We start from the raw sequence: 57,671 nt of genomic DNA, 5'->3' as shown, positions 1-57,671 counted from the left end.
TCGCCTGGGTGACCATGAACTCCGGCGGCACGGAGATCCACTGCATGACCCGGGCCCGTACCCGCCGGGACCGGGACGCCCTGCTGCTGGACAAGCTGCCGCGCACCCGCCGGGTCACCGGCATCAGCGCCCACACCATCCTGCGGAAGTTCTTCGGCGGGCCGGACGCCTGGGCGGGCGTCGACGAGCTGCGCCCCGATCAGATCGCGGCCCTGCAACGGCCGGCGCCGGAGCCGGGGCCGGAGCGGTACGTCCTCGACGCGGCGGAGTACGCGCTGCTGGCGGTGCTGGGCCGGGACGGCCGTGCGGGGTATCCGGAGCTGGCGCGGGCCACCGGGCTCTCGGAGTCCACCGCCCGCCGCCGGCTGGAGCGGCTGCGGGACGCCGGGGCGCTCTTCTTCGACGTGGAGTTCGTGCCCGAGCTCTTCGGCTACGAGGCGGAGGCGACGCTGGTGCTGCACGTCCCGCCGGCCCGGCTGGCGGAGGTGGGGAACGCGCTGGCCGGCCACCGCGAGGTGCCCTTCGCCGCGGCCGTGACCGGGGCCGCCTCCCTGATGGCGGTGGTGGTGTGCCGGGACACCGACGCCCTCTACACCTATCTGACGGAGCGGATCGGCGCGGTGGACGGGGTGGGCCAGGTGGAGGTGATCCCGGCGCTGCGCAGCGTGAAGCGGGCCGGGATGCTGGTCGAGGGCGGGCGGCTGGTGGATCCGCCGCCCGCCCCCTGATCCCGCCCGCCCCCGTCCGGCGCCGAGGTCAGCGCAGCAGCACGCCGCCCAGCGCGTCGGTGTCCACCGGGGCCGCGACCAGGCCCAGTTCGGCCGGGGAGGCCAGCAGCGGGTGCGTCGGCAGGATCCGTACGGTGTAGCCGAAGGGCCCGGTCCGGTCCAGTGCGAGCGGGCCCTCGTACACCCAGCGGCCCTCCAGGTCGGGTCCGGCGGCGGGCTTGAGCGGGAAGGCCCGCCCGTCCCGGATCACGTCCTGGGCGTCGACCCGCCCGGCAACCGCCTGCACCTCCACGTCCTCCGGCGCGAGCGCGTCCAGCGCGACCCGGACCCGCAGCGTGAGGGTGGCGCCCAGTTCGGCGGTGCCCCCCACGGGCGCCGCGGCGACGGCCTCCACGTGCTCGACGGCGACCCGCGGCCAGGAGGCCCGGATCCGCCCCTTCCACCAGGCCAGTTCCTGGGCGGCGTCGGGGCTCAGGGCGCGGTGGGAGAGCGCGGCGGGGGCGTAGAGGCGTTCCACGTACTCCCGCACCATCCGCCCCGCGAGCACCTTCGGGCCCAGGGACACCAGGGTGCGCCGGACCATCTCGATCCACCGCACCGGGAGCCCGGCCCGGCCGTCCCGGTCGTAGAAGCGGGGTGCGACCCGCTCCTCGATCAGCTCGTAGAGGGAACCGGCCTCCAGGTCGTCGCGGCGGTCCTCGTCCGTGCCGAGCCCGTCGGCCGTGGGGATGGCCCAGCCGAAGTCGGGCTCGAACCACTCGTCCCACCAGCCGTCCAGCACCGACAGGTTGAGGCAGCCGTTGAGCGCGGCCTTCATCCCGCTGGTGCCGCAGGCCTCCAGCGGGCGCAGCGGGTTGTTCAGCCAGACGTCGCAGCCCGGGTAGAGCTTCTGCGCCATGGCCATGCCGTAGTCGGGCAGGAAGACGATGCGGTGGCGCACGCGCGGGTCGTCGGAGAAGCGGACCAGTTCCTGGACGAGCCGCTTGCCGCCGTCGTCGGCCGGGTGCGCCTTGCCGGCGACGACGATCTGCACCGGGCGGTCCGGGTCCAGCAGCAGCCGGCGCAGCCGTTCCGGATCGCGCAGCATCAGCGTGAGCCGCTTGTAGGAGGGCACGCGGCGGGCGAAGCCGATGGTCAGCACGTCCGGGTCGAGGACGCCGTCCACCCAGCCGAGTTCGGCGTCGGCGGCCCCGCGCTGCTTCCACGAGGCGCGCAGCCGGTCGCGGACCTCCTGGACCAGCTGCTCGCGCAGGGCCCGGCGTACGTCCCACACGTCCTGGTCGGGGATGTGGGCGACGGCGTCCCAGCGGGCGGAGGCGCCCACGGCGAGGGCGTCCTCGGCACGCCCGGCACCGATCTGGCGGGCGCCGAGCCGCATGACCTCGGGGGCGACCCAGGTCGGGGCGTGCACCCCGTTCGTCACGGAGGTGATGGGGACGTCGGCGGCGTCGAAGCCCGGCCAGAGCCCGGCGAACATGCCGCGGCTGACCGCCCCGTGGAGGGTGGAGACCCCGTTGGCGCGCTGGGCGAGGCGCAGGCCCATCACGGCCATGTTGAACACCCCGGGGTCGCCGCCCGGATAGGACTCGGCACCCAGTTCCAGGATCCGCTCGACGGGGACGCCGGGCAGTTCGCCGCCGTCGCCGAAGTGCCGGGCGACGAGGGAGCGCTCGAACCGGTCGATGCCGGCGGGGACGGGGGTGTGCGTGGTGAACACGGTCCCGGCGCGGACGGCTTCGACGGCCGCGTCGAAGCCGAGGCCCTGCTCGCCGTCGAGTTCCCTTATGCGTTCCAGGCCGAGGAAGCCGGCGTGTCCCTCGTTGGTGTGGAAGACCTCGGGGGCGGCGTGGCCGGTGATCCGGCAGTACGTCCGTACGGCGCGGACGCCGCCGATGCCGAGCAGCATCTCCTGGAGGAGGCGGTGGTCGCTGCCGCCGCCGTAGAGCCGGTCGGTCACCTCGCGGGCGCCGGCGTCGTTGTCCTCGACGTCGGAGTCGAGCAGGAGCAGCGGCACCCGGCCGACGCGGGCCTGCCAGATGTGCGCGTGCAACGACCGCCCGCCGGGCAGCGTGAGCGACACCCGGGCCGGGGTGCCGTCGTCGTGCCGCAGCAGGGACAGGGGCAGCTCGTGGGGGTCGAGCACCGGGTAGTGCTCCTGCTGCCAGCCGTCGCGGGAGAGCGACTGGCGGAAGTAGCCGTGCCGGTAGAGCAGACCGACGCCGATGACCGGGACGCCGAGGTCGCTGGCGGCCTTGAGGTGGTCCCCGGCGAGGATGCCGAGGCCGCCGGAGTACTGGGGCAGGGCCGCGGTGATGCCGAACTCGGGGGAGAAGTAGGCGATGGCGGCGGGGAACTCCGCGGCGTTCTCGTTGGTCTGGTACCAGCGGCCGCCGTGGAGGTAGTCGTCGAGGTCGGCGGCGGCCACGGCGAGCCGCCGCAGGAACCGCCGGTCGGCGGCGAGTTCCTCCAGCCGGGAGGCGGGCACGGCACCGAGCAGCCGGACGGGGTCGCCGCCGGCGGCCTGCCAGCCCTCGGGGTCGACGGATTGGAAGAGTTCGCGTGTTTCCGTATGCCACGACCAGCGCAGGTTGCGCGCGAGGTCGGCGAGCGGCATCAGGGGTTCGGGGAGGACGGGGCGCACGGTGAATCGACGGATAGCCTTCACACGTTCCACCTTCGCAGGGGATGACGGATCGGAGCGACCGCACCACGCTGTGCACCCGCACCTCGCCCCCGGAAGGCTAGCGGCGGACGCCCGCCGCGGCCATCCCGCCTCCGGGACCGCCGGCCGGCCGACGGACGCCCGACGGCAGCGCGTCGGCAGCGCGTCGGCAGCGCGTCAGCGGTGCGTCGGCGGTGCGTCAGCCGTCCGTCGCGAGACGGGCGTGCAGGTGCTCGTCGTGCCAGCCGTCGGCGTGCAGCAGGGCGCCGCGCATGGTGCCCTCCAGCGGGAAGCCGGCCTTGAGCGCGACGGCGCAGGAGGCCGGGTTGGCCACCGAGTGGCAGATCCGCAGCCGGTGCAGGCCGGCCTCGCGGAAGGCCCAGTCGGCGACCGCGGCCACCCCCTGCGGCATCACCCCCCGCCCGCGCCCGGCCGGCAGCAGCCAGTACACGAACTCCGCGCTCGCGCCCTGCGGGTCGAGGTCGGCGAGCCCGGTCAGGCCCACGGCCGGGGCGTCCGGCTCCGGCGACACGGCCCAGACCGCCGCCTCCCGCTCCGCCCACCGCCGGTTCCAGCGGGCGATGCGGGCCGCGGCCGAGGCGGGGGTCTCGGGACCGGGCCGGTTCCAGTGCCGGATGCCGGGGTCCTCGTACGCGGTGACGAGCACCGGGGCGTCGGCCTCGCGCCAGGGCCGCAGCACCATCCCGCAGGGGAGGCCGAGGACCGGCTGAGGGGCCCCGCCCCATGCGGCGGAAGGGGCTATCGGGGCTCGTGTGACGGAGGTGTTCTCGCTGTCCATCGGCCCATCCTCACCGACTTGACGGAGCCTCGGCGGATGCCGGGCCGCACCGAGCCGTTCCCTGATCGTCCGCGTCCCCCTACGTACGAGTAGTTAACCGACGGCGCGGATTGGCAGGGGTGAGAGTGGGAAGGGCTGTGCGAGTACACGCGGTACACGCACGGCGCACCCGCCCACAACCTTTCCCCGCCACCCGAGTGAACGCGGACAGGAGCGGCCATGCCCGCAGCCCAGCCGTCTTCCGAGCGGCTAGAAACAGAGCGAACAGAGCGTGCACTACCGGCCGACTTCCCGGCCGGCCCGTCACCGAGCCCTGCGAACTGCCCCCAGGTGATCCCATCATGATCGGTCGCATTCCCGTGCTGGACGTCCGCCCCGCCGTCGACTGCGGCGCCAGACCCGCCAAGGCGGTCGTGGACGAGGTCTTCGAGATCTCCGCCACCGTATTCCGAGAGGGCCACGACGCCGTCGCCGCCCACGTCGTCCTGCGCGACCCGAGCGGGCGGCTGCGCCCGCCGGTGCCGTTGCGGGAGCTCGCCCCCGGCACCGACCGGTGGGGAGCCCGGGTCTCCGCCGAGGTCGAGGGGAGGTGGACCTACACCGTCGAGGCGTGGAGCGACCCGGTCGCCACCTGGCGGGCCCACGCCGCGATCAAGGTCCCGGCCGGCCTCGACACCGGGCTGACCCTCCTCGAAGGCGCCGAGCTCTACGAGCGCGCCGCCGCGAAGATCCCCAAGCGGGACGGCCGCGAGGCCGTACTGGCCGCGGCCGACACGATGCGCGACGAGGACCGGCCGGCCGCGCAGCGGTACGAGGCCGCGCTCGCGCCCGCGGTGGACGCGGCGCTCGCCCGGCGCCCGTACCGGGAGCTGGTCACGGCGGCCAAGCCGCTGCCGCTGATCGTCGAACGCAAGCGGGCCCTCTTCGGCTCCTGGTACGAGATGTTCCCCCGCTCCGAGGGAGCGGTGGTGGAGCCGGGCGAGGCCCCGGTGAGCGGCACCTTCCGCACCGCCGCCGAACGGCTGCCGGCGATCGCCGCGATGGGCTTCGACGTCGTCTACCTGCCGCCGGTCCACCCGATCGGCTCGACCTACCGCAAGGGCCCCAACAACACTCTCTCGGCGGGGAGTTGGGATCCCGGCGTGCCGTGGGCCATCGGCTCCCCGGAGGGCGGCCACGACGCGGTCCACCCCGAGCTCGGCACCCTGGAGGACTTCGACTTCTTCGTGGCGCGCGCCCGCGACCTCCGGATGGAGATCGCCCTCGACTTCGCCCTCCAGTGCTCCCCCGACCACCCCTGGGTGGACAAGCACCCGGAGTGGTTCCGCCACCGCGCCGACGGGACGATCGCGTACGCCGAGAACCCGCCGAAGAAGTACCAGGACATCTTCCCGGTCCACTTCGACGCGGACATGGCCGGCATCGTCGAGGAGACGGTCCGGATCCTGCGGCACTGGATGGAGCACGGCGTCCGGATCTTCCGGGTCGACAACCCGCACACCAAGCCCGTCGTCTTCTGGCAGAAGGTGATCGCGGAGATCAACAAGTCCGACCCCGACGTCATCTTCCTGGCGGAGGCCTTCACCCGGCCCGCGATGATGCGCACGCTGGCCTCGGTCGGCTTCCAGCAGTCGTACACCTACTTCACCTGGCGCAACACCAAGGCCGAGCTGACCGAGTACCTGACGGAGCTGTCCGGCGACCGCTCGGCCTCCGTGATGCGGCCGAACTTCTTCGTCAACACGCCCGACATCCTCCACGAGTACCTCCAGAAGGGCGGCCGGCCCGCCTTCGAGGTCCGGGCGGTCCTCGCCGCCACCCTCTCCCCCACCTGGGGCCTCTACGCGGGCTACGAGCTCTGCGAGAACACCCCGGTCCGGGAGGGCAGCGAGGAGTACCTGAACTCCGAGAAGTACGAGCTGCGCCCGCGCGACTGGGCCGCCGCCGACCGGGACGGCACCTCGATCGCCCCGCTGATCACCTCGCTGAACCGGCTGCGCCGGCGCAACCCCGCCCTCCAGCAGCTGCGCGACATCCACTTCCACCCGACCGACAACGAACAGGTGATCGCCTATTCGAAGCACTCAGGTGGCAATTCCGTACTGGTGGTCGTCAACCTCGATCCGCACCACACCCAGGAGGCGACGGTCTCGTTGGACATGCCGGTACTCGGCCTCGACTGGCACGGGTCCCTCGCGGTGCGCGACGAGCTCACCGGCGAGACCTACCACTGGGGCAGGGCGAACTACGTGCGCCTGGAACCGGGCCGTACTCCCGCGCACGTCCTGGCCGCCCTGCGACCGTCCCCGCCCACCGGAGGGTCACCCACCACATGATGATCAACGATCCCGTCCACGACACCTTCGAAGACACCCCCGCCAAGGACCGCGACCCCGACTGGTTCAAGCGGGCGGTCTTCTACGAGGTCCTGGTCCGCTCCTTCCACGACAGCAACGGCGACGGCGTCGGTGACCTCAAGGGGCTCACCGCCAAGCTGGACTACCTCCAGTGGCTCGGCGTCGACTGCCTCTGGCTCCCGCCGTTCTTCGCCTCGCCGCTGCGCGACGGCGGCTACGACGTCGCCGACTACACCTCCGTGCTGCCCGAGTTCGGCGACCTCGCCGACTTCGTGGAGTTCGTCGACGCCGCGCACACCCGCGGCATGCGGGTGATCATCGACTTCGTCATGAACCACACCAGCGACCAGCACGAGTGGTTCCAGCAATCGCGCAAGGACCCCGACGGGCCGTACGGGGACTACTACATGTGGGCCGACAACGACAAGCAGTACCAGGACGCCCGCATCATCTTCATCGACACCGAGACCTCGAACTGGACGTACGACCCCGTCCGCAAGCAGTACTACTGGCACCGCTTCTTCTCCCACCAGCCGGACCTCAACTACGAGAACCCGGCCGTGGTGGAGGAGATCGTCTCGGCGCTGCGCTTCTGGCTCGACCTCGGCATCGACGGCTTCCGCCTCGACGCCGTGCCCTACCTCTACGCCGAGGAGGGCACCAACTGCGAGAACCTGCCCCGCACCCACCAGCTCCTGAAGCGGGTGCGCGCCGAGATCGACGCGCACTACCCGGACACCGTGCTGCTCGCCGAGGCCAACCAGTGGCCCGAGGACGTCGTCGACTACTTCGGCGACTTCGCCAAGGGCGGGGACGAGTGCCACATGGCGTTCCACTTCCCCGTCATGCCGCGCATCTTCATGGCGGTGCGAAGAGAGTCGCGCTACCCCGTCTCCGAGATCCTGGCCAAGACCCCGGCGATCCCGGACGGCTGCCAGTGGGGCATCTTCCTGCGCAACCACGACGAGCTCACCCTCGAAATGGTCACGGACGAAGAGCGCGACTACATGTACGCCGAGTACGCCAAGGACCCGCGGATGCGGGCCAACATCGGCATCCGGCGCCGGCTCGCCCCGCTCCTGGACAACGACCGCAAGCAGATGGAGCTGTTCACCGCCCTGCTGCTGTCGCTGCCCGGCTCGCCGGTGCTGTACTACGGCGACGAGATCGGCATGGGCGACAACATCTGGCTCGGCGACCGCGACGGCGTGCGGACCCCCATGCAGTGGACCCCGGACCGCAACGCCGGTTTCTCCTCCTGCGATCCGGGCAGGCTGAACCTGCCGGTCATCATGGACCCGGTCCACGGGTACCAGGTCACCAATGTCGAGGCGGCCATGGCGTCGCCCTCCTCACTGCTGCACTGGACCCGCAGGCTGATCGAGATCCGCAAGGCCAACCCGGCCTTCGGCCTCGGCTCGTACACCGAACTGCCCTCGTCCAACCCGGCGGTGCTCGCGTTCCTGCGCGAGTTCGGGGACGACCTGGTGCTGTGCGTGCACAACTTCTCCCGCTTCGCGCAGCCCACCGAACTGGACCTGAGGTCGTTCAACGGGCGGGTCCCGGTGGAGCTCACGGGTGACGTGCGCTTCCCGCCGATCGGCGAGTGGCCGTACCTGCTGACCCTGGCGGGACACGGCTTCTACTGGTTCCGGCTCCGCAGCGACCAGCGCGCCGACTGACGGACCCGCTACGGGGCGGGCACTCCTTTGGGTCAACGGCCCGCCCCTGTACGGATCATCCTGACCCGACACACGCACATACCGGAGAAGCAACTGCCGCGCATCCGGGACACTCTGCGCATTCTGTGACGGCCCGGGGAAAGGACGCGACGCCATGTCGGAGGCTGCATCCGCCCGGAGCCGGCTGACGCCCGCCCGGGCCGGCGGGACCGCCGGAGGACCCGATCCCGCCGGGGTACCGGGACCGGGATCCGCCGGGACCGCGGGGACCGCCGCGCTGGAGCCGATGCTGCGGGAGTGGCTGCCCGCACAGCGCTGGTTCGCCGGCAAGGGGCGCCGGATCGGCCGGATCGAGGCCGTCTCGGCGGCCGAACTGCTGCCGCCGGGGTCCTCCCCCGGCCTGCTGCACCTGCTGCTCGACGTGGACGGGGACTGCTACCAACTCCTGCTGGGCATCCGCCCGTCCCCGCTCCCGCCCGCCCTCGCGCCCGCCCTGATCGGGCACGCCGAGAGCGGCCCGTACGCCGGCCGGGCCGTGTACGAGGCGCTGGGCGACCCCCGGCTCGCCTCGCTGCTGCTGGAACGGCTGCGCTCCCCCGGGACGCTGGGCCCGCTCCGCTTCGACCGGGACCCGGACACACCGGTCCAGGCCGGGCTGCTGCCCCGGCCCCTGTCCGGGGAGCAGACCAACTCCTCCCTGATCTACGGGGACGCGTACATCCTCAAGGTGTTCCGCCGGGTCGGCCCCGGGGTCAACCCCGACCTGGAGCTGCCCAGGGCCCTGGCCGCCGCCGGCTGCGCCCGGGTGCCCGCCCCGGTCGCCTGGTACGAGGCCGAGCTGGCCGGTGGAGAACCGTTGACCCTGGGCGTGCTCCAGCCCTACCTGCGCGGCTCCGACGACGGCTGGCAGCTGGCCCTGCGCAGACTCGGGGCCGGGGCCGACTTCACCGCCGAGGCGCACGCCCTGGGCCGGGCCACCGCCGAGGTGCACAGCGCCCTCGCGACGGCGCTGCCCACCCTCGCCCTCGGCCCCGAGCAGACCGCCCGGCTCGCCGCCGGGATGACCGCCCGGCTCGCCGCCACCTGCCGCGAGGTGCCCGCGCTCCGGCCGTACGAGGCCGGGCTGCGGGGCGCCTTCGACGCGCTGGCCGCCTCCCGGGGCGCCGGGGTCCCCGCCCAGCGCATCCACGGGGACCTGCACCTGGGCCAGACCCTGCGCACCGCCGACGGCAGCTGGGCCCTGATCGACTTCGAGGGGGAGCCGGCCCGGCCGCTCGCCGACCGGCGCCGCCCCGAGCCGGCGGTCCGCGACATCGCCGGGATACTGCGCTCCTTCGACTACGCCGCCCGCTCGCACCGGCCCTTCGCCCCCGCCTGGGCGGACGCCTGCCGGACCGCGTTCTGCGAGGGCTACGCCCGCACCACCGGGCGCGACCCGCGCGAGGACCCGGTGCTGCTGCGCGCGTACGAGACCGACAAGGCGGTGTACGAGGCCCGGTACGAGTCCCGGCACCGCCCCGACTGGCTGCACGTCCCGATGGCGGCGATCCGCCGGCTGTCGGAACCCCAGCGGCCCGCACACCGCATGCCCCCGCCGGCTCCCGGCACCGCCCCCACCCCCCACCCGAAGCCCCCGAGGAGGCCGCTCGCGTGAGCGCCGCACGACAGCCGTCACCGACCGTCCGCGAGGAAGCCGCAGCCGTACCCGAGCCCGCGAAGCGGCCCCGCGCACCCCGGGCCCGCCGCGCCGCCCCGCCCCACGGGGTCCGGCCGGCGCCCGCGCTGGACGCGGAGGAACGGGCCCGGCTGCTGGAGGGCCGCCACCACGACCCCCACGCGGTGCTGGGCGCCCGTGCGCAGCGGGGCGGGGTGGCCTTCCGGGTGCTGCGCCCGCACGCCAAGGCCGTCACCATCGTGGCCAAGGGGCTGCGGGCCGAGCTCTTCGACGACGGGGACGGGCTGTTCTCCGGGCTGCTGCCGCTGACCGGGGTGCCGGACTACCGGCTGCTGGTGACGTACGAGAGCGACGAGGTCGAGGTCCACGACCCGTACCGGTTCCTGCCCGCCCTCGGGGAGCTGGACCTGCACCTGATCGGCGAGGGCCGGCACGAGGAGCTGTGGACGGCGCTGGGCGCCCGGCCGATGGAGCACCGGGGCGTGGCCGGCACCCGCTTCACGGTGTGGGCACCGAACGCGCAGGGGGTGCGGGTCACCGGGGACTTCTCGTACTGGGACTCGGTGGCGTACCCGATGCGCTCGCTCGGATCGAGCGGGGTGTGGGAGCTGTTCCTGCCCGGGGTCGGCGAGGGCGCCCTGTACAAGTACGACATCACCCGGCCGGACGGCAGCCACACCCTGCGCGCCGACCCGATGGCGCAGTACGCGGAGGTCCCGCCGGCGAACGCCTCGGTGGTCACGGCCTCGCGGTACGTGTGGCAGGACGCGGAGTGGATGGCCACGCGCGGTGCCAGAGCGCCGCACCAGGCGCCGCTGTCGGTGTACGAGCTGCACCTGGCGTCCTGGCGGCCGGGGCTCACGTACCGGCAGCTGGCGGAGCAGCTGCCGGCGTACGTGAAGGAGCTGGGCTTCACCCACGTGGAGTTCATGCCGGTCGCCGAGCACCCCTTCGGCGGCTCCTGGGGCTACCAGGTCACCGGCTTCTACGCACCGACCTCGCGGATGGGCACCCCGGACGACTTCCGGCTGCTCGTCGACGCGCTGCACCGGGCCGGGATCGGGGTGATCGTCGACTGGGTGCCCGCGCACTTCCCGCGCGACGACTGGGCCCTGGCCGAGTTCGACGGGCGGCCGCTGTACGAGCACCAGGACCCGCGCCGGGCCGCGCACCCGGACTGGGGGACGCTGGAGTTCGACTACGGGCGCAAGGAGGTCCGCAACTTCCTGGTCGCCAACGCGGTGTACTGGTGCCAGGAGTTCCACGTGGACGGGCTGCGGGTGGACGCGGTGGCCTCGATGCTCTACCTGGACTACTCGCGCGGCGAGGGCCAGTGGGCGCCGAACGAGCACGGCGGCCGGGAGGACCTGGACGCGGTGGCCCTGCTCCAGGAGATGAACGCGGTGGTCTACCGGCGCTGCCCGGGGGTGGTGACGATCGCGGAGGAGTCGACGGCCTGGGACGGGGTCACGCGGCCGACGGACTCGGGCGGGCTGGGCTTCGGCCTGAAGTGGAACATGGGCTGGATGCACGACACGCTGCGGTACGTGTCGAAGGAGCCCGTGCACCGCAAGTACCACCACCACGACATGACCTTCGGGATGGTGTACGCGTTCAGCGAGAACTACGTGCTGCCGATCTCGCACGACGAGGTGGTGCACGGCAAGCGCTCGCTGGTGTCGAAGATGCCGGGCGACTGGTGGCAGCAGCGGGCCACGCACCGCGCGTACCTGGGCTTCATGTGGGCCCACCCGGGCAAGCAGCTGCTGTTCATGGGGCAGGAGTTCGCGCAGGGCTCGGAGTGGTCGGAGACGTACGGACCGGACTGGTGGCTGCTGGACTCCTCCTATCCGGCGGCCGGCGACCACCGGGGGGTGCGCGACCTGGTGCGCGACCTGAACCGCGCGTACACGGCGGCCCCCGCGCTGTGGGAGCGGGACGCGGTGCCGGAGGGCTTCGCCTGGGTGGAGGCGGACGCCGCCGAGGACAACGTGTTCGCGTTCCTGCGGTACGCGCAGGACGGCTCGCAGCTGCTGTGCGTGTCGAACTTCTCCCCCGTGGTCCGGCACGGCTACCGGATCGGGGTGCCGGAGGAGGTGCCGCTGTGGCGGGAGGTCCTCAACACCGACCGGGAGGAGTACGGCGGCAGCGGCGTCCACCACGGCCGGCCGCTGCGCCCCGAGCCGGTGCCGGCCCAGGGGCGTGCGGCGAGCCTGCGGATGACGCTGCCGCCGATGGCGACGGTCTGGCTCAGGCCGTGACGAGGACCTCGTCGAGCTCCTGGAGCAGCCGGCGCTTGGGCCGGGCCCCGACGATCTGCCGGACGGGCTCGCCGTCGTGGAAGAGGATCAGGGTCGGCATGGACAGCACCCCGTAGCGGGTGACGGTGGCGGGGTTGGCGTCCGCGTCGATCTGGACGACCTTGAGCAGGCCGTCCCGTTCGGCGGCGACGGCGGAGAGCACCGGGGCGAGCTGGCGGCAGGGGCCGCACCAGTCCGCGGTGAACTCCACCAGGACGGGCCGGCCCCGCTCGGCCAGCACCTGCGCCTCGAAGTCGGCGTCGGTCACTTCCGCCACGCCCTGGGCACGGATCATTTCGGTTCCCCTCTCGTCAGCCGGTCATCTCGCAGCGCGGCACGGCTTCCCCGGCGGCCTCCTCGGCCGCCGCCAGCTGGTGCGCGACCTGGTCGCGGACCTCGGCCAGCCGGCCGATGAGGCCGTCCAGCTCGGCGAGCTTGCGGCGGTACACCGCGAGCGAGGCCGGGCAGGAGTCCCCGGCGGGGTGGCCGGCGCGCAGGCATTCGACGAACGGCCGGGTCTCCTCCAGTTCGAAGCCGAAGTCCTGGAGGGTCCGGATCTGGAGCAGCAGGCGCAGGTCGTCCTCGTCGTAGTCGCGGTAGCCGTTGCCCGTCCGCCGGGCCGCGAGCAGTCCGCGTGACTCGTAGTACCTGAGCGTCCGGGTGCTGGTCCCGGCCCGCTTCGCCAGTTCGCCGATGCGCATGGTCCGACCGTATTCCTTGACGTCGGCGTCAAGGGAAGGGCGGGTTTCCGCGGAGGGGTCGGGGGGCCCTCACCACCCCCGTATGCGAGGGCCCCCGCCATGGATCACGGACGGCGGGCGCGGCCGGTTCACGGACTGTGAGCGGGATCACTCCGCGGGCTTCGCGGGTCACCTGAAATGGAGTGGCCGAATCCGTACGCTGGCCCCACTTCCCCGAATGGATCTTTCCATGACCCGATTACCGGACAGTCGCCGGGAAAACCGCACAAAGCCATGAACTCCATAGGACTTTCCTACGAGTTATGGGCTTGTTTGAATAGTCTGTAGTCGGCGAAGGTTAGCCACTTCTACGGTGTGCCCTGTGCACTCCAGCCCACCTTTCAATGCCCCCGCCGCGCGCCGCATCCGCGCGGCCCTGGGCATGGCTCCCGGTCATGTCGCCTACGGCCTGCGGGCCCAGTACGGACTGCTCGTCGCACCCGAGACCGTGATGGCGTGGGAGCGGGGCGAGCAGTCCCCCACCTCCGCCGAGCTCACGGCCCTGGCCGGCGTGCTCTGGTGTTCCCCCGGGGAGCTGCTGGCCGAGCCCGTCACCCTGCGGGAACACCGCATCGCCCGGGGCCTGGACCCCGAGGACCTGGCCCGCCGGGTCGGGGTCGAGGCGAACGCGTACCGGAAGATGGAGGAGAGCGGGCGCTGGAAGGGCAACGAGCGCCAGTCCGCCGCCCTCGCCTCGGTGCTCGGCCTGACCCTGGCCCAGTTCGTGACGGCGACCGGCAAGCACGAGGAGCTCGCCGGCCTGCTGCGCAGCGCGGCCACCACCCGCTGGCAGGCCTACGTGAAACCGCTGGGCAAGCTGCTCCCGGTGCCGAAGGCCCACCTGGAGCGGGTGCTGGAGCTCCTCTACAACGACTACCAGTCGCGGATGGTGGCCACCCTCGGCTGGGGCGGCGCCGAGGGCGCGGCCGGCACCGGCGACGCGGGGCGGGAGTTCCTCGCGGAGATCACGGACCGGTTCTGGGCCCTGGCCGGGGGCGCCTGATCCGGGGCGGTGCACCGGGTGCGCGGCGGCCCCGGGCGCTTCCCGGGGGAGGCGCGCCGGGGCCGCTCGGCGGGGAGATCGGGACGCAGGTCCCGGCGGGAGGGGCCGTTCGCCCGGACGTTCACCAGGCCGTTCGCCCGGTCAGAAGACCGACTCGGCCTCGTACATCCGGTGCTCCGGAACGGTCTTGAGCTCGGTGACGGCCTCGGCCAGCGGGGCCATCACGATGTCGGTGCCGCGCAGCGCGGTCATCCTGCCGAACTCGCCGCGGTGCACGGCCTCGACGGCGTGCCAGCCGAAGCGGGTCGCGAGGACGCGGTCGTAGGCGGTGGGTACGCCGCCGCGCTGCACGTGACCGAGGATGACCGGGCGGGCCTCCTTGCCGAGGCGGTGCTCCAGCTCGATGGCCAGCCGGTTGCCGATGCCGGCGAAGCGCTCGTGGCCGTACTGGTCGATGGCGCCCTTCTCGTACGGCATGGAGCCGGCCGCCGGGTGCGCGCCCTCGGCGACGCAGACGACGGCGAACTTCTTCCCGCGGGCGAACCGCTCCTCCACCATCTTCACCAGGGCGTCCACCTCGAAGGGGCGCTCGGGCAGGCAGATTCCGTGGGCGCCGCCGGCCATGCCGGACTCCAGGGCGATCCAGCCCGCGTGACGGCCCATGACCTCGACGACCATCACGCGCTGGTGGGACTCGGCGGTGGTCTTGAGGCGGTCGATGGCCTCGGTGGCGACGGTGACGGCGGTGTCGAAGCCGAAGGTCCGGTCGGTGGAGGAGATGTCGTTGTCGATGGTCTTCGGTACGCCGACCACCGGCATCCCCGCGTCGGCCAGCATCCGGGCGGCCGTCAGGGTGCCCTCGCCGCCGATCGGGATCAGCGCGTCGATGCCGTAGCGCAGCGCCAGTTCGCGGGCGTTCTCGGCGGCCTCGTGCAGCCGCGCGCGCTCCATGCGCGCCGAGCCGAGGATCGTGCCGCCGCGGGCCAGGATGCCGCTGACGGCGTTGATGTCGAGGGGGCGGTAGTGGCCGTCGAGGAGGCCCTTGAACCCGTCCTCGAAGCCGATGACCTCGTCCCCGTGTCCGACCAGGGCACGGTGTACGACCGACCGGATGACAGCGTTCAGGCCCGGGCAGTCGCCGCCTGCGGTGAGAACTCCGATACGCATCGTGCTGTGTCTCCTGCCGTACATATGAAGGACGTAAGGGCGTATTTGATGACGCCTGTCCGATTGTTCCACGTTCCGAGAGGGGTGCGCGCTCGGCACTGCTCCACCCACCAGGCCTTTCGTCCCTCCGGCCCGGACCTTTTCCCGGGGGTGCCCTATCCACCGACGGAGGTATTGTCAAGGGGTCGAGGCACATCAATAAGAGATCCACTGCAGGGGACGGAGAGCCCGCGTGACGCGCAGCGTGTACGTGACCGGTATCGAGCGGGGAGACGGCCGGCAGGTCGTCGAACTGGGGATCATGGAGCTCCTGACCCGGCAGACCGGCCGGGTCGGCGTGTACCGCCCCCTGCTGCACGACGGGCCGGACCGGCTCTTCGACCTGCTGCGGGCCCGCTACCGGCTCGACCAGGACGCCGCGACGGCCTACGGCATGGAGTACCACGAGGCCTCCGCCATCCTCGCCGAGAAGGGCACCGACGAGCTGGTCTCCCGGCTGGTCGACCGCTACCACCGGGCGGCCCGGGACTACGAGGTCATGCTGGTCCTCGGCACCGACTACGCCGACACCAACCTGCCCGACGAGCTCGCGCTCAACGCCCGCCTCGCCAACGAGCTGGGCGCGGTCGTCGTCCCCGTCGTCGGCGGCACCAAGCACCCCGCCGAGGCCGTGCGCGCCGAGGCCCGCAACGCGCACCGGGCCTACGAGAGCCTGGGCTGCCACGTCGTGGCGATGGTCGTCAACCGGGTGGCCCCCGAGGACCGCGACCTCATAGCCGAGCGGCTCGCCGCCCGCCTCCCCGTGCCCTGCTACGTCCTGCCCGACGACAAGAACCTGTCCGCCCCGACCGTCGCCCAGATCACCCGGGCGCTCGGCGGCGAGGTGCTGCTCGGCGACGACGCCGGGCTCGCCCGCGACGCCGTGGACTTCGTCTTCGGCGGCGCCATGCTGCCCAACTTCCTGAACGCGCTGACCCCCGGCTGCCTCGTCGTCACCCCCGGGGACCGGGCCGACCTGGTGGTGGGCGCGCTCGCAGCCCACGCCTCCGGCACCCCGCCGATCGCGGGCGTGCTGCTGACCCTGAACGAGCGCCCGTCCGCGGACGTCCTGACGCTGGCCTCGAAGCTCGCCCCCGGCACCCCGGTGGTCTCGGTCGCCGGCAACAGCTTCCCGACCGCCGCCGAACTCTTCTCGCTGCAGAGCCGGTTGAACTCCGCGACCCCGCGCAAGCTGGAGACCGCGCTCGGCCTCTTCGAGCGGCACGTGGACACCGCCGAGCTGCGCGGGCTGCTGTCGGTGGCCCGCTCCGAGCGCGTCACCCCGATGATGTTCGAGCACGAGCTGCTGGAGCGGGCCCGCTCCGAGCGGCGCCGCGTGGTGCTGCCCGAGGGCACCGAGGAGCGGGTGCTGCGCGCCGCGGACGTGGTGCTGCGCCGGGGGGTGTGCGACCTGACCCTGCTGGGCGAGGAGCAGGCCATCCTGAAGAAGGCCGGCGACCTGGGCGTGGACATCTCGGGCGCACAGCTGATCGACCCGGCGACCTCCCCCCTGCGGGAACGATTCGCCGAGTACTACGCCAAGGCCCGCGCGCACAAGGGCATGACCGTCGAGCTGGCCCACGACGTGGTCACCGACGTCAACTACTTCGGCACCCTGATGGTCCAGGAGGGCCTGGCCGACGGCATGGTCTCCGGCTCGGTGCACTCCACGGCCGCCACCATCCGCCCCGCCTTCGAGATCATCAAGACCAAGCCCGAGGCCTCCATCGTCTCCTCGGTCTTCTTCATGTGCCTGGCCGACCAGGTCCTCGTCTACGGCGACTGCGCCGTCAACCCGGACCCCGACGCCGCCCAGCTCGCCGACATCGCCGTGCAGTCGGCGGCCACCGCCGCCGCCTTCGGCGTCGACCCGCGGATCGCGATGCTCTCGTACTCGACGGGCACCTCGGGCTCCGGCGCGGATGTGGAGAAGGTCCGCAAGGCCACCGAGGCCGTCCGCGAGCAGCGCCCCGACCTGCTCATCGAGGGCCCGATCCAGTACGACGCCGCCGTGGAGCCCTCGGTCGCCGCGACCAAGCTGCCCGGCTCCGAGGTGGCCGGCCGGGCCAGCGTGCTGATCTTCCCGGACCTGAACACGGGCAACAACACGTACAAGGCGGTGCAGCGTTCGGCCGGCGCCGTCGCGGTCGGCCCGGTGCTCCAGGGCCTGCGCAAGCCGGTCAACGACCTCTCGCGCGGCGCCCTCGTCCAGGACATCGTCACCACCGTGGCGATCACCGCGATCCAGGCGCAGTCGCAGCCCCGGCCCCAGGCCCAGTGATCCCCCCACCGCACCCGAAGGAAAGACCCCCCACCGTGACCGCAACGCGCGTACTCGTCCTCAACTCCGGCTCCTCGTCCGTGAAGTACCAGCTGCTCGACATGGCCGACCGCGCCCGACTCGCCGCCGGCCTGGTGGAGCGCATCGGCGAGGAGACCTCCCGCCTGGTGCACGAGCCGCTCACCGGGGCCGGCGCCGCGGGCGGCAGGCGCGAGCGGGTCGGCCCGATCGCCGACCACGGGGCCGCCCTGCGGGCGGTCGCGGCGGAGCTGGCGGCCGACGGCCTCGGCCTGGACTCCCCCGAGCTGGCGGCCGTGGGCCACCGGGTGGTGCACGGCGGGACGCGGTTCACGCAGCCGACGGTCATCGACGACGAGGTGCTCGCGGAGATCCGCAGCCTGATCCCGCTCGCCCCGCTGCACAACCCCGCGAACGTGACCGGCATCGAGGTGGCGCGCGAGCTGCGCGGGGACCTGCCGCAGGTGGCCGTGTTCGACACCGCCTTCCACTCGACGATGCCGGAGCACGTGGCGCGGTACGCGATCGACGCGGCGACCGCCGACAAGTACGCCATCCGGCGGTACGGCTTCCACGGCACCTCCCACGCCTACGTCTCCCGGGCGACGGCCGCGCTGCTGGGCAAGCCGGTCGAGGACGTGAACGTGATCGTGCTCCACCTGGGCAACGGCGCCTCCGCCTCGGCGGTGCGCGGCGGGGTCTGCGTGGAGACCTCCATGGGGCTGACCCCGCTGGAGGGCCTGGTCATGGGGACCCGCTCCGGCGACCTGGACCCGGCGGTGATCTTCCACCTGGCCCGGGTGGGCGGGCTCTCCGTCGACGAGATCGACTCGCTGCTCAACAAGAAGAGCGGTCTGCTGGGTCTGTGCGGCGACAACGACATGCGCGAGGTGACGCGGCGCGCGGGCGAGGGCGACGAAGCGGCCCGGCTCGCGCTGGCGGCGTACGTCCACCGGCTGAAGAAGTACATCGGCGCTTACACGGCCGTCCTGGGACGGGTGGACGCGGTCGTCTTCACCGCGGGCGTCGGCGAGAACGCCTCCGCCGTGCGGGAGGCCGCGATCGCCGGCCTGGAGGAGCTCGGCCTCGCCCTCGACCTGGAGGCGAACGCCGCGCGCTCCCCGGAGCCCCGGCTGATCTCCCCGGACTACGCGCGGGTGGCGGTGGCCGTGGTCCCCACCGATGAGGAGCTGGAGATCGCCTCCCAGGCGTACGCGCTGGTTACCCAGTAGTCACTTGGACTTTCCGCCAGACGGAATATTCCGCTACGAAACAAACGGATAGGATCCGGTCATGCGCCGTTCCAAAATCGTCTGCACGCTGGGCCCCGCCGTCGACTCGTATGAGCAGCTGAAAGCGCTCATCGAGGCAGGTATGAACGTGGCCCGATTCAACTTCAGCCACGGGTCCCAGGCAGAACACCAGGAGCGGTACGACCGCGTCCGGAAGGTCTCCGAGGACACCGGGCGCGCCGTCGGCGTCCTCGCCGACCTCCAGGGCCCCAAGATCCGTCTCGAAACCTTCGCCGAGGGTCCCGTCGAGCTGGTGCGCGGTGACGAGTTCACCATCACCACCGAGGACGTCCCGGGCGACAAGTCCATCTGCGGCACCACCTACAAGGGCCTCCCGGGCGACGTCGCCAAGGGTGACCAGGTCCTGATCAACGACGGCAACGTCGAGCTCCGGGTGACCGAGGTCGACGGCCCGCGGGTCAAGACCATCGTCATCGAGGGCGGTGTCATCTCCGACCACAAGGGCATCAACCTGCCCGGTGCGGCCGTGAACGTCCCCGCCCTGTCGGAGAAGGACATCGACGACCTGCGCTTCGCCCTCCGCATGGGCTGCGACATGGTCGCCCTGTCCTTCGTCCGCGACGCCAACGACGTCAAGGACGTCCACCGCGTGATGGACGAGGAGGGCCGCCGGGTCCCCGTCATCGCCAAGGTGGAGAAGCCGCAGGCCGTCGAGAACATGGAGGCCGTCGTCGCGGCCTTCGACGCGGTCATGGTGGCCCGCGGCGACCTGGCCGTCGAGTACCCGCTCGAAAAGGTCCCGATGGTCCAGAAGCGGCTCATCGAGATGTGCCGCCGCAACGCCAAGCCGGTGATCGTCGCGACCCAGATGATGGAGTCGATGATCACCAACTCCCGCCCGACCCGCGCGGAGGCGTCCGACGTCGCCAACGCCATCCTCGACGGCGCCGACGCGGTCATGCTGTCCGCCGAGTCCTCGGTGGGCGCCTACCCGATCGAGACCGTCAAGACGATGTCGAAGATCGTCACGGCGGCCGAGGAGGAGCTCCTCTCCAAGGGCCTCCAGCCGCTGGTCCAGGGCAAGAAGCCGCGCACCCAGGGCGGCTCCGTCGCCCGCGCGGCCTGCGAGATCGCGGACTTCCTGGACGGCAAGGCCCTGGTCGCCTTCACCCAGTCCGGCGACACCGCCCGCCGCCTGTCGCGCTACCGCGCCACGCAGCCGATCCTCGCCTTCACCACGGACGTGAACACCCGCAACCAGCTCACCCTGAGCTGGGGCGTCGAGTCGGCCATCGTCCCGCACGCCGACAGCACGGACGCGATGGTGGACCTGGTCGACGCCGAGGTGCTGAAGCTCCAGCGCTTCAACGCCGGCGACACCATGATCATCACGGCCGGCTCGCCCCCCGGCGTCCCGGGCACGACCAACATGGTCCGCGTCCACCACCTGGGCGGCGGCACCCCCGCCTGAAGCCCGAAGGCCTGACGGCCTGAGCGCCTGACTCTGCCGCACAGAGACCGAGGGCGGCACCCCGGAATCCGATCCGGGGTGCCGCCCTCGGTGTTTTCCGCGTCCGGTTTCCGTTGCCTGTGGCTACTGGCCAGTAGTTTCGGCCGAAACCCAGCGGGTGTGGCCGAAATCGCACTACCGGCGGTAACTCGATCGTGAAACGCTCGAAGCGCCTTGGGGGAAGGCGAACGGGGTTGTGCACCTGACCCGTGCACACAGGGGGAATCGACCAGCTCTGCTCCACCGGACCACTGCCGCATGCCGCGGCGGCGGCCCGGCCGTACGTACGCGCGCCTTCCTTCGGGCTGACCAGAACCCCTGAAGACAGGCAACAAGCACGTGCAAAGAACCACCCTCCTGCGGGGCAGGAGCCGCGCATCCCGCGACGCCGTGCGGCGCGGCCTGGCAGGCACCGCCCTGCTCACCGCCTCCGCGGTCCTCGTCGGCCTCATCCAGGCCGCCCCCGCGGGCGCCGTCGAGGTCCCCCCGGACACCGACCCGCCCTACCGCCCGATCAGCCTCGGCGAGCAGGCCCGCCTCGACCGCTGCGCGGCCGGCTTCGCGCTGCACATCGGCGGGCCGGAGATGAAGAAGACGGCGGCCAAGGCCCTCACCGGTCCCGCCGCCGACCTGTCCACCGCCACCGACCTGGCCACGGGCATGTACCCGCTGGACCAGGCCCGGATCAAGGACCGCGACTCGTACGAGGGCTCCCCGGTGGCCTCGGCCGAGCGGCGGGAGCGCTGGGAGAAGGCGAACTACCCGTACTGGAAGTCCGGCACGGGCGCGGGCATCGACCAGTACGCGCCCAAGTTCGACAAGGACGTCGTCGCCTTCACCCTGGGCCCCCAGCGGGACCTGTACAACCAGCTGGGCTCCGACGCCCACGCCGTGCCCTCGAAGACCGCCCTCGACAAGGCCAAGGCGCTCGCCGCCGAGCTCAAGGGCAAGGACGAGAACCACGACTTCGTCACCAACGGCATGCTCAAGGACGCGGCGAGCGCCAACTACCGCATGCCGACCGCGAGCGACATCGCGCGCTACCTGCGGCTCGGCGGCTACCTGGCCAAGACCCCCGCCGAGGACTCGGCCGAGTTCCGCCTGGAGGTCGAGGCGCTGAAGGTCGCCTGGGGCGCGTGTGACAGCCGCAACCCGCTCGACTTCTACCGCGTCATGTCCCCGATCGTCGTCACCGCGCACATGGAGTGGGAGAAGGAGTACGCCTCCCAGGCCAAGCCGCGTGCCGAGATCGTCAACGCCGAGGTCGCGGCCGCGGCCGAGGTGCGCGAGTCCACCGAGGCCATGATCGAGGCGCTGGGCCAGGCGTGGCTCGCCGACCAGATCCTGACCTGGCAGAAGTACTGGGCCGGCCAGCCGGCGTCGAGCCGTCCGGCCGCGTCCGTGTTCACCCAGGCCACCAAGGACCTGGCGACGGCGCGCACCAAGGCCGCCGAGCAGGCGAAGAAGGCGGCGGCCTCCGCCGCGTCCGCCAAGACGGCGTCCGAGAAGGCCGACACCGCGCAGGACGCGGCGTGGGCGCTCGCCGACGCGGCCAAGGCGCCGCGCGGCCGGGGCCTGCTCTTCGCGCAGCAGTCCGTCCAGGTCGCGAAGGCCTCGGCCGCCGCCGCCCAGGCCGCGGCGAAGGCCACCGAGACGGCCTCGAACGCCGCCAAGGCGACCGTCGCGGACAGCAAGACCCTCTACGCCCTGGCGCAGACCCAGTCGCACGCCCTGAACACCGAGTTCCGCCGGGTCGCCGCGCAGGAAGCCGCCGCCCAGGCGAAGGCCGCCGCCGCGTCGGCCGCCGCCCAGGCCAAGGAAGCCGCCGACAACGCCACCAAGGCGAAGGCCGCCCAGACCACGGCCGAGGCCGCCCAGGAGACCGCCCGCAAGGCGGCCGACACGGCGAAGGCCGAGCGGATCAAGGCCGAGCAGGAACGTGACGTCGCCAAGGCCGAGCACGCCAGGGCCACGGCGGAGCGGAACAAGGCGCTGGCGGCGGAGAAGCGCGCCGCCACCGAGCGCGAGGCGGCGGGCAAGGCCCGTACCGCCGCCGAGTCCGCCGGCTCGACCGCCGCGGACAAGCTGGACGCCGCCGAAGGCGCCGAGCAGCGGGCGGCCATCGCCCGTGACGCGGCCGCTCAGGCGGAGCGCGACATGCGGGCCAAGGACGCCCGCGCCTCCGCCCTGGAGTCGGCCGCGGCCGCCGCCGAGGGCACCGCCGCCGCCGCGGACAGCCGCAAGGCCGCGACGGAGGCCCGCACCGCGGCCAACACCGCGAAGGGCGCGGCGGACCGTGCCCGCACGGCCGCCGACGAGGCGGGCTCCGTCGCGGTCGAGGCCCGTGCCGCCGCCACCCGGGCCGAGGGCGCCGCCGCCCGCTCGCAGGCCGCGTACGAGAACGCGAACTCGCAGTGGTGGACGAGCTACGCGGCCGCCCAGACAGCCCACGCGGCTGCCGCCGAGGCCATCGACGCCTCGGACGCCGCCAACGCGAACGCCGTGAAGGCGGAGGCGGAGGCCAAGAAGGCCCAGGCCGCCTCGGTCCGGGCCAAGAAGGAGGCGGCCGCGGCCCAGGACGAGGCCGAGAAGACCTCGGCCTGGTCCGCGGTCACCGCCGGACACGCCTACGCGACCGCCCAGGCGGCCACGGCCGCCCGTGACTCGGCCGCGGAGGCCGTCAAGCCGGCCAACACCGCCATCGCGGCCGGTACCCCGTACCGGGAGTCCGACTCCGCCGCCGCCTTCGCGGTCCTGGTGGGGCAGTCCGCCAAGTCGCTCGCCGAGCAGCAGGCGGCGGCGGCCACCGCGAAGTCCGAGGAGGCGACCAAGGCCGCGGCCGCCGCCAAGGCACTGGCCGACAAGGCCTCCGGTGACGCCAAGCTCGCCGCCCAGGCCTCGGCCGCCGCCGCAGCGGACACCGCCGCGGCGCTGAAGTCGGTCGCCGCCGCTCGTGCCTCCGCCGCCACGGCGGCCAAGGCCGCGGCTGCCGCCAAGGCCGCGGAGACCAAGGCGACGGAGTACAACTCCCAGGCCGGCGCCGAGGTCCTCCTCGCCGGGAACGCCTCACGGGACGCGGCCAGCGAGGCCGCCGCCGCCAACAGCGAGGCCACCGAGGCAGAGAAGAGCGCCGCCAACGCCCGTACCTCCGCCAACGCTGCCAAGAAGGACTCGGACGCCGCGAACGGCGCGGCCACCAAGGCCGAGTCGGACGCGAAGGCCGCAGAGGGTGCCGCGGCCAACGCCCAGCAGTCCGCGAAGGACGCCGACGCCTCGGCGGACCGGGCCGAAGAGGCCTACCGCAAGTGGGAGGAGGAACAGCGCGCCGCGCAGATAGCCGCCTCCAAGAACGACGGCGGTCCCGGTTACGGCGGCGCGGACCTGAACCTCACCCAGGAGGAGGCGCTGCGCAAGGCCTGCGGCCAGGCCTGCGTGGACGAGTACAAGGCCGCTCTGGAAGCGGCCAACAAGGACGTCATCGACTGGGTGGTCGAGAACGGCGGCCAGATCCTCCTCGACGTCCTGGGTGTGACCGCAGCCAAGAAGTGCTTCTCCTCGTGGGACGTGGAGAGCTGCCTGTGGACGGCGCTGAACGTGGTCCTCGTCGGCGCCGCAGTGCTGAAGATCCCCCAGGTCGCGGTAGCCGTGACCAAGATCGCGGTTGGCCTCGGCGGCTACTTCCGCGCAACGGCCGCGGCTGTCCAGACCCTCGCCCGGCTGAAGCCGATCGCCACAGTCAGCGCGCACGTGGATTTCGGCGCCTTCCGCACCATCACCGCCGTGGGTATCGACCCCACCCTGATCAAGCGTGCCATCACCGCTGGCGGCTGGAAGTGGACGGTCAGCACCGGACACGCCATGAACCGCGCCCACAAGGCCCCCAAGGGCGCGCCTTCCTTCCCCGCCCTCAACACCACTCACCTAAACCCAGACACCATCGAGAAGGCCCTTATCCTCGAAACCCTGACCCACATGGGCAAGGGCGGCAGCATGCAGGGTTTGCAGAAGATCATCGTCACCATCGATGGCATGGAGATCACCGGACACATCTTCAAGTTCGGCGACGATGCCATCTCCATCTCGACCTACTACCGGACCGGCTGATGAGCGAACAACGAACGACCCTGACGGAGCTGCTGAAACTGGGGCACGGCGTCACACCCGAGGACAACCCGGGAGTGACCCCCGAGCAGTTCGGACTCGCCGAGTTCGAGTACGTGGAGACGATCATCTACGCGGGCCCGGACGAGATCCTCTCGATGCTGCGCACGCTGAAGGCCGAGAACTTCATCGGCCTCCCTCCGTGGGCACGCAACCTGGCCTACCGGATCGCGTGCCTGCAGCGCCCGGACGACGCGGCACTGCTACGGGAAGCGGCTGACGACCTCCTCGCCTTCGGCCCCGACTGGGACGACATCGCGGAGGAGCTCCAGGCGAAGGCGGACCTCCTCGACCCGCCGAAGGGACCGGGGGCGGCTTCCTAGCCGCGCCGGCCGTGCAAGAAGGCCTGCACCCCGAGGGGTGCAGGCCTTCTTCGCGTGCCGGGACTACTTCTCCGCCGGGCCGATGTAGTTCTTCAGGCCCGGGACGGTGAGGTTGCCGCCGAACTGGCCGGCCTGGACGACCTTGACCTTCGTGAAGAAGGCGAAGGGGACGTTCACGGGCGGCGGGGTCTTCGGGGTGAACTCGACCGGGATGATCCCGAGCAGGTTGCCCTTGAGGCTCTCCGTGTACATCGTGACCTTGCCGTCGCGGATCTTGGACGTGGAGCCCGGGCGCGACTTGAGGTGGGCGATGTTGGGACCCTTCCCGACCGTCTGGTAGAGGTCCTTGATGTCCAGCGAGTCCGCCGTGAACTTCAGGACCTTCTTGACCTTGCCGCTCGCCGTCTTCACCTCCACGATGCCCTCGTAGTTGAGGCCGTAGAGGGTCAGCAGGGAGCTGTCGAGGTACCAGGGCTCGTCCGGCAGGAGCGGGATCCCCTGCTCCAGCTTGGCGTTGGCGAAGGCCTCGGCGTCGAAGGTCGGGCAGGGGAAGGGCTGCTTCCCGTCCGGGTCCGTCGTCGCCGACGTGCTCGGGGAGGGGCTGGGCGAGGCGCTGTCCGCGTCCTTGGCCGTCTTGCCCGTCTCGTCCTTCGGCTTGGTGACCGTGTCCTTGACGCTCTGCGGGAGCTCCTCGACCTTCACCCCGGCCTTCTTCGCGGCGTCGCGGATCGCGTCGGCCGTCGGGTCGGCGGTCTTCGTCGTGCTCGGGGTGGTGGGCGCGGGCGCCGGGGTGGCCGGCTTCTTCGCGTCCTGGAGGGGCTTGCCGATTCCGCCCACGAGGTCCTTGAGGGCGTCGCCGAGGCCCAGCGGGTCCAGCGGGTTCGCCGGCTTGGCGGCCGGAGCCGAGGTCCCTGCCGACGTCGACGGGGACGGCGAAGCCGGCGTCTTCGGGGTCTCGGGCTTCTTGGCGGACGGCGCGGCCGAGGGGCTCGTCGACGGCTTCGGCGCCTTGCTCGCACCCGGGGACGGGCTCGCACCCGGCGAGGCGGAGACCGAGGGCGACGGCGACGTGGACGTCGAAGGCGTCGGCGAGGGCGACTGCGTGGGCTCGTCGGACCGGGTCACGCACGGGCCGGGCGCGTACGGGATGTCCTTGTCGTCGGCCAGCGCCAGCTTCGGCGCCATGCCCATCCCGACGAGGACCGCGGTCGGCATCGCCGCGAGCGCCATCGTCTTGCCGACGGGGATCTGGATCTTGTTCAGCAGCGACTTCCTGGGCGCCGCGTGACGCGGGCCCTTTCTCACGCGGGGTTCCGCACCGGGGTCCATGCCCCGCTGCGTCTCGTCACCCGGCACTGTTCCTCCCGCCATCGGCGTGGGCAGTCGTCTCGGTCGAGTACGCCGTTTCCGTGGGACGGGGACCCGGGATGCCGTGGAACGGGTCCACGGGCGGAACGTCGGCCACGTCGGCGGGTTCCTCCTCCACCGCGGCGCCCGGCGCCCAGGCGAGGGCGAGGCAGCCGCCGATCAGGGAGGCGAGGAAGCCGATGAAGAAGCCTCCGAGGTTGGACACCGGGATCGACACCAGGGCGAGCAGGATCGCGGCGACGCCGGCGAAGACCCGGATGCCCTGCTGGAACCAGAGGGCGATGCCCAGCGTGATCAGGAGAACGCCGATGATGAGCGAGCCGGCCCCGGCCGTCGTCGCCATCGCGATGGTGACGTTGCCCAGCCGGACGTCCGCGTACGGGAAGTAGGCGATCGGCACACCACCGAGGGTCGTGAACAGGCCGGCCCAGAAGGGGCGGCCGCCCCGCCAGTCACGGAACTGGTGGCGTGCGACGGTAAGCCAGTGGTCGTCTGCGGCGCGAACCTGGGACGCGGGGTTCATGGACAACAGCTCCCTGGAAACGGTGGTACGGAGAAATCTGTGGAGCCCGGGCGGGCGCACGGCGGCCGCTGCCGCCGTCCGCCCGCCCGGTCACGTCACAGGACGGGAGAGGCTTACTTCTCGTCCTGGTAGCACGGCTCGTTGCCGCTGATCAGGCGCAGCTTGAGGTCGGGCAGCGTGAAGGTGCCCGCCGTCGTCGCCCACGCCTTCTGGCGCACCTTCGTCAGGACGGCCTTCTCGGCTCGCTGCGAGAAGAGAGCGCCGTCCGCCACGGTGCCGGGGACCGGCTTGGTCTTGTGGCCCTCGTCGCCCACCGCGACACCGATGTCGAGCTTGTCGAACTTGGCGTCCGCGTCGAGCTCGGCCACGTCGAGGTAGAGGTTGGTCGCCTCGGCCGCACGTCCCTTGTTGCCCGTGCGCAGCTGCATGGTGATGGCACCGAGGCCGGGCACCGGGGTGACCAGCGACTGGCACATGTTGGTGATCTTGGCGGAGCTGAAACCGGAGATCGTGACAGGGTGCTTGCTGACCTTGTCCTTGTCGCCGATCGTCTTGCCCTCGGCGACACTGCCGTACTGGATCAGGTCATAGCCGACGAGCTCGTCCGCCGACACCTTGAAGTCCTGGCCCGAGACGCTGAAGGACGCCGCGAGGGCACCCTGCGCCAGACCCACACCGACCGCGGCCGTGGCCGCGATGCTCGGGACCATGACGAGCGCGAAGCGCTTCCATCTGGTCCCGCCACGAACCTGAGAACTCATCTTGTTCCTCCTTCTCGGACGTACATCTCCGGTCCGGGCCGGGAGGCCCGTCCTGGGATGGGAGAAGTGCTACGTCCTCGGGAAGGAGCGCAGGCGGCCGAGCCGCGGCGCAGCCGCGTCCGATACACCGGCGTTCACCCCCGAGCGACAACCACTGGGCCACGCGTTCGCGCAACCTGGAGGACAGGCCCTGCCGGTGTGGCAGAGACCCCCCTGTCCACGGCCGGTGCCACTGTCACCGGCCGGCCCGGTGGGGACCCTCCGCCGCCGTTCCGGGTGAGCGGTTCTGCGGGAAGGACCGAGCGTCGCCGATCGTGGTCCATTCCCGGCCGGGGCACAAGGGGGTTCGTTACTGGCGGGTAACGGCTGGATAACCGGAGCCTTGCCCGGCGCCGTCGCGCGGCCACACAGGGTGTCACCCTGGGCCACGACAGAAGGGGTGAAGAACGAACCAACCGGACAGTTCACGGGGTTCGATTTACTGCGAGTAACAGCGGCCGCGATTACCAAGTTTTGGCAAAGCGCGGCCGCTGTTTATCTCCGTGTCAACAAATCGCCGGCAGCGGCACACGCCACCGGAGTACGGCTAGAACAGCACCCGGGCCAGCGCCGTACGGGCCTGCGAGACCCGCGGGTCGTCCGCGCCGATCACCTCGAACAGCTCCAGCAGCCGGACCCGCACCGCGTCCCGGTCGTCACCGAACGTGACCCGTACGGTGTCCACCAGACGCCCGAAGGCGTCCGCCACGTGCCCGCCCGCGAGGTCCAGGTCGGCCGCGGCCATCTGCGCGGCCGGGTCCTTCGGGTTCGCGGCCGCCTCGGCGCGCACCGTCTGCGGGTTCATGTGCTGGACCCGGGACAGCAACTCGGCCTGGGCCAGGCCCAGCTTCGCTTCGGTGTTCGCCGGGTCGTCGGCCAGTACGTTCTTGTACGCCTGCACCGCACCGGCCAGGTCGCCCGCGTCCAGCGCGACGACGGCCGCCTCCAGCAGCGCGTCGTACGGACCGGCCGGAATCTCTGCGGGGGCCGCCGGGGCGCCCTCGGCACCGGGGTCGACCTGGAGGCCGATGAGCCCGAAGCGCTCCTCGGCGACCTGGACCAGCTGGGCCAGGGTCTCGCGGATCTGCTGCTCGGGCGCCACGCCCTGGAACAGCGGCAGCACCTGGCCGGCGACCACGGCGAACACGGCCGGGATGCCCTGGATGCCGAACTGCTGCATCAGCATCTGGTTGGCGTCGACGTCGATCTTCGCCAGGACGAAGCGGCCGTCGGCCTCGACGGCGAGGCGCTCCAGCAGCGGGCCGAGCTGCTTGCAGGGCTCGCACCACTCGGCCCAGAAGTCGATGACGACCGGAACCTCGTTGGAGAGCTGGAGCACGTCGCGCTCGAAGCCCGCCTCGGATACGTCGAAAACGAGGGCGGACGGCGGTACGGCGCCGCCGGGCGCGCTGCCCGCGCCGCCGCCGCCCTGCCGGGCCGCGTCCTTGCGCGCCTGCTCGGCCTTGGCCTTGGCTTCGCCGGCCGCCTTCACAGCGGCGAGGTCGACCACGCCGCTCATGGACATGTTTCTGGGCTGCATGCGTACATCCTCCCCCGTGTGCGCGCGCCGACGAAAAGGATCCCGAAAGATCGTCCTGCGTTGTGCGGTGTTCCGCTGGTCGGCGCCGGGTCCCCACCTGGCGCCTGTCTGCAGCTTCGCGTGGTTGTCGCTCTTACGCTACGAGCCGTAGCGTAACTCCCCCGGAGCCCGCGCGCCCCGTGATCTGAACCACAGCGAAAGGGCCCCCGCCGGTTCCCCTACCGACCGGTATGGTCTCGGCCATGCGCAACCCCAGCCCCGGCGTCAGCACCCCGCACGGCCGCACCGGCCGCCCCCGCAGCGCGGCCGCCGACACCGCGATCCTCGCGGCGACCCGGGACGCGCTGGTGGAACTGGGCTGGTCGAAGCTGACGATGGGGGACGTCTCGACCCGCGCCGGGGTCGCGAAGACCACCCTCTACCGGCGCTGGGCCGGCAAGAACGAACTGGTCGTGGACGCCGTCGCCGAACTGTTCGACGAGTTGGAGCTGCCGGACCGGGGCTCGCTCGAAGCCGACATCGAGGACGTGGTGCTCCAGTTCGCGCGGCTGCTGCGGCGTCCGGAGGCCCGTACGGCCCTGATGGCCGTGGTCGCGGAGTCCACCCGGGACGAGGCGCTGCGGGACCGGATCCGGTCGGCGATCGTGGACCGGCAGAAACGTCTCGTCGTACTGGGCCGCGAACGGGCCCAGGCCCGGGGCGAACTCCCGTCCGAGGAGGACTCGGCGCTGGCCCGCCAGACCACGGATCTGATCTTCGACGTGATCGCGGGCACGGTGGTGCACCGGGCGCTGGTGAGCTGCGAGCCGGTGGACGAGCTGTGGGCGGGGGCCTTCACCGCCCTCCTGATGCACGGCCTCCAGGGCGCGGCAGGGGTCTGACCGGGAAGCCGGAAAGCCGGAAAGCCGGGACGGCCGGTCGCGCGGCCCCCGCAGGGGCGGTGCGACCGGCCGGTCCGTGCCTTCGCGGGCGGGCTAGAAGCCCGGCGGCTCCGTGTAGACGCCCCACTCGTCGCGCAGGACGTTGCAGATCTCGCCGAGCGTGGCCTCGGCGCGCACCGCGTCCAGCATGGCGGGGATCATGTTCGACCCGTCGCGGGCGGCGTCCAGCATCGCCTTCAGCGAGGCCGCCACCTTGGCGTCGTCGCGGCGCTCCTTGCGGGCGGACAGGACGCGGACCTGCTCGGTCTCCACCTCGTGGCTGACCCGGAGGATCTCCAGGTCGCCGGTGACGGAGCCGTGGTGGACGTTGACGCCGACGACCCGCTTGTCGCCCTTCTCCAGGGAACGCTGGTACTGGAAGGCCGACTCGGCGATCTCGCCGGTGAACCAGCCGTCCTCGATGCCGCGCAGGATGCCGGAGGTGATCGGACCGATGGGGTGCCGGCCGTCCGGGTGGGCGCGCAGGCCGCGCTCCTTGATCTGGTCGAAGATCTTCTCGGCGTCGGCCTCGATGCGGTCGGTGAGCTGCTCGACGTACCAGGAACCGCCCAGCGGGTCGGCGACGTTGGCGACGCCGGTCTCCTCCATCAGCACCTGCTGCGTGCGCAGCGCGATCTCGGCGGCCTGCTCGCTGGGGAGGGCGAGGGTCTCGTCGAGGGCGTTGGTGTGCAGGGAGTTGGTGCCGCCGAGGACGGCCGCGAGGGCCTCGACCGCGGTGCGCACCACGTTGTTGTACGGCTGCTGCGCGGTGAGGGAGACGCCTGCGGTCTGGGTGTGGAAGCGCAGCCACATGGCCTTGTCCGACTTCGCGCCGTAGACCTCCTTCATCCAGCGGGCCCAGATGCGGCGGGCGGCGCGGAACTTGGCGATCTCCTCGAAGAAGTCGAGGTGCGCGTCGAAGAAGAAGGAGAGGCCGGAGGCGAAGTGGTCCACGTCCAGGCCGCGGGAGAGGCCGAGCTCCACGTAGCCGAAGCCGTCGGCCAGGGTGTAGGCGAGCTCCTGCGCGGCCGTCGCCCCGGCCTCGCGGATGTGGTAGCCGGAGACGGAGAGCGGCTTGTAGGCGGGGATGCCGTTCGCGCAGTACTCCATGAGGTCGCCGATGAGGCGCAGGTGCGGCTCGGGTTCGAAGAGCCACTCCTTCTGGGCGATGTACTCCTTGAAGATGTCGGTCTGGAGCGTGCCGTTGAGCACGGCCGGGTCGACGCCCTGGCGCTCGGCGGCGACCAGGTACATGCAGAAGGCGGGCACGGCGGGGCCGCTGATGGTCATGGAGGTGGTGACGTCGCCGAGCGGGATGTCCTTGAAGAGGACCTCCATGTCGGCGGCGGAGTCGATGGCGACGCCGCAGTGGCCGACCTCGCCGAGCGAGCGCGGGTCGTCGGAGTCGCGCCCCATCAGGGTCGGCATGTCGAAGGCGACGGAGAGCCCGCCGCCGCCGGCGGCCAGGATCATCTTGTAGCGCTCGTTGGTCTGCTCGGCGTTGCCGAAGCCGGCGAACTGGCGGATGGTCCAGGTCCGGCCGCGGTAGCCGGTGGCGTGCAGTCCGCGGGTGAAGGGGTACTCCCCCGGCCAGCCGATGCGCTCGAACCCCTCGTAGGAGTCGCCGGGGCGGGGCCCGTAGACGGGGTCGACGTCATCTCCGGAGAGCGTCGTGAAATCGGCCTCGCGCTTGCGGGCCTTGTCATACCGGGCCTGCCAGCGGCGGCGGCCCTCCTCGATGGCGTCAGCGTCCATACCCACGAATTTACTAGGACGTCCTAGTAAATGTCGATGGGAAACCCCCGGGGAGTCTCCCCGGGGGTGTCGCGGTCCAGTCGGAGTCCGGCCCCGCTCAGGCCTTGGCGGTCACCGGACCGTCGGCGACCAGCGGCTCGACCTCGGCGCGGATGCCCCGCTCGACGAAGAAGGCGGCCAGCGGGATGGTCCCCGAGACCAGCACCCACAGCAGCTTGCCGAACGGCCACTTGGCCTTGGAGCCCAGGTCGAAGGCGAAGACCAGGTAGATCATGAAGAGCACGCCGTGCGCCTGCGAGACCGCGAAGGTCAGGCCGGCGCCGGTGTCGAAGCCGTACTTCGCCACCATGCAGGCGCAGAGGATCAGGAGCATGACCGCGGTCACGTAGGCCATGACGCGGTAGCGGGTCAGCACGCTTCGTTTCATGCCGTCGAGCCTAACCGTCCGTTTTGCTCGATCTTGACGCGGCCCCGGGTCCGGAGCCGGTCCGTGGCCCGGATCCGTGGCGCCGGGCCGTGGCGCCGGTCCGTCGCCCGGATCCGTGGCGCCGGTCCGTGGCGCCGGTCCGTGGCTCAGCTCTCGTCGAAGTCCTCGGCGGCGACCCGCAGCGGGCGCAGCAGCGCGAAGATCTCCCCGCACTCCTCCGAGTCGTACACGCCGAGGCCGAAGTCGACCGCCATCAGGTCCTTCGTCGCCGCCTCGACCACCTCGCGGCCCTTGGCCGTGATCGACGCGAGCGTGCCGCGGCCGTCCTGCGGGTTGGGGCGCTTGTCGACCAGACCGGACTTCACGAGCCGGTCCACGGTGTTCGTCACCGAGGTCGGGTGGACCATCAGGCGCTCGCCGATCTTCGACATCGGCAGCTCGCCCGCCTGGGAGAAGGTGAGCAGCACGAGCGCCTCGTAGCGGGCGAAGGTCAGCCCGTACGGCTTCACCACCGCGTCGACCCCGGCCAGCAGGATCTGGTGCGCGCGCATGATGGAGGTGATCGCCGCCATGGACGGCACGGGACCCCAGCGCTGGCGCCAGAGCTCGTCGGCGCGGGCGATCGGGTCGAAGGGGAGGCTGAGCGGCTTGGGCACCCACCAGACCCTACCGGGCGGTCATATGACCGCGAGTCCCGTCTCATTCCTCGACCGCCGCAGTTCGGTCAGCAGCAGTACGACGACTGCGGTGCCGAGCGCACCGGACCCGGCGACGACGACGTGCGCCGGCAGGAACTCGGCGGCGGCTCCGGCGAGGGCCATGCCGACCCCCTGGAGGGTCATCAGGCCGGTGCTCAGCAGGGTCATCGCCCGCCCGCGCAGTTCCTCGGGGACGGCGTCCAGGTACATCCGGTCCAGCCCGAGGGTGTAGGCGTGCGCCAGCCCGGCCGCCAGGAGCGCCGCCAGGACCAACGCCGGGCCGGGGCGGACGGCGAACAGCAGGAGCGGGAGCAGGGAGGCCGCGGCCAGCGGCGCCGTGATCCGCGAACGCGTTCGGGCGGTGAGCGCCGACCCCGCCCAGAGTTCACCCGCAACGGTGCCGACGGGCAGCGCGCACATCAGCACCCCCAGGGTGACGGTCCCGGCCCCGACGCCCTCCGTGTACGGGGCCAGCAGCGCCTCCGGTACGACGGCGAAGGCGGGCGGCAGCCAGCACAGCAGGGTGAGCGCCCGCAGCCGGCGCCCGCCGAGGACGGCCCGCAGCCCGCCGAGGGGCGACGCGCGCACGGCCGGCCCGCCGGCGGCGGCGCGGGCGGGCCGGGCCCTGGTGCCCAGCCGCAGCAGCAGCGCGGACGCCAGGAAGCCGGCGGTGGTGAGCGCGAGCGCCGCGCGCGGGGAGACGGCGGCCAGCAGCAGGCCGCCGAGGCCGAAGCCGGCGAGCTGGGCGCTCTGCGCGACCATCCGCAGCAGCGAGCGGCCGAGCACGAAGGCCTCGCCGGTCCCGAGGACGTCGGTGAGGGAGGCGCTGCGGGCGCCCTGGAAGAGCGGGGCCACGAGGGCCATGGCGCAGCGCAGTACCAGGATCCCCGCGACCGGCGTGCCCGGCCAGACCATGCCGGCCGCGCAGGCGGCGCACAGCAGGTCGCAGCCGACGAGCACCCGCCGGGCCGGGTAGCGGTCGGCGAGCGGGGCGAGGAGGGTGCCGCCGACGGCGTACGGCAGGAAGCCCAGGGCGAAGGTGAGCGCGCTCATCAGCGGGGAGCCGGTGGCGCGGTAGACGAGCACGGTGAGGGAGATCTCGGCGACGACGACGCCGAGCAGGGACAGCAGGTGCGCGGCGAAGACGGCACGGAACTCGCGGACGCGGAACAGGGGGCGGTACCCCGTCGCGGGGCCCCCGGCGTCGGGGGCGGGGGCGGGGGCGGTGCTCTCGGTGGGCATGGGCCGAACCCTGGCGGGGCTAGGCTGGCGGCCGTAGTGATTCGGCCCGGGCCGAATCTTCCGGCGGCGGTGCCCGGGGGCGGGTGGGGGCGCATGGGGTTCCACTACCGGTTCGGGCCGGCCGACCTGCTGCGGTGCCGGTTCGCGGTCTCACCGCTCTGGGAGACCCAGGAGGCCGTACGGGTGCTGCTGCGCCCGCACCGGCAGGCGTACCACCTGCCCTGGCTGAGCCGGGTCCGGTCCGCCGCGGCCGGCCTGGACCTGCGTCCGCTGTGGCTGCTGATGCCGAGGAAGGGGCACAACCCGGACCTGCTGAGCCCCGCGCCGGCCGGGCCGTCCGTCACCTTCGGGGAGGAGCTGGCCCGGGTGCGGGCGGCGGCCGGTGACCCGGAGGCCGCGCGCGAGGACCTGCGGCGGTCGCTGGTCTGCACCCCGGGGGCGGTGGACGGCGACATCGGGCGGCGGATGCTGGCGGATCCCGCGCGGGCGGTGGGGGAGCTGGCCGATCTGTACGAGCGGGCCTGGGAGCTGCTGATCGCCCCGCACTGGCCCCGGCTGCGGGCCCTGCTGGAGGCGGACGTGCTGTTCCACTCCCGCCGCCTGGCGGAGGGCGGGCTCCAGGCGCTCCTCGACGGGCTCCACCCGGACCTGCGCTGGCGCGGGGAGGAGCAGACCCTGACCATCGAGCGGCCGTCCCACCACGACCGCGAACTCGGCGGGCAGGGGCTGCTGCTGATGCCGAGCGCCTTCGTCTGGCCGGAGGTGGTGGGCGGCTTCGACCCGCCGTGGCAGCCGGCGCTGGTGTACCCGGCCCGGGGCATCGGCGCGCTGTGGACGGCCTCGGCCGGTCCGGCCCCGCGGGCCCTGGCGGGGCTGCTGGGGCGGGGCCGGGCGGAGGTGCTGTGCGCGCTGGGCGAGCCCGCCTCGACCACGGCGCTCGCGCAGCGGCTGGGCCTGGCCCCCTCGACGGTGTCGGCGCACCTGAAGGCCCTGCGGGCGGCGGGGCTCCTGCTCCCGTTCCGCCGCGGCCACCAGGTGCTGTACGAGCGCACCCCGCTGGGCATCGCCTTGGCGGCGGGGGGTGGGGGGTGAGGGGGGGGTGGGCGCGCTATCTCCCCCTCGACCCCCGTCGGTCGATCGGTGCCTGCCCACCCGCCTCCCTGTCTGCGGGCCGGGGGCCGGGTGGGCGGTGTCCTCTCGGGCGGTCTCAGGGAGGGTTGGGGGCTTCCCGTCAGTCCCATCGTCCTTCCGGTTCGCACCGGTCCCTCAAGGGCGCTCCTTCGTCGCGTCGCTACGTGATGGCCTTCGGCCACCCTTGACCGACCGGCACGAACCGGAAAGCCGAAAGACTGCCGGGAAACCCCCAAAGAAACGGTCACCGGGCAAAGGACACAGGGACGGGTCCGTCAGGGATGGGCGAGGGGCCGGGCCTTGGCCGGCCCGGCATCCGGGCCACGCATCTCTGATTCCGCCCAAGGGCGCGGCTACCTGCACGAGAAGTCGATCAGAGCGGCCTGCGGACCACCCAAGCGCGACAGATCGCTACGTGCTCCTCCCGGCTTGGCGTCCAGCGACCGCCTTGGGCTGATACCTGCACCAAAAGTCGATCAGAGCAGCGCGGAAGCGCAGGGGCGCGACAGATCGCTACGCGCTTCTCACGTCTCAGCGGCCAACGGCCGTCCTGGGCCGATACTCGCGCCAAAGGACGAACAGAGCCTCGGGCAGCCCGGGTCCGGGCCGTCGCGCGGGCTGGAGGATTCAGCCCCGCCGGCGATTGAAGCGCGGGGGTGCGGGGGCGGAGCCCCTGCGAGGGGTCCGGGCGCAGCCCGGGGAACGGGCGAAGGGTGGGGAGGGGCAGCCCCGCGCAGCGGCAGACCGCCCCGCCGGGGGCCTAGCCCCGGGTCCCCCGCCGGAGGCCGTGGCGGACGGCGCGCTGGGTGAGGGGGCCGAGGCCCTCCAGGACGGCGGCCAGTGCGGCCAGCTGTTCCAGGGCGTCCAGGGCCCGCCCGGCCCCCTCCGGGTCGACCCCCTCGTACAGCTCGATGCCGACGAACGACGCGGCCGTGGCCCGGGCCAGGCCCGCCGGGTCGGCGAAGCCGGCCAGCGGGGTCGCTGCCAGCAGCCGGCTCAGGACCGTCTCCAGCTCCTCGATCCACAGGCCCAGTCCGGCCGCGGTCGCCGCCGCCAGGGAGGGGGAGTTCTGGCCGGCCGCGAGCAGCTGGCCGAGCATGGCGACGTATCCGGCGGCCCGTTCCTCGGCGTGCATCTCCCGGGCGAACTCCAGCAGCTCGGGCAGGCTGCCCAGGGCCGCGAGCCGGTCGCGGTAGCGGGCGACCCGCTGCTCGGCGCCGTAGCGGCAGGCGGCGGCGAGCAGTTCGTCCACGGAACCGAAGTGGTAGAAGATCAGCCCCTGCCCGACGCCGGCGGTGGCCGCGATGGTCCGGGCCGAGGCCTTGGTGATGCCCTGTTCGACGAGGGTGCGCAGGGCGCCTTCGAGGAGCTTCTCCTTCGTCCCCGCGCTCATGCCCGGACCTCCTCGCGGACGGGCCGCAGGTCGCCGCGGACCCCGTGCGCGCGGGCGTCGACGTACTCGGCGGTGAAGGAGCCCTCGTAGCCGAAGAGCGGCCCGAAGCGGCGGTTGACCACCCGTACCCGGATCCGGAAGCGGCCGGTGGCGTCGTCGTAGGACTCGCGCACCTCGGCGTCGCCGCCGATCAGCTCGGGCACGCGGACGTCGACCGGGCCCTCGCGGAAGCGGTGCTCGCCGGAGCGGATGAGCAGGGAGCCGTCGGGCTCGGCGCTCATGTGCAGGTCGCTGGCGAGGTGCTGGTGGGTGCCCAGGTAGTCGAGGACGCAGTCGCGTTCGGGGCTGTGGACCATCGTGGCGTCGAAGCGGCGCGGTCCGTCCGGGAGCAGGAAGGTGCGGACGAAGGTGACGGTCTCCCGGCCGAAGGAGTCGGTGTAGGGGAGGTTCTCTATGACGAAGGGGATGTTGCGGCCTTCGCGCGGGACCAGGATGTTGCGGGTGCCGCCGAGCCGGAGGAAGGGCTTCACGAAGCTGGCTCCGTGCCAGATCCGCTCCATGGTGCCGCGGCCGATGCAGCCCTCCCCGCTGTGCAGGCCGACGGAGAAGCGGCGCTGGATCTGCGGGTGCAGGCGGTCGAAGTCGGCGCCCATGTGGGCCTGGAAGATGGAGGTCACGACGGCTCCAGGGTGGTCAGCAGACGGGGGGCGGCGGCGGTGCGGCCGGGCGGTGTGCGCAGGCAGCGGCGGGCGGCCGGGGTGCCGGGCAGCGGCGGGAGCAGCAGCGCGGCGGCGAGTACGGGCAGGGCGGCGGCGGGCGGGGCGTACGCGAGGGCGGCGGCGCAGAGCAGCAGGCGCAGGGCGGTCTCGGCGAGGGCGCGGGCGAGCGCGCGGCCGGGCGGGGTGCCGCGTTCGCACCACAGCCGCAGCCGGTCGAAGGACCAGGCGGTGCCCCAGCCCATGAGGGGTCGGAAGACCAGCCGGTCGGCGAGGGCTCCGAAGCGGCCCCAGCGCGGCCGGTAGTCGTAGCCGGTGAGGAAGCGGATCCCGTCGGGGCCGGGGACGTAGCGCCAGTAGCCGCTGCCCTCGGCGAGCAGGGACAGCGGGTGGCCGGAGGCGAAGCGCAGGGCCGAGACGCGGGTCCCGTCGGGGCGGTGGCGTTCGCCGGCGGAGATCCCGGTGCCGGCGACGGAGAGGAAGGGCAGGAGGCGGGTGGCGTAGCGGAAGCGCTGGGGCTCGTCCCCGGTGCGCGGGAGGTAGTCGATGGAGGTGAACCTCAGGTCCCAGCGCTGGTGCAGGGCCGGGTCCTGGCTCCGCTCCCAGAGTTCGTCCATGCCGGTGCGGATCACCGTCTCGATGTACAGGCCGGCCATGGGCGCTTTCCTCCCGTGCGTTTTGAGCGGTCGCTCAAGAAGGAAGGTAGGCGATTTTGAGCGGTCGCTCAATGAGTTGAGCGACCGCTCAATCGTGAGCCCGGTCACATCGGGGCATGTAAAAAGCGCCCCCCGCCGGTGGGCGGGGGGCGCTCTTCTGAAGCGGTGCGGGCGGGTCAGCCTTCGGCGAGGTGCCGTTCGACCGTCTCGACCTTCGAGGTGATGCCGTCGGTGACGCCGGGGCGGATGTCGGCCTTGAGGATGAAGGAGACCCGGGGGGCCCGCTCCTCGACGGCGGCCACGGCACGCCGGACCACGTCCATGACCTCGTCCCACTCGCCCTCGACGGTGGTGAACATGGCGTCGGTGCGGTTCGGCAGCCCGGACTCGCGCACGACGCGGACCGCGTCGGCCACGTACTCGCCGACCTCTTCGCCGACCCCCAGCGGGGTCACCGAGAACGCGACGATCACGCTTCCGCCGCCTGGCGCGCGCGGGCGGCGATGACGCTGTCGGCCTCGTCGCGCTTGAGCAGCTTGTCGCCGTAGAGGCCGCCGAAGGGCAGCAGCGCGAGGACGAAGAACAGGGCGACCTTCTTGACCGGCCACTTCGCCTTGTTCCAGACGTCGAGCAGGAAGATCGCGTAGATGACGAACAGGATCCCGTGCAGGATGCCCAGCGGCATCATGAGGTAGTCGATGTCCGACACCCGGCTCAGGAGCGAGCCGAAGATCAGCAGGGCCGGGAACGACAGCGCCTCCGGAACGGAGATGAGGCGCAGCCGGTGCAGGGCGGAAGCGGTCTTGATGTCCACGTGGAACCTTCGGGCTCGATACCTGGGGGCCGTACCAGTCTCTCAGCCGCCCTCCGCGATCTTCCCGCGGGGCCCCGGATCCCCCGAAGCCGCTGATTGTGGCGGATATCGGCCCACCAGACCCTGTTCGCCCCGGCCCGCTGCCGATACCTTCGTCCCCGTGGCTCAGTTCAGACTCCAAGGCAGCAAGGTGCTCGCCGTCGACCTGACCGGTGACGCCGTGAAAGCGAAGAACGGCGCCATGGTCGCGTACGACGGCCAGATGGCCTTCAAGAAGATGACCGGCGGCGGTGAGGGCCTCCGCGGGATGGTGACCCGCCGGCTGACCGGCGAACAGATGACGGTGATGGAGGTACAGGGGCACGGCACCTGCTACTTCGCCGACCGGGCGAGCGAGATCAACCTCGTGAACCTGCGCGGCGAGAAGCTCTACGTGGAGTCCAGCAACCTGCTGTGCACCGACGCCGGCCTGCGCACCGGCACGACCTTCACCGGTCTGCGCGGCGCGACCTCCGGCAACGGGCTCTTCACGACGACCGTCGAGGGCTCCGGCCAGGCGGCGATCATGTCCGACGGGCCGGCGGTGGTGCTGCGGGTCAGCGCCCAGTACCCGCTGTCGGTCGACCCGGGCGCGTACGTCGCGCACACCGGCAACCTCCAGCAGTCCTTCCAGTCGGGGATCAACTTCCGCACCCTGATCGGCGAGGGCTCCGGCGAGGCGTTCCAGATCCGCTTCGAGGGCGAGGGCCTGGTGTACGTCCAGCCGAGCGAGCGCAACACGGTGGGGGGTGACATCTGATGCCGTTCCGCGAGATCAACTCGAAGATGGTCGAGGCCCAGGTGGTCCCCGGCCAGAAGATGTACAGCCAGCGCGGGGCGATGCTCGCCTACCGGGGCGAGGTCTCCTTCACCCCGAGCATCACCGGCGGCCAGGGCGGCGTCATGGGCATGATCGGGCGCCGGGTGGCGAACGAGCAGACCCCGCTGATGACGGTCGAGGGCAGCGGCACCGTGATGTTCGGCCACGGCGGCCACCACATCCAGGTGATCAACCTCCAGGGCGAGACCCTGTACGTCGAGGCCGACCGGCTGCTCGCCTTCGACGGCACCCTCCAGCAGGGCACGATGTTCATGGGCTCGCAGGGCGGGGTCATGGGCATGGTGCGCGGCCAGGTGACCGGCCAGGGCCTGTTCACCACCACCCTCAAGGGCCACGGCGCGGTCGCCGTGATGGCCCACGGCGGGGTCATCGAGCTCCCCATCACCCCGAACCGGCCGGTCCACGTCGACCCGCAGGCGTACGTGGCCCACCACGGGGACGTCCGGAACAAGCTCTCCACCGCGCTCGGCTGGCGGGACATGGTGGGGCGCGGCTCGGGCGAGGCGTTCCAGCTGGAGCTGTCCGGCCAGGGCGCGGTCTACGTACAGGCCTCCGAGGAGAAGCTGTGAACTTTGGCCCCGTGATCCCGGGCCCCGGGGGCCCGACGGTGTTCGACCCGCACACCCTGCCCTCCGACGACAACGTGAACGCGTACACCTTCTGCGTGGAGCTCAAGGGGAGCCAGTGGTTCCTGCAGAAGGGCAAGATGATCGCCTACTACGGGCGCATCGAGTTCAACGGCGTCGGCAACGGCCGCTTCGACCGCCTGCTGCGCACCAGCTTCCACTCGCCGCTGCACGCCAGTGACTGGGTGGTGGCCGAGGGGCAGGGCAAGATGCTGCTGGCCGACCGGGCCTTCGACGTGAACTCGTACGACCTGGACAACGGCAACCTGACCATCCGGTCGGGGAACCTGCTGGCGTACGAGCCCACGCTGGCGCTGAAGCAGTCGATCGTCCCGGGCTTCCTGACCCTGATCGGAACCGGGAAGTTCGTCGCGGCGTCCAACGGACCGGTGGTCTTCATGGAGCCGCCGCTGCGTGTCGATCCGCAGGCGCTGGTGGGCTGGGCGGACTGCCCCTCCCCCTGCCACCACTACGACCACGGCTACATGTCGGGCGTGATGGGCGGCCTGCGCTCGCTGACCGGGATCGGCGGCACCTCCGGCGAGGAGCACCAGTTCGAGTTCGTCGGCGCGGGCACGGTGCTGCTGCAGTCGACCGAGCTGCTGATGGCGGAGCAGTCGGTGGGCGCGGTGGGCGCCGGGGCGGCCACGGGCAACGCCCAGGGCGTCCCGGGGGCCGGCGGTCCGCTGGGGCAGCTCGGCGTGCCCCGGATGCCGGGGCAGCTGGGCGATCTCCAGCGGCGCCTGGGGCTGTGAGGCCCCGGCCCGTACCGGCAGAATCCGATCTTCCTATTTTTGTACGTAATTCAACTTCTTAGGTAGAGTTCTTTCATGGAGACGATGGAGACCGAGACGGCCACCCGCTGGCTCACCGAAGCCGAACAGTGCGCCTGGCGCACCCACCTGGACGTCAGCAGACTGCTGATGCACCAGCTGGAAAAGGATCTCCAGCCCTTCGGACTCACCAACAACGACTACGAGATCCTGGTGAACCTCTCGGAGTCGGAAGGCCTGCGGATGCGGATGAGCGACCTGGCCACGGCCACGCTCCAGTCCAAGAGCCGGCTCTCCCACCAGATCACCCGCATGGAGACCGCGGGCCTGGTCCGCCGGGTGAACTGCGAGTCCGACCGCCGCGGCCTGTACGCGGTCCTGACGGACGAGGGCATGGAGACCATGCGCAAGGTCGCCCCGCACCACGTGGCGTCCGTCCGCGAGCACTTCATCGACCTGCTGCCGCCGGAGGCCCTCCAGGCGCTGCGCGAGTCGCTGCGCCCGGTCGCGGAGCACCTGCGCGGCAACCGCGGCAAGATCTGAGCCCGCGTCGCGGACGTGGAAAGGGCGGGGAGCTCCGGCTCCCCGCCCTTTCCTTGTGCCGCGCGGCTCAGCCCTCGGTCAGGCTGTCCAGCACGGCGTCCGCGGCCGCGTACGGGTCCAGCTCGCCGGCCGCCACCCGGGCCGCCAGCGCGTCCAGGTGCGCGTCCCCGCGCAGGTCGGCCAGCCGCCCGCGCAGTGCGGTGATCGCGATGGTCTCCACCTCCCGCGCCGCCCGCGCCGCCCGGCGCCCGGCCAGCACCCCGTGCTCGTCCATCCACGCCCGGTGCTTCTCCAGGGCCTCGACCAGCTCGTCGATGCCCTTGCCGCGCGCCGCGACGGTCTTGACGATCGGCGGCCGCCAGTCGTCGGGACCCCGGCTCTCGCCCAGGCCCAGCATGTGGTTCAGCTCCCGGGCGGTGGCGTCCGCGCCGTCCCGGTCGGCCTTGTTCACCACGTACACGTCGCCGATCTCCAGGATCCCCGCCTTCGCGGCCTGGATCCCGTCGCCCATGCCCGGGGCCAGCAGCACCACCGAGGTGTCCGCCTGCGAGGCGATCTCCACCTCGGACTGCCCGACCCCGACCGTCTCGACCAGGACCACGTCGCAGCCGGCCGCGTCCAGCACCCGGATCGCCTGCGGGGCCGCCCAGGCGAGCCCGCCCAGGTGCCCGCGGGTGGCCATGGAGCGGATGTAGACGCCGGGGTCGGACGCGTGGTCCGACATCCGGACCCGGTCGCCGAGCAGCGCCCCGCCCGAGAAGGGCGAGGACGGGTCGACGGCGAGCACGCCGACCCGCTTGCCGGCCGCGCGGTACGCCGAGACCAGCGCCGACGTCGAGGTCGACTTCCCGACCCCCGGGGAGCCGGTCAGCCCGACCACGTACGCGCCGCCGGTCAGCGGGGCCAGGGCGGCCATCACCTCGCGCAGTTGCGGGGACGCCCCCTCGACCAGTGAGATCAGCCGGGCCACGGCCCGCGGCCGGCCCTCACGGGCCTGCGCCACCAGCGTGGGGACGTCCACCGTCGCCATGCGCTCGCCCCTACGCCTTCGGGACGCGGATCACGAGGGCGTCGCCCTGGCCGCCGCCGCCGCAGAGGGCCGCCGCACCGGTACCGCCGCCGCGGCGCTTGAGCTCCAGCGCCAGGTGCAGCACCACACGGGCGCCGGACATGCCGATCGGGTGGCCCAGGGCAATGGCGCCGCCGTTGACGTTCACCTTTTCCGGGGTCACGCCGAGGTCCTTCATTGACTGCACGGCGACCGCCGCGAAGGCCTCGTTGATCTCGATGAGGTCCAGGTCGGAGACCTCCAGGCCGTCCTTCTTCAGGGCGTGCAGGATCGCGTTCGAGGGCTGCGACTGGAGGGAGTTGTCCGGACCGGCCACGTTGCCGTGGGCACCGATCTCGGCCAGCCACTCCAGGCCCAGCTCCTCGGCCTTCGCCTTGCTCATCACGACCACGGCGGCGGCGCCGTCGGAGATCTGCGAGGAGGTGCCGGCGGTGATGGTGCCGTCCTTGGCGAACGCCGGGCGCAGCTTGCCCAGGGACTCCACCGTGGTCTCGGGGCGGATGCCCTCGTCGGCGGCGAAGATGACCGGGTCGCCCTTGCGCTGCGGGATCTCGACCGGGGTGATCTCGGCCTCGAAGACGCCGTTCTTCTGCGCGGCCGCGGCCCGCTGGTGGGAGGCGGCGGCGAACTCGTCCTGCGGGGCGCGCTCGATGCCCAGGCGGGTGTTGTGCTTCTCGGTGGACTCGCCCATCGCGATGCCCTCGAAGGCGTCGGTCAGGCCGTCGTAGGCCATCGCGTCCAGCATCTCGATCGCACCGTACTTGTAGCCCTCGCGGGACTTCGGCAGCAGGTGCGGGGCGTTGGTCATCGACTCCTGGCCGCCCGCGACCACGATGTCGAACTCCCCGGCGCGGATGAGCTGGTCGGCCAGCGCGATGGCGTCCAGACCCGACAGGCACACCTTGTTGATGGTGAGCGCGGGCACGTTCATGGGGATGCCCGCCTTGACGGCGGCCTGGCGGGCGGGGATCTGGCCCGCGCCGGCCTGGAGCACCTGGCCCATGATCACGTACTGGACCTGGTCGCCGGAGATGCCGGCCCGCTCCAGCGCGGACTTGATGGCGAAGCCGCCGAGGTCGGCGCCCGAGAAGGACTTCAGCGAGCCGAGCAGGCGCCCCATGGGCGTGCGGGCCCCGGCGACGATCACTGAGGTGGAGTTGTTCGTTCCGGACATGAGGCACAGCCCCTTGAGGATGAGGAGTGAACGAGGGTTTACCCGAATGTACTGAGCGGTACCCGCGCAGTCACCGGGCAGTCGGTGTGATCGCTGGCACGTTGCGTGACCACCCTCCTCGGCGGTGCACTGGTCCCATGCTGACAAGAATCGACCACATCGGGATCGCCTGCTTCGACCTGGACAAGACCGTCGAGTTCTACCGTGCCACGTACGGGTTCGAGGTGTTCCACACCGAGGTCAACGAGGAGCAGGGCGTCCGCGAGGCCATGCTCAAGATCAACGAGACCTCCGACGGCGGGGCCTCCTACCTCCAGCTCCTGGAGCCCACCCGCGAGGACTCCGCCGTGGGCAAGTGGCTGGCCAAGAACGGCGAGGGCGTGCACCACATCGCCTTCGGCACCGCGGACGTCGACGGCGACGCGGAGGCGATCCGCGGCAAGGGCGTCCGCGTCCTCTACGACGAGCCCCGCATCGGCTCCATGGGCTCCCGGATCACCTTCCTGCACCCCAAGGACTGCCACGGGGTCCTCACCGAACTGGTCACGAGCAACCCCGACCCCGCCGGCCACTGACGACACTACGGACAGCGTGCGCCCCACGCATTCGAACACCGAAAATCGGGCGCCGGGGCCGTGAAAGGGCATTCCCCGACGGCCCCGCCCGGAGCGCCCGGGCAACAGCGCACTGATGTCCCCATTCCCCGGCCGGTAGAGTGGCCATGGCTCGGCCGGGGTTCGGTGCGGACGGGGTCGGGGCCTGCAAGCCCTGCCCCGACATCTGACACCATTCCCCGGGGGCGTCGTTCAGCGGGCGAGCGATGCTCATTTGGGAGTGAGCTTGCGACCAGGGGACGGATGGGACCGCGCTGTGCGGGGCTACGAAAGCCAGGAGAGCCATCAGGCCGAAGCCGACCATCTCTCGCGCTTCGAAGCCGAGATGGAGCGGCTGAAGAAGGAGCGCGGGAAGGCCGTCCAGCACGCCGAGGACCTCGGCTACCAGGTCGAGGTGCTGCGCGCCAAGCTGCATGAGGTGCGTCGCGCGCTCGCGTCCCGCCCTGCCTACGACGGCGCGGACATGGGCTACCAGGCCGAGCAGCTGCTGCGCAACGCGCAGGTGCAGGCCGACCAGATGCGGTCCGACGCCGAGCGCGAACTGCGCGACGCCCGGGCGCAGACCCAGCGGATCCTCCAGGAGCACGCCGAGCACCAGGCGCGCCTCCAGGCCGAGCTGCACGCCGAGGCCGTCAACCGGCGCCAGCGCCTGGACCAGGAGCTCAACGAGCGCCGCCAGACCGTCGAGGCGCACGTCAACGAGAACGTCGCCTGGGCCGAGCAGCTGCGCGCCCGTACGGAGTCCCAGGCCCGCCGGCTCATGGAGGAGTCCCGCGCCGAGGCCGAGCAGGCGCTGAACGCCGCCCGCGCCGAGGCCGCCCGGACCGCCGAGGAGGCCCGCCGCCGGCTCGCCGCCGACGCGGAGGCCTCCCGCGCCGAGGCCGAGCAGGCCCTGCTGCGCGCCCGCAAGGAAGCCGAACGGCTGCTGGCCGCCGCCTCCGCCCAGGCCCAGGAGGCCACCGAGCACGCGGAGCGGCTGCGCACCACCACCACCGCCGAGGCCGAACAGACCCGGCAGCAGACCATGGACCTCGGCCGCGTCGCCGAGGCCCGCGTCCAGGAGGCCGACGGGGCGCTGCGCAGTGCCCGGGCCGAGGCCGAGAAGCTCCTCGCGGAGGCCAAGGAGAGCGCCGCCCGGCAGCTCGCCTCGGCGGAGTCCGTCAACGACCAGCGCACCCGCACCGCGAAGGAGCAGGTCGCCCGGCTCGTCGGCGAGGCCACGAAGGAGGCCGAGGTCCTCAAGGCCGAGGCCGAGCACGCGCTGGCCGACGCCCGCGCGGAGGCGGAGCGGCTGCGCACCGAGGCCGGCGAGCAGGCCCGTACGGCCGCCGCCGAGGACACGGCGGCGCAGCTGGCGAAGGCCGCCCGCACCGCCGAGGACGTGCTGAACAAGGCCTCGGAGGACGCCCGCGCCACGACCCGGGCGGCGTCCGAGGAGGCCGAGCGGATCCGCCGCGAGGCGGAGAGCGAGGCCGACCGGCTGCGCGCCCAGGCGGCGGCCACCGCCGACGAGCTCAAGGGCGCCGCGAAGGACGACACCGAGGAGTACCGGGCCCGCACCGTCGAACTCCAGGAGGAGGCCCGTCGGCTGCGCGGCGAGGCCGAGCAGCTGCGCGCGGAGGCCGTCGCCGAGGGCGAGCGGATCCGCGGCGAGGCCCGCCGCGAGGCGGTGCAGCAGATCGAGGAGGCGGCCAAGACCGCCGAGGAGCTGCTGGGCAAGGCCAAGTCGGACGCGGACGAGCTGCGCTCCGGCGCGACCGCCGAGAGCGAGCGGGTCCGCGCCGAGGCCGTGGAGCGGGCCACCACCCTGCGCCGGCAGGCCGAGGAGACCCTGGAGCGGACCCGCGCGGAGGCCGAACGGCTGCGCGCGGAGGCCGAGGAGCAGGCCGAGGCGCTGACCGCCGAGACGGACGCCGCGGTGCGGGCGCGCCGCGAGGAGACCGAGCAGGCCCTGGCGGCCAAGCGCGCCGAGGCCGACGCGGAGCTGGCGCGGCTGCAGTCGGACGCCGAGGCCCGGCTGACGTCGGCGGAGCAGACGCTGCGCGAGTCCCGCCTGGCGGCGGAGAACATCCGCAGGGAGACCACCGAGGAGAACGACCGGCTGCGCGCCGAGTCGGCGGAGCGCGTCCGCACCCTCCAGGCCCAGGCCGAGGCGGAGTCCGAGCAGCTGCGCGGCGAGGCCGCGCAGGACGCGGGCCGGGTCCGCGCGGAGGCCGAGCTGGTCTCCGTACGGCTGCGCGCCGAGGCGGAGGCCGAGTCCGAGCGGGTGCGCACCGAGGCGCAGGAGACCGCGGACCGGCTGCGCGCCGAGGCGAAGGCGGCGGCCGAGCGGGTCGCCGAGGAGGCCGCGGAGGCCCTGGCGGCCGCCCAGGAGGAGGCCGCGCGCAGGCGCCGGGAGGCCGAGGAGACCCTGTCGGCGGCCCGTACGGACGCGGGCAACGAGCGGGCGCAGGCCCGCGAGCAGAACGAGGAGCTGCTGGCGCAGGCCCGCAAGCGCTCGGAGGAGGCCCAGGCCGAGGCGGCCCGCCTGACCGAGGAGGCGGAGCGCCGCGCGGCGGAGCTGGTCGCGGCGGCCGAGGCCACCGCCCAGCAGGTGCGCGACTCCGTGGCCGGGCTGCACGAGCAGGCCGAGGAGGAGATCTCCGGGCTGCGCAGCGCGGCCGAGCACGCGGCGGACCGCACCCGCACCGAGGCGGAGGAAGAGGCGGACCGGGTCCGCGCCGACGCCCACGCGGAGCGCGAGCGCGCGGCCGAGGACGCCGCGCGGGTGCGCAGCGAAGCCCGGGTGGAGACGGACGCGGCGAAGGAGCTGGCGGCCCGGACCGTCGGCGACGCGATCACCGAGGCCGAGCAGCTGCGGGCCGACACGGCCGAGTACGCGCAGCGGGTGCGGACCGAGGCGACGGACGCCCTGGCGGCGTCCGAGCGGGACGCGGCCCGGACCCGGGCGGACGCCCGTGACGACGCGAACCGGATCCGCGGCGAGGCGGCGGAGTCCCTGGAGGCCTCGCGCGCCGAGGGCGCCCGGATCGTGGAGGAGGCCGAGGCCGAGGCCGAGCGCCTCACCGGGGAGACCCTGGAGGCGAACGCGGCGACCGTCGCGGACGCCCGGGCGGAGGCCGAGCGGCTCACCACCGAGGCCGCCGAGGCGGCGGACGCCACCCGTACCGAGGCGGCGGGCACCCTGGACGAGGCGCGCGCCGAGGCCAACCGGCTGCGCACCGAGGCCGCCGAGCAGGCGGACCGGCTCATCACCGAGGCGGCGTCCGAGGCGGACAAGCTCACCGAGCAGACCCGCAAGGACAACGAGCGCACGGTCGGCGAGGCGGCCGCGGAGGCCGAGCGGCTGCGCGCCGAGGCGGCACGGGTCCTGGAGGAGGGCGAGGCTCGGGCCGCGGCCCTCCGGACGCAGGCGGCCGACACCCTGGCCGCCGCCGAGCGGGACTCGGCACGGATCCTGGTGGACGCGCGCGCCGAGGGCGACCGGCTGGTCGAGGAGACCCGCGCGGCCAACGAGCGCACGGTCGGCGAGGCCGCGGCGGAGGCCGACCGGCTCGTCGCGGAGGCGGCGCGGACGCTGGAGGAGGCCCGCGGCGAAGGCGGCCGGATCGTCGGCGAGGCCACCGCGGAGGCGGAGCGCGTCACGGCCGCGGCGATGGAGACGCTGGAGAGCGCCGAGCGGGACGCCGAGCAGACCCTGGACGAGGCGCGCGCCGAGGGCAACCGGCTGCGCACCGAGGCCGCCGAGCAGGCGGACCGGCTCATCACCGAGGCGGCGTCCGAGGCGGACAAGCTCACCGAGCAGACCCGCAAGGACAACGAGCGCACGGTCGGCGAGGCGGCCGGCGAGGCGGAGCGGCTGCGCGCGGAGGCGGCGGAGGCGCTGGCCTCGGCGCAGGAGCACGCGACCCGTACCCGGTCCGAGGCGGAGCGGGTGAAGGCGGAGGCCGCGACCGACGCCGAGCGCACCCGTACGCAGACGCGCACGGAGTCGGAGCGGCTGCTGGACGAGGCCCGCGAGGAGGCCAACAAGCGGCGTACGGAGGCCGCGGAGCAGGTGGACCGGCTCATCACGGAGGCGGTCTCCGAGGCGGACAAGCTGACCTCGGACGCGGGCGTGCAGGCCCTGGCCGCCACCACGGCGGCCGAGGAGCAGGCCGACGCGATGGTCGACGCCGCCCGCAAGGAGGCGGCGCGCATCACGTCGGAGGCGACCGTCGAGGGCAACTCCACGGTGGAGAAGGCCCGTACGGACGCGGACGAGCTGCTGGTCGGCGCGCGTACGGACGCGTCCGCGATAAGGGAGCGGGCGGAGGAGCTGCGTTCCCGCGTCGAGTCCGAGGTGGAGGAGCTGCACGAGCGTGCCCGCCGGGAGTCGGCCGAGCAGATGAAGTCGGCCGGCGAGCGCGTGGACAAGCTGGTGCGCGCCGCCACCGAGCAGAGCGCCGAGGCGGAGGCGAAGGCCAAGGAGCTGGTGTCGGACGCGAGCAGCGAGGCGAGCAAGGTCCGCATCGCGGCCGTGCGCAAGGCCGAGGCGCTGCTCAAGGAGGCCGAGACGAAGAAGGCGGAGCTGTCGCGGCAGGCCGAGAAGGTGCTCGCGGAGGCGAAGGCGGAGGCGGAGCGGCTGGTCGACGAGGGTCGTCGCGAGCTGGAAGTGCTGGTGCGCAGGCGCGAGGACATTCAGGCGGAGATCTCCCGTGTCCAGGACGTTCTTGAGGCGTTGGAATCTTTCGAGGCACCTTCGGGTGGCGGAAAGCCCGCATTGGGCGGCCAGGGCGCGGGGGGCGTGAGGGCCGGCGCATCGGCGGGTTCCACTCGTTCGGGTGGCAAGGTGTCAGAGGGGTAGTCAGAACACAGGATGTGTGCTTCTGAGGGAGGTTCAGTCGAAGGAGTGACAATCATTCCGTCGCCTTGCCACTCAAAAGGGGTGTCATTGTCCAGGGCAAACCCGGATTGACTCGATGACACGCCGCCCTGGCGCCTAGGATTCCCCTTAACACCTCACGTAGCACCTCATCGGTCTCATTCGACAGGAACCCCATGAGCGACACTTCCTCCCCCTTCGGCTTCGAGCTCGTGCGGCGTGGTTACGACCGCGGTCAGGTGGACGACCGCATTACCAAGCTGGTCTCCGACCGCGACAGCGCCCTAGGACGTATCAACTCTCTGGAAAAGCGGATCGAGGAGTTGCACCTCGAAACGCAGAACGCCCAGGCCCAGGTGAGCGACGCGGAGCCGTCGTACGCGGGTCTCGGCGCCCGGGTCGAGAAGATCCTGCGGCTGGCCGAGGAGGAGGCGAAGGACCTGCGCGAGGAGGCCCGTCGCGCGGCCGAGCAGCACCGTGAGCTGGCCGAGTCGGCGGCCCAGCAGGTGCGCAACGACGCCGAGTCGTTCGCGGCGGACCGGAAGTCGAACGCGGAGGACGAGGGCGTCCGCATCGTCGAGAAGGCCAAGGGCGACGCAGCCGCCCTGCGCGCCGAGGCCCAGAAGGACGCGGCCTCCAAGCGCGAGGAGGCCGACGCCCTGTTCGAGGAGACCCGCGCCAAGGCCGCCCAGGCCGCCGCGGACTTCGAGACCAACCTGGCCAAGCGCCGCGAGCAGTCGGAGCGCGACCTGGCCTCGCGTCAGCAGAAGGCCGAGAAGCGCCTGGCGGAGATCGAGCACCGCGCCGAACAGCTGCGCCTGGAGGCCGAGAAGCTCCGTACGGACGCCGAGCGCCGGGCCCGCCAGACGGTGGAGACCGCGCAGCGCCAGGCCGAGGACATCGTGGCCGACGCCAACGCCAAGGCCGACCGCATCCGCAGCGAGTCCGAGCGCGAGCTGGCGGCGCTGACCAACCGCCGCGACTCCATCAACGCCCAGCTGACCAACGTCCGCGAGATGCTGGCGACGCTGACCGGTGCGGCCGTGGCGGCCGCCGGCTCCCCGATCGACGACGAGCCGGTCACCCGGGGCGTCCCGGCGCAGCAGAGCCGCTAGTACGCCCGCGCGTACGCCGGCGTCTACCTGCTGGTAGCGAAACCGGCACATCAGGGGCCGTATGTCACCTTTTCGAGGTGGCGTACGGCCCCTGGCCGTTCTAGCGTGGCCGCATGATCGAGCTTGAGGGCCTTACGAAACGATTCGGCGCGAAGACCGCCGTGGACCACCTCAGCTTCCAGGTCAGACCGGGGGTGGTGACCGGCTTCCTCGGCCCCAACGGGGCGGGGAAGTCCACGACCATGCGCATGATGCTCGACCTCGACCGCCCGACGGGCGGAACGGTCCGGATCGACGGGAAGCACTACCGGGACCTGCCGGAACCGCTGAAGCACATCGGGGCGCTGCTGGACGCCAAGGCCATGCACGGCGGCCGCAGCGCGTACAACAACCTGCTCTGCCTCGCCCAGTCGAACCGGATCCCGGAACAGCGGGTGTCCGAGGTGCTGGACCTGGTCGGCCTGACGGCGGTCGCCAAGAAGAAGTCGAAAGGATTTTCGCTCGGAATGGGCCAACGGCTGGGAATCGCCGCTGCCCTGCTGGGTGATCCGGAGATCTTGATGTTCGACGAACCCGTCAATGGTCTCGACCCCGAGGGAATTCTCTGGATCCGCAATCTCATGAAGGGGCTGGCCTCCGAAGGGAGGACGATCTTCGTCTCCTCCCACTTGATGAGCGAAATGGCGCTGACCGCAGACCATTTGATCGTCATCGGACAGGGAAAGCTCCTTGCCGACATGTCCATGTCCGATTTCATCCGGGAGAACTCCCGCAGTTACGTACGGTTGCGCTCGCCGCAGCAGGAACGGCTCAAGGACGTCCTGCACGAAGCCGGCATCACCGCGGTCAGCGTGCCCGCCACCGGCACCCTGGAGATCGACGGCGTCGAGTCCGAGCGGCTCGGCGAACTGGCGGCCCAGCACCAGATCGTGCTGCACGAACTCAGCCCGCAACGGGCTTCACTGGAGGAAGCGTTCATGCGCATGACGGCGGACTCCGTCGAGTACCACGCCCACGCGCCCGGCGCCCCCGTCCCGCCGCCCGCCGGCCCCGCGTGGGGCACCGGCTTCGAGGCGACCCGCAAGGGCGGTGAGTGACCGTGGCCTACTCCGCAGTCCTCCGCTCCGAGTGGACCAAGATCCGCACCGTCGCCTCCACCAGCTGGACCCTGGCCACCACGCTGCTGGTCACCGTCGCCATGGGCGCCGGCCTGTGCGCCGTGGTCAACGCGACCTTCGACGACATGCCGAAGGCCTCGCAGCTCACCTTCGACGCCACCCAGATGAGCTTCTCCGGAATGATGCTGGGGCAGCTGGCCGTGCTGGTCTTCGGCGCGATGGTGGTCGGCAGCGAGTACGGGACCGGCATGGTCCGCACCTCGCTCGCGGCCGTGCCCCGGCGCGGCACCCTGCTGCTGGGCAAGGTCACCGTGGCCACCGGCCTCGCCCTGGTCGTCGGCCTGGCCACCGGCTTCCTGTCCTTCTTCCTCGGCCAGGCCCTCCTCGGCGACCACAGCACCGGCCTCGGCGAGGAGAACGTCCTGCGCGCGGTGATCGGCGTCGGCCTGTACCTGGCCCTGCTCGCCGCGTTCGCCATCGGGATCTCGATGGTGCTGCGGAACTCGGCGGCGGCGATCTCGCTCCTGATCACCTTCGTCCTGATCCTGCCGATCGTCCTCAGCCTGGTCGACGCCACCCGCAAGATCGCCGAGTACCTGCCCAACATGGCGGGATCCGCGATCATGCAGACCGTCGCCTCCGCGGACGCCGACGCGCCCTACGGCCCCTGGGGCGGCCTCGGGATCATGGCGCTGTGGTCGCTGGCCGCCCTGGCCGCCGGCTACCTCACCCTGGCGAAGCGGGACGCCTGACGCACACCCCGTGACGCGGGGTGTCCGTCCCGCGACGGACACCCCGCGTACTACGGGACATCCCCGGGTCGGATCTCAGGGGCAGCTCAGGGATCCGGCCCGGCGGGGAACCGCAGGAGCCCCGATATCCTCTTAAGGCGTACGCGGGCGAAAGCCGTCCCGGCTGGCAAGGGGCACAAGGATGATCGAGGCAGTCGGCCTGACCAAGCGCTTCGGCGCCAAGACCGCCGTCGACCAGCTGTCCTTCCAGGTCAAGCCGGGCCACGTGACCGGTTTCCTGGGGCCCAACGGCTCCGGCAAGTCCACCACCATGCGCATGGTCCTCGGCCTGGACCGGCCCACCTCGGGCCGCGTCACGATCAACGGCCTCCCCTTCCGGGAGCTGCCGAACGCACAGCGTCACGTCGGCGCCCTGCTCGACGCCAAGGCCATGCACGGCGGCCGCCGGGCCCGCACGCACCTGCTGGCCATCGCCCAGCTCTCCGGGATCCCCGAGAAGCGCGTGGACGAGGTCCTCGGCGTGGTCGGCCTCCAGGACGCCGCCCGCCAGCGCACCAAGGGCTTCTCCCTCGGCATGGGCCAGCGCCTCGGCATCGCGGCCGCCCTGCTCGGCGACCCGCAGGTGCTGCTCTTCGACGAGCCGGTCAACGGCCTCGACCCCGAGGGCATCCTCTGGGTCCGCAACCTCATGCGGAAGCTGGCCGCCGAGGGCCGGACCGTCTTCGTCTCCTCGCACCTGATGAGCGAGATGGCCCTCACCGCCGACCACCTGATCGTGATCGGCCGGGGCCGGCTGCTCGCCGACATGAGCACCCAGGACTTCATCACGCACAACTCGGCCGGATTCGCGCGGGTCCGCGCCGCCGACGGCCCCGCGGCCGACGGCCCCGACGGCCGCACCGCCCTCGCCGCCGCGCTGACGCGGGCGGGCGGCCGGGTCCTCCAGGAGCCCGACGGGGCGCTGCGGGTGACCGGGCTGGAACTGCCGCGCATCAGCGACCTGGCGCACGGGGCCGGCGTCCGGCTGTGGGAGCTCTCCCCGCACCGGGCCTCGCTGGAGGAGGCCTACATGCGGATGACCCAGTCCTCCGTCGAGTACACCTCCACCGAGGACCCCCGCGCCGAGCTGTGGGAGCCCGAGCCGCTGACCGTCCCGGAGTGGGAGGAGGAGGCCGCGGCCGTCCCCGCCGAGACCGCGGCGAGCTTCTTCGCTCCCCCGCCGCCCGGATCCGGGCGCCCCTTCCTGATGCCGGGCAGCGCGGCCGACCTGGCCCGCGGCTCCGAGAACACCCCCGAGGACCCCCGATGACCCCCACCCCCGCCGGCCCGCCCGCGGCGGGCGCGGAGCAGCCGCAGGCGTACACCTCGCCGCTGCCCACGCCGCGGCCGCACCTGGGGCACGCCCTGGCCTCGGAGTGGACGAAGCTGACCTCGGTGCGCTCCACCCTGTGGACGCTCGGCTCCCTCGTGGCGCTGGTCGTCGGCGTGGGCATGATCGCCGTGCTGCAGACCGCGGCCGCTGACTACCAGTACCTCCCGTACACCGGTCCCGCCCTCTTCGGGCTGATGGCCGGCCAGGTGTCGGTGATCGTGCTGGGCGTGCTGACGATCTCCTCCGAGTTCGGCACCGGCCTGATCCGCACCACCTTCACCGCCGCCCCCGAGCGGCTGCGGGTGCTCACCGCGAAGTACCTGGTCTTCGGCGCCTCCGCGTTCCTCGTCACCCTGGGCTCGGTGCTGTTCGTCGGCCTGTGGGCGGCGATCCTGCACAACGGGCCCGCCGCCGGGGTGCACGGCCTGAGCGACTGGACCGGCGCGGTGGCCGGTTCCTTCTACGTGACGCTGCTGGGCGTCCTAGCGCTGGCGGTCGGGGCGCTCGTACGGCACTCCGCGGGCGGGATCGCCGTCATGCTCGGCGTGGTCACGATGCCCCCGGTGCTCGGGGCGATACTGACCTCCTGGCCGGTCACCTCCGGGCTCGGGGGTCTGGTGCTCCGCTACAACGCCCCGGTGGGCCTGGTCCAGCTGTTCGGGCTGCAGGGCGTCGACATGGAGGGGCGGTCGGCCCCCAGCGACGTGGTCCAGTTCTTCCTGCTGCTCGGGGTGACGGCGGGCGCGGTCCTCGCCTCGTACGTGGTGGTCCGCCGCCGCGACATCTGACGCGGCCCGGCCGGGGTTAGTACCGGGGAGCGTTGCGGGACCGCTGCACCTTGGAGGTGCGGCGGTCCTTCGCGTTCCAGCAGGCCTTGTGCCAGTGCCGGCGGTCGTCGACACCGCCGTACTCGGGCCACGCCACCAGGTGCGGGGTGCCCGAGGGGATCTCCTGGTCACAGCCCGGGCAGCGGTAGCGCTTGCCCGCCGCGCTGGCCCCCGCGACGTGCCGGACCTTCCACTCCTCGCCCAGGTACTCCTCGGTGCGCTCCAGGCCGAACCGGTCGAGGCCGGTGCCGGGTCGTTCGTCCGGAGTCTCGCCGCCCCTGGGGCGGTTGTGGCGCGGTGACACGTATACCTCACGAGGGGGCGGCCGACAGTGACTTTCTCCCAGACTACGCGCAGCGAGGCGGGGTACCCGCAGGGTGGCGGGTGGAGGCCGACCCTCCGGAATCGATTGGCCCGACAATCTCAATAACTTTCCTGTCAGGCCGTGCCTTTGGCACGTGTCAGACGTTGTTGCCAGCAGACGTCGATGCCGTCGACGAGTCGGTCCGCCTGGGGGAGGCCGCGTCAGCCGCGAGGAGGCTAAGGGCGATGATGCGCGTAGGAGCGTTTGTACTGGCGGCCCAGTTCCCGGGCCAGGGACAGGGCGAGGCACTGCACCGGGCGGTGCGGACCGCCGAGGTGGCCGAGGAGTCCGGCCTGGACTCGGTCTGGCTGGCCGAGCACCACTTCGTGCCGTACGGGGTCTGCCCGTCGGCGGTGACCCTGGCGGCCCTGCTGCTGGGCCGGACCCGGCGGCTGCGGGTGGGCACGGCGGTCAGCGTGCTGCCGAACGCGCACCCGGTGGCCCTCGGCGAGCAGACCGCCCTGCTGCACGTCACCTCGGGCGGCCGGTTCACCCTGGGGGTGGGCCGCGGCGGGCCGTGGGTGGACCTGGAGGTGTTCGGGGGCGGCCCCGAGGCGTACGAGACCGGCTTCCCGGAGGACCTCGACCTGCTCCGGCGCTGGCTCGCCGAGCCCCGGGTGGGGGCGGCCGGCCCGCGGCACTCCTTCCGCGAGGTGGCCGTCGTACCGCGCCCGGGCGACGCACTGGACGGCGACGGGACGGGGCCGGAAGTGATCGTCGCCTGCACCTCCCCGGCATCCGTGCGGCTGGCCGCGGAGCGCGGGCTGCCGATGCTGCTGGGCATGCACAGCGGGGACGAGGAGAAGGCCGAGCAGGTCGCACTGTGGCGGCGGACCGCGCTGGCGCACGGGCACCCGCCGGAGGCCGTACGGACGGCCGGGCACGTGTCGGCCGGGGTCTGCCAGCTGGCGGACACCACGGCCGACGCCCGCGAGACCCTGCTGAAGTCGATGCCGGGCTGGTTCCGCCAGGGCCTGGACGCCCACGTGACGGTGGACGGCCGGCAGCGCGCGATGCGGGACCCGCACGCGTACACGGAACTGCTGTGCTCGCTGCACCCCGTCGGCAGCCCCGCCCTGGCGGCGGACCGGCTGGCACAGACCTCGGAGCGGACGGGCATCACCCGCTTCGCCCTGCTGACGGAGGGATCGGGCGACCTCGCCGCCACGGAGGACAACGTCCGCCGCCTCGGTGCGGAGGTCCTCCCCCTGCTGCCGTGACCCCGTACGGGGCCTGGGGCTGCCGCTCCTGTGTCAGTCGCACCTCCCGCGACACGGAGCGGCAGCGGAGTACCGGTACTGCTAGCAGTCCCGAAGTTCCGGGGACTGGTTGAGCAGCTGGCCGCGGATCGAGGTGAACTTGGCCAGCCGGTCGTCCACCGAGGAATCCAGCGGGAACACGGCCACACGGTGGCAGTTCTGGAATGCCAGGCGCACCCCGAAGTGCCGCTGCAGCGCACCCCGTATCGCGTCACTCGCGAGCGCGCGCAGCAGCTGCCCGCGCGCCTGCTCGTCCGGCGGCGGCGTCTGGTTGTCGGCGAACTGTCCGCCCTCAACCTCCAGCTGGGCCACCAGCGAGCTGATCATCTCCCATGCGTAAGGCAGGGAGGTCCGGACGCAGTCGACGAAAGCGGCTTCGTCGACCTCGCCTCGCTCGGCCTGTTCGAGTAGGGCCGGTGAGACGTCGAGCGACATGGGTTCTCCTCTCGTGACCCGGACAGTTTGGGCTGCCTGGGTCCTACGGGCAGGGAGGGAGGCCGCGACGCAGTGTGCACGCTCGACAACCTCCCGCTCACCACGGTAGGCGCCCACCGGGTACCGCACCAGGAGAATGCGCATACAACGCGCCATCGGCGAACGGGGCTTTCAGGGGCGAATCGCGTGGAGGCCCGTCGGTCGAGTAGCGTTGCCGACCATGCGTCTCGTCATTGCCCGCTGCTCCGTCGACTACGCGGGCCGGCTCACCGCCCATCTGCCCTCGGCACCCCGTCTGATCCTCGTGAAGGCCGACGGCAGTGTCTCGATCCACGCGGACGACCGGGCGTACAAACCGCTCAACTGGATGTCGCCTCCGTGCACCCTCAAGGAGGGGACCGGGGACGACGCGAACGTCTGGACCGTCGTCAACAAGGCGGGCGAGAAGCTCATCATCACCATGGAGGAAGTCCTCCACGACTCCTCCCACGAGCTGGGCACCGACCCGGGCCTCATCAAGGACGGCGTCGAGGCGCACCTCCAGGAGCTGCTGGCCGACCGCATCGACACGCTGGGCGAGGGCTACACCCTGATCCGGCGCGAGTACATGACGGCGATCGGCCCGGTGGACATCCTGTGCCGGGACGCCTCCGGCGCGACGGTTGCCGTGGAGATCAAGCGGCGCGGCGAGATCGACGGCGTCGAGCAGCTGACCCGGTACCTGGAGCTGCTGAACCGCGACCCGCACCTGGCGCCGGTGCGCGGCGTGTTCGCGGCGCAGGAGATCAAGCCGCAGGCGCGGGTTCTGGCCAATGACCGGGGGATGGACTGCGTGGTCCTGGACTACAACGCCCTCCGCGGCATCGAGGACGACAAGCTCCGCCTGTTTTAGCCCTCCTTCTTGACGCGCCGCTCGCGCGGCTCGGCCCCTGGGGGCCTCCCCGGCTTCGCGCCGCTGCGACGGCCTCCGGCTGTCGGATGCGGGGCGGGGCCGGTTCGCGTTGCGGGGGCCGGTGGGCCGCCTGCGGGTGCGTTGCCGCTGCGCGGAGCCGGGGTCCCCTACCCGCCCTTCCACCGTTCCCAGGGGCTCCGCCCCTGACCCCGTACGGGCGCTCCGCGCCCGCGCCTCAAACGCCGGCGAGGCTGAAATCAGCCTCGCCGGCGTTTGAGGCGCGGGGGCCTGGGGGCGGAGCCCCCAGAAGGGG

At 72.4% G+C, this 57,671-nt stretch carries 48 protein-coding genes (1 of these 48 running past the window's edge); 26 read left to right on the top strand and 22 right to left on the bottom strand.

The genetic code is table 11. The features are described 5' to 3' along the window. A protein-coding gene (locus ACIPW5_RS29125) for an Lrp/AsnC family transcriptional regulator (protein ID WP_401251001.1) crosses the window boundary here: on the top strand, positions 1-728 show its 3' portion. 274 nt of this gene lie to the left of the window's left edge; the window shows 728 of its 1,002 coding nt (coding positions 275-1,002); its start codon lies beyond the left edge, outside the window; the stop codon is at positions 726-728. Positions 729-756: 28 nt separating this feature from the next. Here the strand turns inward: ACIPW5_RS29125 and glgP are convergent, their stop codons facing one another. Together glgP and ACIPW5_RS29115 are read right to left on the bottom strand one after the other, a co-directional pair. Next, positions 757-3,393 carry an alpha-glucan family phosphorylase gene (gene glgP / locus ACIPW5_RS29120; protein WP_401250999.1) on the bottom strand — a complete coding sequence of 879 codons (2,637 nt, stop codon included), beginning with the start codon at positions 3,391-3,393 and terminating at the stop codon, positions 757-759. A 196-nt stretch (positions 3,394-3,589) separates the two neighbouring features. Continuing rightward, positions 3,590-4,189, bottom strand: coding sequence for a GNAT family N-acetyltransferase (locus tag ACIPW5_RS29115; protein WP_401250997.1), 600 nt, complete (start codon positions 4,187-4,189; stop codon positions 3,590-3,592). A gap of 341 nt (positions 4,190-4,530) precedes the next feature. Between ACIPW5_RS29115 and ACIPW5_RS29110 the strand changes: the two genes are divergently transcribed. From ACIPW5_RS29110 to glgB, 4 genes are all read left to right on the top strand, one after another. Then, complete coding sequence (locus ACIPW5_RS29110; RefSeq protein ID WP_401250994.1) at positions 4,531-6,525, top strand: alpha-1,4-glucan--maltose-1-phosphate maltosyltransferase; 1,995 nt, start codon at positions 4,531-4,533, stop codon at positions 6,523-6,525. Continuing rightward, positions 6,522-8,228, top strand: a complete 1,707-nt coding sequence (treS, locus tag ACIPW5_RS29105) for a maltose alpha-D-glucosyltransferase (RefSeq protein ID WP_401250991.1) — start codon at positions 6,522-6,524, stop codon at positions 8,226-8,228. The genes ACIPW5_RS29110 and treS overlap by 4 nt, the downstream gene beginning before the upstream one ends. Before the next feature lie 154 nt (positions 8,229-8,382). Then, complete coding sequence (locus ACIPW5_RS29100; RefSeq protein ID WP_401250988.1) at positions 8,383-9,882, top strand: phosphotransferase; 1,500 nt, start codon at positions 8,383-8,385, stop codon at positions 9,880-9,882. Beyond that, entirely contained in the window at positions 9,879-12,164 is a 2,286-nt protein-coding gene (glgB, locus tag ACIPW5_RS29095) for a 1,4-alpha-glucan branching enzyme (RefSeq protein WP_401250986.1), read from the top strand. Before ACIPW5_RS29100 ends, glgB begins: the two co-directional genes overlap by 4 nt. Here glgB and ACIPW5_RS29090 read toward each other — a convergent pair. After that, entirely contained in the window at positions 12,154-12,498 is a 345-nt protein-coding gene (locus ACIPW5_RS29090; RefSeq protein WP_401250983.1) for a thioredoxin family protein, read from the bottom strand. The two genes, glgB and ACIPW5_RS29090, sit on opposite strands and share 11 nt — an antisense overlap. Before the next feature lie 16 nt (positions 12,499-12,514). Further along, positions 12,515-12,904: a MerR family transcriptional regulator gene (locus ACIPW5_RS29085; protein WP_401250980.1), complete on the bottom strand. Its 390-nt coding sequence runs from the start codon at positions 12,902-12,904 to the stop codon at positions 12,515-12,517. Between the two features lie 352 nt (positions 12,905-13,256). On the opposite strand from ACIPW5_RS29085, the gene ACIPW5_RS29080 reads away from it, so the two are divergent. After that, positions 13,257-13,946 (top strand): helix-turn-helix domain-containing protein, encoded by a 690-nt coding sequence (locus tag ACIPW5_RS29080; protein WP_401250977.1) that lies wholly within the window; start codon positions 13,257-13,259, stop codon positions 13,944-13,946. Positions 13,947-14,087: 141 nt separating this feature from the next. On the opposite strand, the gene ACIPW5_RS29075 is transcribed toward ACIPW5_RS29080, so the two are convergent. Next, positions 14,088-15,113 (bottom strand): ATP-dependent 6-phosphofructokinase, encoded by a 1,026-nt coding sequence (locus ACIPW5_RS29075; RefSeq protein WP_401250974.1) that lies wholly within the window; start codon positions 15,111-15,113, stop codon positions 14,088-14,090. Positions 15,114-15,345: 232 nt separating this feature from the next. On the opposite strand from ACIPW5_RS29075, the gene pta reads away from it, so the two are divergent. The 5 genes from pta to ACIPW5_RS29050 all read left to right on the top strand — a co-directional run bounded on the left by pta (position 15,346) and on the right by ACIPW5_RS29050 (position 24,698). After that, positions 15,346-17,433, top strand: a complete 2,088-nt coding sequence (pta, locus tag ACIPW5_RS29070; RefSeq protein ID WP_401250971.1) for a phosphate acetyltransferase — start codon at positions 15,346-15,348, stop codon at positions 17,431-17,433. 35 nt (positions 17,434-17,468) lie between these two features. Continuing rightward, a complete protein-coding gene (locus ACIPW5_RS29065) occupies positions 17,469-18,683 on the top strand; it encodes an acetate kinase (protein ID WP_401250968.1) in 1,215 nt (404 codons plus the stop codon). A 61-nt stretch (positions 18,684-18,744) separates the two neighbouring features. Next, on the top strand, positions 18,745-20,175 hold the full coding sequence (gene pyk / locus ACIPW5_RS29060) for a pyruvate kinase (protein WP_401250966.1): 1,431 nt from the start codon (positions 18,745-18,747) through the stop codon (positions 20,173-20,175). A gap of 378 nt (positions 20,176-20,553) precedes the next feature. Next, on the top strand, positions 20,554-24,318 hold the full coding sequence (locus ACIPW5_RS29055; protein ID WP_401250963.1) for a hypothetical protein: 3,765 nt from the start codon (positions 20,554-20,556) through the stop codon (positions 24,316-24,318). Continuing rightward, complete coding sequence (locus ACIPW5_RS29050; protein ID WP_401250960.1) at positions 24,318-24,698, top strand: hypothetical protein; 381 nt, start codon at positions 24,318-24,320, stop codon at positions 24,696-24,698. The genes ACIPW5_RS29055 and ACIPW5_RS29050 overlap by 1 nt, the downstream gene beginning before the upstream one ends. A gap of 63 nt (positions 24,699-24,761) precedes the next feature. On the opposite strand, the gene ACIPW5_RS29045 is transcribed toward ACIPW5_RS29050, so the two are convergent. From ACIPW5_RS29045 to ACIPW5_RS29030, 4 genes are all read right to left on the bottom strand, one after another. Further along, complete coding sequence (locus ACIPW5_RS29045) at positions 24,762-26,054, bottom strand: hypothetical protein (RefSeq protein WP_401250957.1); 1,293 nt, start codon at positions 26,052-26,054, stop codon at positions 24,762-24,764. After that, complete coding sequence (locus ACIPW5_RS29040) at positions 26,044-26,589, bottom strand: DUF6114 domain-containing protein (protein WP_401250954.1); 546 nt, start codon at positions 26,587-26,589, stop codon at positions 26,044-26,046. The genes ACIPW5_RS29045 and ACIPW5_RS29040 overlap by 11 nt, the downstream gene beginning before the upstream one ends. 113 nt (positions 26,590-26,702) lie before the next feature. Then, positions 26,703-27,350: a DUF6230 family protein gene (locus ACIPW5_RS29035; protein ID WP_401250952.1), complete on the bottom strand. Its 648-nt coding sequence runs from the start codon at positions 27,348-27,350 to the stop codon at positions 26,703-26,705. 586 nt (positions 27,351-27,936) lie between these two features. Further along, the gene (locus tag ACIPW5_RS29030) at positions 27,937-28,929 is read right to left on the bottom strand and encodes a tetratricopeptide repeat protein (protein WP_401250949.1); all 993 of its coding nucleotides are present in this window, start codon (positions 28,927-28,929) and stop codon (positions 27,937-27,939) included. Positions 28,930-29,171: 242 nt separating this feature from the next. Between ACIPW5_RS29030 and ACIPW5_RS29025 the strand changes: the two genes are divergently transcribed. Beyond that, positions 29,172-29,810, top strand: a complete 639-nt coding sequence (locus ACIPW5_RS29025) for a TetR/AcrR family transcriptional regulator (RefSeq protein WP_401250946.1) — start codon at positions 29,172-29,174, stop codon at positions 29,808-29,810. A 93-nt stretch (positions 29,811-29,903) separates the two neighbouring features. On the opposite strand, the gene ACIPW5_RS29020 is transcribed toward ACIPW5_RS29025, so the two are convergent. The 4 genes from ACIPW5_RS29020 to ACIPW5_RS29005 all read right to left on the bottom strand — a co-directional run bounded on the left by ACIPW5_RS29020 (position 29,904) and on the right by ACIPW5_RS29005 (position 33,971). Next, positions 29,904-31,604, bottom strand: a complete 1,701-nt coding sequence (locus ACIPW5_RS29020; protein WP_401250944.1) for a methylmalonyl-CoA mutase — start codon at positions 31,602-31,604, stop codon at positions 29,904-29,906. Between the two features lie 97 nt (positions 31,605-31,701). Then, a complete protein-coding gene (locus tag ACIPW5_RS29015) occupies positions 31,702-32,031 on the bottom strand; it encodes a DUF3817 domain-containing protein (RefSeq protein ID WP_401250941.1) in 330 nt (109 codons plus the stop codon). A 146-nt stretch (positions 32,032-32,177) separates the two neighbouring features. Continuing rightward, on the bottom strand, positions 32,178-32,687 hold the full coding sequence (locus ACIPW5_RS29010; RefSeq protein WP_401250938.1) for a MarR family winged helix-turn-helix transcriptional regulator: 510 nt from the start codon (positions 32,685-32,687) through the stop codon (positions 32,178-32,180). Positions 32,688-32,708: 21 nt separating this feature from the next. Continuing rightward, a complete protein-coding gene (locus ACIPW5_RS29005) occupies positions 32,709-33,971 on the bottom strand; it encodes an MFS transporter (protein ID WP_401250935.1) in 1,263 nt (420 codons plus the stop codon). Positions 33,972-34,064: 93 nt separating this feature from the next. Between ACIPW5_RS29005 and ACIPW5_RS29000 the strand changes: the two genes are divergently transcribed. Then, the gene (locus ACIPW5_RS29000) at positions 34,065-35,063 is read left to right on the top strand and encodes a DUF5937 family protein (protein WP_401250933.1); all 999 of its coding nucleotides are present in this window, start codon (positions 34,065-34,067) and stop codon (positions 35,061-35,063) included. A gap of 799 nt (positions 35,064-35,862) precedes the next feature. Here ACIPW5_RS29000 and ACIPW5_RS28995 read toward each other — a convergent pair. From ACIPW5_RS28995 to ACIPW5_RS28975, 5 genes are all read right to left on the bottom strand, one after another. After that, positions 35,863-36,495, bottom strand: a complete 633-nt coding sequence (locus ACIPW5_RS28995) for a TetR/AcrR family transcriptional regulator (RefSeq protein WP_401250930.1) — start codon at positions 36,493-36,495, stop codon at positions 35,863-35,865. Beyond that, positions 36,492-37,172: a DUF4166 domain-containing protein gene (locus ACIPW5_RS28990; protein WP_401250927.1), complete on the bottom strand. Its 681-nt coding sequence runs from the start codon at positions 37,170-37,172 to the stop codon at positions 36,492-36,494. Before ACIPW5_RS28990 ends, ACIPW5_RS28995 begins: the two co-directional genes overlap by 4 nt. Continuing rightward, entirely contained in the window at positions 37,169-37,867 is a 699-nt protein-coding gene (locus ACIPW5_RS28985) for a hypothetical protein (RefSeq protein WP_401250924.1), read from the bottom strand. The genes ACIPW5_RS28990 and ACIPW5_RS28985 overlap by 4 nt, the downstream gene beginning before the upstream one ends. A 176-nt stretch (positions 37,868-38,043) precedes the next feature. After that, positions 38,044-38,340: an MTH1187 family thiamine-binding protein gene (locus ACIPW5_RS28980; protein ID WP_125816333.1), complete on the bottom strand. Its 297-nt coding sequence runs from the start codon at positions 38,338-38,340 to the stop codon at positions 38,044-38,046. Further along, the gene (locus ACIPW5_RS28975) at positions 38,337-38,681 is read right to left on the bottom strand and encodes a DUF3817 domain-containing protein (RefSeq protein ID WP_401250921.1); all 345 of its coding nucleotides are present in this window, start codon (positions 38,679-38,681) and stop codon (positions 38,337-38,339) included. The genes ACIPW5_RS28980 and ACIPW5_RS28975 overlap by 4 nt, the downstream gene beginning before the upstream one ends. 160 nt (positions 38,682-38,841) lie before the next feature. Here ACIPW5_RS28975 and ACIPW5_RS28970 point away from each other — a divergent pair, with 160 nt between their 5' ends. The 4 genes from ACIPW5_RS28970 to ACIPW5_RS28955 all read left to right on the top strand — a co-directional run bounded on the left by ACIPW5_RS28970 (position 38,842) and on the right by ACIPW5_RS28955 (position 41,503). Continuing rightward, positions 38,842-39,480 carry an AIM24 family protein gene (locus tag ACIPW5_RS28970; protein ID WP_401250919.1) on the top strand — a complete coding sequence of 213 codons (639 nt, stop codon included), beginning with the start codon at positions 38,842-38,844 and terminating at the stop codon, positions 39,478-39,480. After that, complete coding sequence (locus ACIPW5_RS28965) at positions 39,480-40,130, top strand: AIM24 family protein (protein WP_042801807.1); 651 nt, start codon at positions 39,480-39,482, stop codon at positions 40,128-40,130. The genes ACIPW5_RS28970 and ACIPW5_RS28965 overlap by 1 nt, the downstream gene beginning before the upstream one ends. Next, a complete protein-coding gene (locus ACIPW5_RS28960) occupies positions 40,127-40,942 on the top strand; it encodes an AIM24 family protein (protein WP_401250915.1) in 816 nt (271 codons plus the stop codon). Before ACIPW5_RS28965 ends, ACIPW5_RS28960 begins: the two co-directional genes overlap by 4 nt. An 84-nt stretch (positions 40,943-41,026) precedes the next feature. After that, positions 41,027-41,503, top strand: a complete 477-nt coding sequence (locus ACIPW5_RS28955; protein ID WP_401251138.1) for a MarR family winged helix-turn-helix transcriptional regulator — start codon at positions 41,027-41,029, stop codon at positions 41,501-41,503. A 67-nt stretch (positions 41,504-41,570) separates the two neighbouring features. On the opposite strand, the gene meaB is transcribed toward ACIPW5_RS28955, so the two are convergent. Next, positions 41,571-42,533 carry a methylmalonyl Co-A mutase-associated GTPase MeaB gene (meaB, locus tag ACIPW5_RS28950; protein ID WP_401250913.1) on the bottom strand — a complete coding sequence of 321 codons (963 nt, stop codon included), beginning with the start codon at positions 42,531-42,533 and terminating at the stop codon, positions 41,571-41,573. A 10-nt stretch (positions 42,534-42,543) separates the two neighbouring features. Continuing rightward, positions 42,544-43,746, bottom strand: coding sequence for an acetyl-CoA C-acetyltransferase (locus ACIPW5_RS28945; protein WP_401250911.1), 1,203 nt, complete (start codon positions 43,744-43,746; stop codon positions 42,544-42,546). Positions 43,747-43,883: 137 nt separating this feature from the next. On the opposite strand from ACIPW5_RS28945, the gene mce reads away from it, so the two are divergent. From mce to ACIPW5_RS28910, 7 genes are all read left to right on the top strand, one after another. Next, positions 43,884-44,321 (top strand): methylmalonyl-CoA epimerase, encoded by a 438-nt coding sequence (gene mce / locus ACIPW5_RS28940; RefSeq protein ID WP_401250908.1) that lies wholly within the window; start codon positions 43,884-43,886, stop codon positions 44,319-44,321. A gap of 295 nt (positions 44,322-44,616) precedes the next feature. After that, on the top strand, positions 44,617-49,206 hold the full coding sequence (gene scy / locus ACIPW5_RS28935) for a polarized growth protein Scy (RefSeq protein WP_401250905.1): 4,590 nt from the start codon (positions 44,617-44,619) through the stop codon (positions 49,204-49,206). Between the two features lie 194 nt (positions 49,207-49,400). Next, a complete protein-coding gene (locus tag ACIPW5_RS28930; protein ID WP_007266614.1) occupies positions 49,401-50,339 on the top strand; it encodes a hypothetical protein in 939 nt (312 codons plus the stop codon). A 113-nt stretch (positions 50,340-50,452) separates the two neighbouring features. Beyond that, positions 50,453-51,436: an ABC transporter ATP-binding protein gene (locus tag ACIPW5_RS28925; protein WP_401250902.1), complete on the top strand. Its 984-nt coding sequence runs from the start codon at positions 50,453-50,455 to the stop codon at positions 51,434-51,436. Beyond that, the gene (locus ACIPW5_RS28920; protein ID WP_401250900.1) at positions 51,433-52,209 is read left to right on the top strand and encodes an ABC transporter permease subunit; all 777 of its coding nucleotides are present in this window, start codon (positions 51,433-51,435) and stop codon (positions 52,207-52,209) included. The genes ACIPW5_RS28925 and ACIPW5_RS28920 overlap by 4 nt, the downstream gene beginning before the upstream one ends. A gap of 181 nt (positions 52,210-52,390) precedes the next feature. Further along, the gene (locus ACIPW5_RS28915; protein WP_401250899.1) at positions 52,391-53,518 is read left to right on the top strand and encodes an ABC transporter ATP-binding protein; all 1,128 of its coding nucleotides are present in this window, start codon (positions 52,391-52,393) and stop codon (positions 53,516-53,518) included. After that, entirely contained in the window at positions 53,515-54,369 is an 855-nt protein-coding gene (locus tag ACIPW5_RS28910) for an ABC transporter permease (protein WP_401250896.1), read from the top strand. Before ACIPW5_RS28915 ends, ACIPW5_RS28910 begins: the two co-directional genes overlap by 4 nt. Positions 54,370-54,385: 16 nt before the next feature. On the opposite strand, the gene ACIPW5_RS28905 is transcribed toward ACIPW5_RS28910, so the two are convergent. Next, positions 54,386-54,712 (bottom strand): ATP/GTP-binding protein, encoded by a 327-nt coding sequence (locus tag ACIPW5_RS28905; RefSeq protein ID WP_401250893.1) that lies wholly within the window; start codon positions 54,710-54,712, stop codon positions 54,386-54,388. A 248-nt stretch (positions 54,713-54,960) separates the two neighbouring features. On the opposite strand from ACIPW5_RS28905, the gene ACIPW5_RS28900 reads away from it, so the two are divergent. Then, entirely contained in the window at positions 54,961-55,992 is a 1,032-nt protein-coding gene (locus ACIPW5_RS28900; protein WP_401251135.1) for an LLM class flavin-dependent oxidoreductase, read from the top strand. Between the two features lie 81 nt (positions 55,993-56,073). Here the strand turns inward: ACIPW5_RS28900 and ACIPW5_RS28895 are convergent, their stop codons facing one another. After that, positions 56,074-56,466, bottom strand: coding sequence for an SCO5389 family protein (locus tag ACIPW5_RS28895; protein WP_267032609.1), 393 nt, complete (start codon positions 56,464-56,466; stop codon positions 56,074-56,076). 220 nt (positions 56,467-56,686) lie between these two features. Here ACIPW5_RS28895 and nucS point away from each other — a divergent pair, with 220 nt between their 5' ends. After that, on the top strand, positions 56,687-57,358 hold the full coding sequence (nucS, locus tag ACIPW5_RS28890) for an endonuclease NucS (protein WP_185911129.1): 672 nt from the start codon (positions 56,687-56,689) through the stop codon (positions 57,356-57,358). Positions 57,359-57,671 lie beyond the last annotated feature (313 nt).

Source organism: Streptomyces sp. NPDC090077 (genome assembly GCF_044747545.1).
GTDB lineage: Bacteria > Actinomycetota > Actinomycetes > Streptomycetales > Streptomycetaceae > Streptomyces.
The sequence above is the reverse complement of the archived record's forward strand: the minus strand, read 5'-3'. Positions and strand labels throughout refer to the sequence as shown.

Bases quoted from the DNA above. Each gene is read 5' to 3' on its own strand.
- ACIPW5_RS29115 (WP_401250997.1), bottom strand. From the start codon at position 4,189: ATGGACAGCGAGAACACCTCCGTCACACGAGCCCCGATAGCCCCTTCC.
- ACIPW5_RS29110 (WP_401250994.1), top strand. From the start codon at position 4,531: ATGATCGGTCGCATTCCCGTGCTGGACGTCCGCCCCGCCGTCGACTGC.
- treS (WP_401250991.1), top strand. From the start codon at position 6,522: ATGATGATCAACGATCCCGTCCACGACACCTTCGAAGACACCCCCGCC.
- ACIPW5_RS29100 (WP_401250988.1), top strand. From the start codon at position 8,383: ATGTCGGAGGCTGCATCCGCCCGGAGCCGGCTGACGCCCGCCCGGGCC.
- ACIPW5_RS29090 (WP_401250983.1), bottom strand. From the start codon at position 12,498: ATGATCCGTGCCCAGGGCGTGGCGGAAGTGACCGACGCCGACTTCGAG.
- ACIPW5_RS29085 (WP_401250980.1), bottom strand. From the start codon at position 12,904: ATGCGCATCGGCGAACTGGCGAAGCGGGCCGGGACCAGCACCCGGACG.
- ACIPW5_RS29075 (WP_401250974.1), bottom strand. From the start codon at position 15,113: ATGCGTATCGGAGTTCTCACCGCAGGCGGCGACTGCCCGGGCCTGAAC.
- pyk (WP_401250966.1), top strand. From the start codon at position 18,745: ATGCGCCGTTCCAAAATCGTCTGCACGCTGGGCCCCGCCGTCGACTCG.
- ACIPW5_RS29050 (WP_401250960.1), top strand. From the start codon at position 24,318: ATGAGCGAACAACGAACGACCCTGACGGAGCTGCTGAAACTGGGGCAC.
- ACIPW5_RS29040 (WP_401250954.1), bottom strand. From the start codon at position 26,589: ATGAACCCCGCGTCCCAGGTTCGCGCCGCAGACGACCACTGGCTTACC.
- ACIPW5_RS29035 (WP_401250952.1), bottom strand. From the start codon at position 27,350: ATGAGTTCTCAGGTTCGTGGCGGGACCAGATGGAAGCGCTTCGCGCTC.
- ACIPW5_RS29030 (WP_401250949.1), bottom strand. From the start codon at position 28,929: ATGCAGCCCAGAAACATGTCCATGAGCGGCGTGGTCGACCTCGCCGCT.
- ACIPW5_RS29025 (WP_401250946.1), top strand. From the start codon at position 29,172: ATGCGCAACCCCAGCCCCGGCGTCAGCACCCCGCACGGCCGCACCGGC.
- ACIPW5_RS29020 (WP_401250944.1), bottom strand. From the start codon at position 31,604: ATGGACGCTGACGCCATCGAGGAGGGCCGCCGCCGCTGGCAGGCCCGG.
- ACIPW5_RS29015 (WP_401250941.1), bottom strand. From the start codon at position 32,031: ATGAAACGAAGCGTGCTGACCCGCTACCGCGTCATGGCCTACGTGACC.
- ACIPW5_RS29005 (WP_401250935.1), bottom strand. From the start codon at position 33,971: ATGCCCACCGAGAGCACCGCCCCCGCCCCCGCCCCCGACGCCGGGGGC.
- ACIPW5_RS29000 (WP_401250933.1), top strand. From the start codon at position 34,065: ATGGGGTTCCACTACCGGTTCGGGCCGGCCGACCTGCTGCGGTGCCGG.
- ACIPW5_RS28995 (WP_401250930.1), bottom strand. From the start codon at position 36,495: ATGAGCGCGGGGACGAAGGAGAAGCTCCTCGAAGGCGCCCTGCGCACC.
- ACIPW5_RS28985 (WP_401250924.1), bottom strand. From the start codon at position 37,867: ATGGCCGGCCTGTACATCGAGACGGTGATCCGCACCGGCATGGACGAA.
- ACIPW5_RS28965 (WP_042801807.1), top strand. From the start codon at position 39,480: ATGCCGTTCCGCGAGATCAACTCGAAGATGGTCGAGGCCCAGGTGGTC.
- ACIPW5_RS28955 (WP_401251138.1), top strand. From the start codon at position 41,027: ATGGAGACCGAGACGGCCACCCGCTGGCTCACCGAAGCCGAACAGTGC.
- meaB (WP_401250913.1), bottom strand. From the start codon at position 42,533: ATGGCGACGGTGGACGTCCCCACGCTGGTGGCGCAGGCCCGTGAGGGC.
- ACIPW5_RS28945 (WP_401250911.1), bottom strand. From the start codon at position 43,746: ATGTCCGGAACGAACAACTCCACCTCAGTGATCGTCGCCGGGGCCCGC.
- mce (WP_401250908.1), top strand. From the start codon at position 43,884: ATGCTGACAAGAATCGACCACATCGGGATCGCCTGCTTCGACCTGGAC.
- ACIPW5_RS28930 (WP_007266614.1), top strand. From the start codon at position 49,401: ATGAGCGACACTTCCTCCCCCTTCGGCTTCGAGCTCGTGCGGCGTGGT.
- ACIPW5_RS28925 (WP_401250902.1), top strand. From the start codon at position 50,453: ATGATCGAGCTTGAGGGCCTTACGAAACGATTCGGCGCGAAGACCGCC.
- ACIPW5_RS28915 (WP_401250899.1), top strand. From the start codon at position 52,391: ATGATCGAGGCAGTCGGCCTGACCAAGCGCTTCGGCGCCAAGACCGCC.
- ACIPW5_RS28910 (WP_401250896.1), top strand. From the start codon at position 53,515: ATGACCCCCACCCCCGCCGGCCCGCCCGCGGCGGGCGCGGAGCAGCCG.
- ACIPW5_RS28900 (WP_401251135.1), top strand. From the start codon at position 54,961: ATGCGCGTAGGAGCGTTTGTACTGGCGGCCCAGTTCCCGGGCCAGGGA.
- ACIPW5_RS28895 (WP_267032609.1), bottom strand. From the start codon at position 56,466: ATGTCGCTCGACGTCTCACCGGCCCTACTCGAACAGGCCGAGCGAGGC.
- nucS (WP_185911129.1), top strand. From the start codon at position 56,687: ATGCGTCTCGTCATTGCCCGCTGCTCCGTCGACTACGCGGGCCGGCTC.